Here is a 57,215-nt window from a genome sequence, read left to right as displayed (position 1 = left end):
TCGTCTGGGGCTCCGGCCACGAGCGGCTGCTCGGCCTGGCGTCCTACGTCAAGCTCGACCTGCTCGACGGCGACCTGAGCAGGCTCGACGAGATCGTCGCCGCCTGCCGGGAGTACCCCGGTATCGAGCTGGTCGCCGAGCGCCTGGAGACCGCCGAGCAGGTGGCCATCGCCGACCACTACGGCATGGAGCTGCGCCAGGGGTACGCGCTGAGCCGCCCCCAGGTCCTCAGCACCCCCAGCCTCTCCCCGTCGCGGATGCGCCGGCTGGAGCTGGTGGCGGCGCTGATGCACCCGGACGTCCGCCTCGACAAGATCACCAACATCATCGCCAGCGACCCGGCGCTCGCCCTGCGCGTACTGCGGGTCAGCAACTCGGTGGCCGCCGGGGTGGTCAGCCGGGTCTCCTCGGTCCGCCAGGCGATCATGCTGATCGGCCTGAACCACATCCGCCGCTGGGCCACCCTGATGGTGGTCGACGACGTCGCCGAGGCACCGGAGGAGCAGCTGCTCACCGCGCTGACCCACGCCCGGCTCTGCGAGAACCTGGCGCACCGGTTCGGTGCCGACCCGGCGGCCGCGTTCGTGGCCGGCCTGCTGACCGGGATGGCCCGCCTGATGGGTACGACCCCCGCGGCCGTCGCCGAGCAACTGCCGCTGTCGGCCGAGGTGGCGGACGCCGTCAACCTCGGAACCGGTCGGCTCGGCAAGCTGCTGGACGCGGTCCGGGCCTACGAGGACGGCGACTGGGGCACCGGCGACCTGGCCGGACCGGCCCTGGACGCGATGCGCTGGTCGACCCGGACGCTGACCGCGGCGCACCGCTTCACCCCGTCGTCACCGCGCCGCCGGATGGGCACCGCCAGGACCTACTAGCGGGCGTCCTCCTCCGCGGAATCGAAGGCGTGGTCGAAGGCGGAGCCGGCGTCGTAGTCGTCCTCGTAGTCGTCGATCTCCCGGCCGGTCCACCACAGGGCGCCGGTGGTCACCACGAGGTTGAGCAGCGCCGGGCCGGCGATCAGCAGGTTGCCGGCGGTGCCGCCGAAGAGCCCGTACTGGTTGTCGGCGAGGCAGGCCAGCAGCGACCAGGGCAGGCCGAACACGATCAGATAGAGGCCCAGCAGCCCGGCCGCCGGGTGCTCGCCCGGGACCGGCACGGACTGCTGTGCCGGCCCCAGCCAGAGGAAGACCACCGGCAGCACCAGGATCGCCTGCACGGCGACCAGTGCACCGAGCCACTTGCGGCGCGTGCCGTTGCCCATCGCTGCGACCCCCTGGCTGAATGTTCGCTGTGAGCGATCGCAGCCTAGAGGTTACAAGCTGATTACGGAGCCCCCTGATTGCGGGGCAGTCGCGCTCAGCGGCGCCGCAGCACCGGAATCATGGCCGCCACCACGGCGACAACTCCGCAGACCACGGTCACTGCCACGCCGGCTCCCCACGGGATCACCAGCGCGACCGGCTGATCGAGTTCGGCCTCGGTCGCCTCCCGCACCCCGATCAGCGAGATCCCGGCCACCGCCGCGCCGAGCAGCGCTCCGGTGAGGACCGCGAGCAGGGACTCCGCCGAGACGACCCGCAGCACCTGCCCGGTACCGGCACCGGCCAGCCGCAGCGCGCGGAACTCCGGCCGGCGCGCGGCGGTCGCCATCAGCAGCGTGTTCGCCACGGCGATACCGGTGTACCCGGCGGTCAGCCCGATCAGCGCCCACAGGAACAAGTCGACCAGCCGGCCCTCCTCACCGACCTCGCGCCGCACGTACTCGGCGACCGGCAGAGCCTCAGCGCCCGGCAGTGCCTCGGCGCCCGGCAGTGCCTCGGCGCCCGGCAGTGCCTCGGCGCCCGGCAGTGCCTCGGCGCCCGGGCCCGCGGCGGTGGGGTCGCCGTCGAGCACGACCATCGGGGTGAGCGCGTCCGGGTCGTGCTCGCGGACCAGGTCGCGGGGCAGGAGGACGGGAGCGTCGGCCTCCGGCTCGACGGCGCGTACCGGCAGATCGGCGGTGGTGCCGTCGGCCCAGCGCAAGGAGACCGTCCGGCCGGCCGCCGTGCCGAGAGCGGTAGCGGTCTCCGGATCGAGCACCACGCCCGGTTCGGCGATCGCGACGCCGGCGGCGTCGAAGCCGGTGACGCCGCCCGCGTGGCTGATCAGAACCCGGGTGGTGAGGCGGGAGTCGCCGCGCTGGGCGGTGGTCACCGCCTCGGTGAGACCGGGAGTGCCGTCCGGGACCAGGAGGGTGGCCGGCGGGTACTGGGCGGCCTCGTCGATGCCCGCCGCCTCCTCGAAGGTGGCGATCGAGCCGGTCAGCAGGACGGTCAGGCCGACAGTGGCGAGTACCGGCGCGGCGGTGGCGGCGACCCGGCGTACCCCGGTCAGCGTGCCCTCGCGGACCAGCATCCCGGTCGCGGTGCCGCGGGCCGGCCAGGCCACCAGGCGGACCAGCGGGCGGATCAGGATCGGGGAGAGCAGGGCCGCCGCGCCGATCAGGAACATCGCCGCGCCCATCCCGGCCGAGGTCTGCGTCTCCAGCGGCATGGCGGGCATTCCGGCGAGCAGGGCCACGCCGGCGGCGGCGCCGAGCAGGCCGCCGATCCAGCGGGCCAGGGTCATCGGGCGGGGATCGGCGGCGGCCTCGCGCAGGGCGTCCAGCGGCGCGACCCGGCTGGCCCGGCGTGCGGCGACGGCGACGCCGCCGAGGGCCACGATCACGCCGAGTAATGCTGCGCCGAACACTGCCATCGGTTGCCAGGTGGCCGTGAAGCCGGCCGGCTCCAGGCCCGCGTCGACCATCGGTGCTGCCAGCAGAGGGGCGGCGGCGGCGCCGAGTGGGGCGCCGATCAGACCTGCTATCAGGGAGACGAGCGCGGTTTCCGCGTACAGTTGCCGTCTGACCTGACCCGGTGTGGCACCGACCGCGCGCAGCAGTCCCAGCTCGCGCCGACGCTGCGCGGCGCTCAGGGCGCACGTCGAGGAGACGACGAAGACGGTGGCGAACGCACCGAGAGTGACCAGCGCGATGAGGAGTTGCGCGCCGATCCAGCGGACCCGGGTGACCACCGACGGTTCGGTTTTGTCCCGCTCCGCGCCGGACCGCACCGTGCCGGCCGAGCCGATCAGAACGTGCGCGGCGCCGGCCACTTGCGCCGGGTCGCTGTCCGAGGTGAGACCGATGACGCGTACGCCTGACGCGCGCCGCAACGCCTCCGTGTCCGCCACGTAAAAGCCCGGACCGTTGACCGTTCCGGTCACTGTCCACGTCTCCGGCCCCGCCGCGGTGAGCACCTCGACCCGCCCACCCGGCACCACGCCGGAGATCGCCACCTCACGCTTGCCCGCCGGAGCCCGGCCCGCGGTGAGCCGGTAGCCGCCGAGGACCGTCGACGACCAGGCGTGCCCCTCGATCCGTGCCGTCTGAGCATCACCCTGAGCCCGGCCGCCGACCAGCCGCTGCACGTAGAAGGACGGATCCGGCACCGCGGCGGTGACGCCGGGCAGCGCCGCCAGCCGCTGGGCGATTCCGGTCGCCTCGTCCGCGGTCCAGGCCCGGCGCTCCGGTTCGCCGTAGACGTTCGTGCCGATCTCGGGCGACTCCACCAGAACCGGCGCGGCGTGATAGCGGGCCGGCGCCTGCGGCTGGGAACTGAGGTAGAGGGTGGCGGAGGCGGCCAGGACGGCGACGCCCAGCGCGACCGCGACGAAGGTGCCCGCGAAGCTCGCGAACCGGTGCCTGACCATCGCGAAGGCCGCGCTCATGCCCGGACCCTCTCCTCGAGGCGGGCGGTCCGCACGGCGATCTCCTCGGCGCCGGCCCGGCCGCCGATCTCGTCGACCACGCGCCCGTCGGCCAGGAACAGCACCCGGTCGGCGTGCGCGGCGGCAAGCGGATCGTGGGTGACCATCACGATGGTCTGGCCGTGCCGGTCCACAGCGGTCCGCAGCAGCCGCAGCACCTCCGCGCCGGACCTCGCGTCGAGCGCACCGGTCGGCTCGTCCGCGAACAGCACCGCCGGGCGGGTCACCAGGGCGCGGGCGATCGCGACGCGCTGCTGCTGACCGCCGGAGAGCTCGGCGGGCCGGTGCCCCGCACGACCGGCCAGGCCCACCTCAGCCAGCATGCCTTCCACCTCACCGGCGGCCGGGCGACGCCGGGCCAGCCGCAGCGGCAACGCCACGTTCTGCGCCGCCGTCAGCGCCGGGACCAGGTTGAACGCCTGGAAGACGAAACCAACCCGGTCGCGGCGCAGGCGAGTCAGCCGGCGTTCGGTCAAACCCTCCAGCGGTACGCCATCGACCACCACCTGTCCGGATGTGATCCGGTCCAGCCCCGCCGCGCAGTGCAGCAACGTCGACTTGCCGGACCCGGACGGCCCCATCACCGCGGTGAACGTCCCCGCACCGAACCTGGCATGCACCGCGTCCAGCGCGGTCACCGCCCGCTCGCCGGTGCCGTACCGCTTGGTGACCGCCCGCAGCTCGACGGCGGTGGCTTCTTGATTCGTCATGCGGTTCAGCCTTGTTGACCTTCGACCGCGGCACAGTCACGCAGAGTCGAGGATCGGGGGTATATCCAGCACTACCGACACCGGTTCGGGGTGGCGGTAGCGTGCCGGGCATGCCGGTCCGCAATGCGCTTGAGGCGCTTACGCTGCGGCCGACCGTGTTTCTGCGCTCGGCCTGGCCGTGGCGCTCGCTCGCCTACCTGCTCGGCGGGGTGGTGCTCGGCTCGGCGACCATCCTGGCGGTGGTCGGGCTGGTGGCCGCGGGCACGGTGCTGTCGGTGCTGGTGATCGGATTCGCCGGGTATGTGGCGACGGTTCTGTCCGGCATCGTGGTGGCCCGGGTGGAGCGGCGGCGGATGCGGCTCGTCGACGACGACGAGCTTGTTGATCCGCACGAGCCGTTGCCGGCCGGCGCGGGACTGCGGGCGTGGCTGCACCTGCGGCTGCGGGAGCAGGCGACGTGGCGGGAGCTCGGGTACGCGATGGTCTCGGCGGGTGTGCTCTGCTGGATGGACGCGCTGGTGGTGGCCGGTACGGCGTACGCGCTGGCCGTCACGCTCGGCGCACCCTTCTTCATCAGCGACGAGCCGCTGTCGACGACGCTGCAGCTGTCGCTCGCCGGGATTCCGCTGACTGTCGTCATGGCGTACCCGATCACCGCCTGGGCCGGCGCCCGCGCCGCGATGGCCCGCGCGATCCTGGCGCCGCGCAGCGACGGCCTCCTCGTCGAGGTGACCCGGTCCCGGGCCCGGCTCGTCGACGCGTTCGAGGTGGAGCGCCGGCGCATCGAACGCGACCTGCACGACGGCGCACAGCAGCGCCTCGTCGCGCTCAGCATGCAGCTCGGGCTGGCCCGGCTTGAACTGCCGCCCGGCTCACCCGCCGCCGAGTCCGTCACCGCCGCGCACGACCTGGCCAAACAGGCGCTCACCGACCTGCGGGAACTGATCCGCGGCGTGCACCCGAAGGTGCTCACCGACCGGGGGCTGGCCGCCGCGATCGGCGAGGTGGCGTCGACCGCGCCGCTGACGGTCGATCTGGACCTGCGGCTACCCGGGCGGTTGACACCGGCGGCCGAGGTGACGGCCTACTTCGTGGTCACCGAGGCACTGACCAACGTGGCCAAGCACTCCGGCGCCGACCGGGCCGTGATCAGCGCCTGGACCGAACGGGACCGGCTGATCGTCGAGGTGCGCGACGACGGTTGCGGCGGTGCGGATCCGGGCTCGGGATCGGGGCTGGTGGGGCTCGCCGACCGGGTCGCGGTGCTGGACGGGACGGTGACCCTGTCCAGCCCGCCGGGTGGCCCTACCCTCGTGCACGTGGAGATTCCGGGATGACCTCGCTGCGGGTCGTCATCGCTGAGGACGGTTTGATCGTCCGGGAAGGTGTGGCCGGGATGCTGCGCCGCTTCGGGCACGAGGTGGTGGCGGCGGTGGGCGACGCTGACGAGTTGCGCGAGGCGGTGCGGCGGCACCGGCCCGACGTCGTGGTGACCGACGTGCGGATGCCGCCCGGCTTCAGCGACGAAGGGCTGCAGGCGGCGATCGCCCTGCGCGCCGCCGACCCGGACCTGCCGGTGCTGGTGCTGAGTCAGTACGTGGAACAGACGTACGCCGCCGAGCTGCTCGACTCCGGTCAGGGCGCCGGCGTCGGCTACCTGCTGAAGGACCGGATCGGCGAGGTCACCGAGTTCGTCGACGCGCTGCAGGCGGTGGCGGGCGGGCGGACCGTGGTTGACCCCGAGGTCGTTCGCCAGCTGCTCGGCCGGCGCCGTGATCCGCTGCACCGGCTCACCGCCCGGGAGCGGGAGGTGCTGGGGCTGATGGCGCAGGGGCGGTCCAACGCGGCGATCGCGCGGGAGCTCGTGGTGACCGAGGCGGCGGTGGCCAAGCACATCGGCAGCGTGCTCGCCAAGCTCGACCTGCCGCCCGACGCCGACGACCATCGGCGGGTGCGGGCGGTCCTCGCCTATCTGCGGGGATAGCCGGCGCCTGTTCCGGCTTCAGTTGGCGCCTGTTCCGGCTTCAGTTGGCGCTTGATCCGGTGAACTGTCGTTGTCGCGGGGGAGTACTCCATGGTGCCGCGGCGTGGGGCGGTCGTGATGCCCGGAACCGTCCCGCGCCGCGGCCCTGGCAGACATCGGCCCCGGCGGTCAGCCTTCGGGGTTGCCCACGCCCACCGTGATGCTGGCGAGGAGCCCTGCGGTCAGGTCGAAGCGGTCGCGGGGGACCACGTGCAGCTTCCCGCCGGCGATGTATCCCGGGTCCGCGTCGTTCGAGGTGCGTGCCGCCCGGCTGTCCAGGTACGGCCGCATCCGGGAGACCTGCTCGGTCACGGGCTCCGGAAGGTACAGCCGGCCGGCGTGCGCCACCGACCGTCCCCCGGCCAGGCAGCCGCCGACGTGCACCTCGGCGCTCAGGTGCACGGCCCGGCCGGGAAGCCAGCCGGGGTGGACCGTACGGAATTCGGCGTACCCCTCGGCGTCGGTCACCTGGGCCCCGCGCAGGATGGTCTCGCCGCACGCGTCCCGGTGCCGGACATCCAGGACCGCGGCGGTGACCGGGTCGGCGGTCCGCGCGTCGAGCACCCGGACCCGCAGCATCAGCGGCACACCGGGCCGGTCACCGGCGATGTCACGCCGCACCAGCTCCAGCGGAAGATGGTGGACCTGCCCCGCCGAAGCCGGGACGAAGAGGCATGACCAGGGGCGCGCGACGGTCTCCGCCCGGCGGGCCCCGGGCAGCGCTGTCAAGGTCTCCCGACTGCTGATGATTTCGTCGTTGCGCACAGGACACCCCCGCTGTCGAACCAGTGAGTTGATCTTCGCAGAGATTAAGCACCTTAAACGCGTTTTTGTCGAATTTGTCCGAAGAGCGGGAGGGTGCCGCCCGTAACACCGGAGGAGCACACTGCCGCAAAGGCCTGCCTGGCCGCGCTTCTCCCTTGGCGCGGCCGGTTCCGGACCGCTCTGGCCGGAGCGCGGTCCCCGGGCGCTGCGGGCGGCCGGTCGTTGCCGCGACCCCCGCCCGCAGCCCCGCCCAGCCCCGCCTCGGTCTGCGGAAATTCACGGTGGCCTGGGCAGCACCTGGTTTCCGCACAGAGGTGTTTCCCGAGCACGCCGAGCCGGCCGGAGCTTGCGCCCCGGCCGGCTCGATCAGAATTGCTGGATCAGCGGCTCAGCCGCCGATACCGATACACCGCCAGCGGCGCGAAGACCGCGATCAGCAGCACCGGCCAAGCCACCGCCAGGAACATCGCATGCTGAGCCGGCCACGAATCCCCGGCGATCCCCGGGTTCCCGAACAGCTCCCGAATAGCAGTCGTAGTAGCCGACATCGGGTTCCACGCGGCGATCGTTCCCAGCCAGCCGGGCATCAGCTCCGGCGCGACGAACACGTTCGACACCGCGCTCAGCGGGAACGCCAGCGGGAACACGATCACCGCGACGGTGTCCGGGTTCGGCGCGATCAGCCCGAACACCATGCCCACCCAGCTCAGCGCGAGCCGCAGCAACAGCAGCAGACCGATCCCGAGCAGCATGTTCCCGATGCCGCGGTGCCAGTCCCAGCCGACCAGCATGCCGCACACCACGAGCGCGGTGACCTCGAGCAGAGCGCGTACCTGGTCGGCCGCCGCCCGGCCGGTCATCAGCGCTGACCGGGCCATCGGCATCGATCGGAATCGGTCAATCACGCCGCGGCCGACGTCGGTGGCGATGGCCGTGGCGGTGGCGCCGATGCCGTACAGCATGGTCATCACGAAGACGCCGGGCAGCAGGAACTCGCGGTAGCCACCGCCGCCAGGGACCTGCATGCCGCTGCCGAACACGTACCCGAAGACCAGCACGAACATGATCGGCAGGCTGAAATAGATCACCAGCTCTTCCGGCGCCCGGATCACGTGCCGCAGGTAGCGGCCGGTCATCACCCAGCCGTCCGCGAGCACGCGGGCCCGGCGGGTGGTCACTCCAGGTGAGGATCCGGGAGCACGGGTGAGCGAGCTCGCCGCCTCGGCAACAGTGGTCATCGGGTCTCCGCCTTCTCCGTGTGCTCCGCGGGGTGGCCAGTGAGGTGCAGGAACACCTCGTCGAGGGTCGGACGGTGCACACCGACGTCGGCGACCACGATTCCGGCGTCCTGGAGCTCCCGTACCACAGCGGTGAGAGCACCCACCCGGTCCGCGACCGGTGCGCGCAGCCGCCGGTGATCCACGTCGACGTCCGGGGCCCCCCCGGTCACCCGGGCCACGACGGCGGTCGCGTCGGCCAGCCGGTTCGCGTCCCGGACGACCACGTCGAGCCGGTCCGCGCCGACCGCCGCCTTGAGCTCCTCCGGGCTGCCCTCGGCCACCACCCGGCCCGCGTCCACCACCGAGATGCGGCCGGCGAGCTGGTCGGCCTCCTCCAGGTACTGGGTGGTGAGCAGTACGGTCGTCCCGTCGGCGACCAGGCCCCGGATGGCGTCCCAGACCTGGTTGCGGCTGCGCGGGTCGAGGCCCGTCGTCGGCTCGTCCAGGAAGAGCACCGACGGCCTGCGGATCAGGCTGGCGGCCAGGTCGAGGCGGCGGCGCATGCCACCGGAGTACTCGGCTGCCGACTTACCGGCCGCCGCCACCAGGTCGAACCGGTCGAGCAACTCGTCGGCGCGGCGCCGGGCGTCCCGGGCGCTCAGGTGGTGCAGCCGTCCGAAAAGGACCAGGTTCTGCCGCCCGCTCAGGATCTCGTCGACAGCGGCGTACTGCCCGGTCAGCGCGATCCGGTCGCGCACCGCGGCGGGATCCCGGGCGACGTCGGCGCCGGCCACCTCCGCCCGGCCGGCGTCGAACCCGATGAGCGTGGAGAGCACCCGCACCGCTGTGGTTTTGCCGGCGCCGTTCGGTCCCAGCAGGCCGTAGACGCTGCCCTCGGGTGCGTGCAGATGGAACCCGTCGAGAGCGGTGGTGCCGCCCTTACCGGGATAGCGCTTGCGCAGCCCCTCGGCCACGACCGCATATGTCGTCATGCCCGCAGCCTCTTCCACCCCGCTGACCGCCCGCGCACCATCCGCTGACGCCCCCGCACTGCTGCCCCGGCTGGCCGTCAGTGCTCCCTCCGCACCCGCGAGACAGCACTGGCAGCCAGCCGGGGCCGCTGGGCGGTGCGGGAACGGAGGCCGGAGCCGCTAGGAGTGGAGGAGGGTGTAGGCGTCGGCGGGGGTGAGGGTGGCGCCTCGCGACAGGGCGGAGTCGTAGGCCGCCGGGCCGAGTTGAGCGCGGGCCGCGGCGGCCACGCCGGCGGCGATCGGGGAGCCTTCGAGGCCGGGGCGGAGGCGGAGGGCCAGGACGGTGCCGAGGAGGGTGGCGGCCTGTGCGGGGTCGCCGGCGGCGAGGGTGATGGCGGCGAGGCGGTCGATGGCCTCGGCCAGCACCTGGAAGCCGAACATGCCGGTGCGCACCGCGAACACCTGCCGGTAATGGGCGGCGGCGGTCACCGGGTCGTCGCTGTCCTCGGCGATGCGGCCGAGGACCACCAGGATCGCCATCCGGGTGCCGTCGGCGCCGTACCAGCCGGCGGGGCAGGCGGCGAGTGCCTCCTCGCAGCGGGTCCGGGCGGCGGGCCGGTCGCCCTCGCGCAGGGCCACCGAGCCCAGGCCGAGGAGGGCCGCGGCGACGAGTTCAGGTGCACCGGCCTCGCGGGCCAGTTCGGCGGAGCGGGTGAAGTCGGATACGGCGCCGGGGATGTCGCCCATGCTCAGGCGGCCCTCGCCGCGGCCGCGGAGCAGGTCGGCCACGTCGACGCTGGAGCCGAGTTCGCCGGCGAGCCGCAGGGCCTCGTCCATCGGTGCGATCGCGGCGGCCGGCTCGCCGCGCCAGAAGGCCATCTCGGCCACCCCGGAGAGGGCGAGCATGCTGCCCCAGCGCTCGCCGATCCGGCGGAACCCGGACAGCGCGCTCTCGAAGTCGGCAAGCGCCTCCTGCGGGGTGGCGCCGGCGAAGAGCAGCATCCAGCCGCCGCCGATGCCGCCGAGCGCGTCACTCCACGGCTCACCGCCGAGCCCCGCGCGCAGCTTGCGGTTGAGGGCCACCACCTCACCGGGGGCGGAGTCCGGAGGCCCGACCGCCATCGCCGACAGGTAGAGCAGGAACGGCTGCCGGGGCGGGTCCTTCATCGTCAACATGAAGCGGCCCCAGCGTTCGGCGGGCGGCTGGGTTCCGCCGAGGGCGGCGTTGAGGACGCACAGGGCGTACTCCTCGGTCCGGCCCGGCGGTGGCTCCGGCCCGGTCTCCCGCAGCACCTGCCCGGCCAGCGCCGCCGACTCGGAGCGCAACCCGCGCAGCCACCAGTAGAAGGAGAGCGCGGAGATCAGGCTGAGCGCCGTCGGTGCGTCACCCGCGGCGGAGGACCGCCGCAGGGCGGCGTGCAGATTGTCGCGGTCGGCGTCGAGGCGGTCCAGCCAGGAGATCTGATCAGCGGTACGCAGAAGCGGATCAGCTCTCCTGGACAGTTCCAGGAAGTACGCGGCGTGGGCCCGGCGCATGAGGTCCTGCTCACCGGCCTCGGCCAGGCGCTCGGCGCAGAACGCCCGGATGGTCGCCAGCATCCGGTAGCGGCCACCGTCCCGCTCGATCAGCGACTTCCCGACGAGCCCGGCAAGGATCTCCACGGTGTCCGGCCCAGCCCCGTCCGGCCCAGCCCCGTCCGGCCCAGCCCCGTCCGGCCCAGCCCCGTTTCCAGCCGCGTTCGGCCCGGTGCCGTGGACGGGCTCGGTCCCGTCCGGGCCGGTGCCGCAGATGGCCTCGACGGCGTCCAGGCCGGCGCTTCCGGCGAAGACGGTGAAGCGGCGGGCGAGGACCCGCTCGGCCTCGGTGAGCAGGCCCCAGCTCCAGGCGACCACGGCGTGCAGGGTCCGGTGGCGGGCGTCGGCGGTACGGCTGCCGCGGGTGAGCAGCCGGAACCGGTCGTCGAGCCGCGCGGCCACCTCGTCGACGGGCAGCGCCTGCAGGCGGGCGGCGGCCAGCTCGACGGCGAGCGGCAGTCCGTCCAGCATCCGGCAGATCCGCAGGATCGCCGCGGCGTTGCCGGGTGTCAGGGCGAAGCCGGGGGAGACGTCGGCGCCCCGCTCGACGAAGAGCCGCACTGCCGGGAACGCCGCGAGGTCGTCGTCGCCGGTGCCGGGTGGTGGCACGGGCAGGCCGGAGACCGGGCAGAGGGTCTCGCCGGTGATGCCGAGCGGTTCCCGGCTGGTGGCCAGGATCCGCAGGCCGGGCGCGGCGGCGAGCAACCGGCCGGCCAGGGTGGCGGCGGCGTCCAGCACGTGCTCGCAGTTGTCCAGCACCAGCAGCAGCTGCCGGTCGGCCAGGGCGGCGACCAGCCGATCGGTGACAGCGGGCAGCTCAGCGCCGGACTCACGCTCGGCGGCCCGGCCGGGATTGCGGTCGGCGGTGCGGCCAGCGGTGCGGCCGGCGTTGAGGTCGGCGGCGCGGGCGGGAGTGCGGTCGGGGGTGAGGCCGACGTCGCGCAGGCCGAGGGCGCTCAGGACCGCTCGGGGGACGTCGTCGCTGCCGCCGGCGGCCAGTTCGACGAAGCAGGCGTCGCCGTCGTAGCGGCCGGCGGCCTCCGCGGAGAGCCGGGTCTTGCCGGCGCCGCCGGGGCCGTGCAGCGTGACCAGGCGGGTGGTGCGCAGCGCCGCGGAGACCCGGCTGAGCTCGTCGTCGCGCCCGACGAAGCTGCTCAACTGGGTGGGCACGCCGAGCCGGGACGGGGTGCGGGATGGTCCGGCGGTACCGCGGAGCACCGACGTGTGCACCTCGGCGAGCTGGGGGGAGGGGTCGGTGCCGAGCTCTTCGGCGAGGGTTCGGCGCGCATCTTCGTACGCCGACAAAGCCTCCGCAGGCCGCCCCGCCGCAGCCAGCGCTCGCATCAGCAGCGCACGCGGACGCTCACGCAGCGGATGCGCCGCGATCAGCGCACGCAACTCGGTGATCGCGTCCCCCGAAACGCCGGGAGAGCCGGAAACGCCGGGAGAGCCGGAAACGCCGGGAGAGCCGGAAACGCCGGGAGAGCCGGAAACGCCGGACGAGCGGGGAAAGTCGGACGAGCGGGGAAAGTCGGACGAGCGGGGAAAGTCGGACGAGCGGGGAAAGTCGGGAGAGCCGGAAAAGCTGGGAAGGCCGGAAAGCCGGGCCTCGCAAAGGTCCTCGATCGCCCCCAGCCTCAGCTCACCGAGCCGCGCCACGTGCTCCGCCGCGAACGGCGCGTCGCGGACGTCGCCCAGCGGCTCACCGCGCCAGAGTGTCACCGCCTCCTCCAGCACCTTCGCCGCCCGGGGCAGGTCACCGGCGGCCAGCGCCTGGCGGCCCTCGGCGGCGAGCGCGGCGAACCGGTGGGCGTCCACATCGTCCGGTGACACCGCGAGCCGGTAGCCGGCCGGTTCGAGCGAGACCGGCAGGGCCTGCCGCAGCCGCGACACCTGCGACTGCAGCGCGTTGGCGGCTCCGGCCGGCGGGTGCTCGCCGTAGAGGCCGTCGATCAGGCGCTCGAATCCGACCGGGCGGCCGGCGTCGAGCAGCAGCATCGCCAGCAGCGCGCGCAGGCGTGGACCGCCGACCGGGATCGGCCGTCCGTCGAGGTGCTCCGCCCGGAGCGGACCCAGGATGCCGAACCGCATACCCACGATTGTGTCGCACGCCGAAAAGCGCGGACGAGCGCCCGGCCGGCATCCGGAAGCGCCGCCCGGCGCCAAAAAGACGCCGGCCGCGCCGCCCGGCGCCGAAAAGGCGCCGGCCGCGCCGCCCGGCGCCAAAAAGGCGCCGGGAGCGCCGCCTACGCGGGGACCAGCGACTCCTCGTCAGCTGCGCACACCTGGTTACGCCCGGCGTTCTTCGCCGCGTAGAGCGCCCGGTCCGCAGCCAGCACAAGCTCATCAGTGGTAGCGGTCCCCGGCATACCGGCGATGCCCACCGAAACAGTCACCCGCGCCGTACGCGAATCAGCCACCGCGATAGGCGCCGAGCTGACCCCCCGCCGCACCCGCTCCGCGATCTCCCGGGCGGCGGCCGGCCCGGTGTTCGGCAGCAGTACGGCGAACTCCTCACCGCCGTAGCGAGCCACCACGTCCCCCGGCCGGACCAGCTCGCGCAGCCGGTGGGTCACCTCGACGAGGACCCGGTCGCCGCCGTTGTGCCCGTGCGTGTCGTTGATGTTCTTGAAGTGGTCGATGTCGAGCAGCAGCATGCTGAGCGGCGCGTGGTTGCGGCCGGCCCGGGCGCCCTCGCTGCGCAGTGACTCCTCGAAGAACCGGCGGCTGCGCAGCCCGGTCAGCCCGTCGGTGATGGCGGCGTGCCGCTGTGCCCGGACGAGCCCGGTCATCCGGACCAGCACCAGCAGGAAGAGCACGTTGCAGATGATCGCCGCGGTGCTCACGTCGGCCTCGCCGGTGCGGGCGTCGATGACGAGCAGCGAGGTCGGCGCGGTCATCGCGGCCCCGGCCAGCACGAGCAGCCGGCCGGTGGTGGCGTCCGGCGTCGCGGTGTTCGACGGGCTCGCCATCTTCGTCACGCCGGGGTGCAGGATCGCGGCGGCGACGAGGAAGCCGGACGTCATCCAGAACACGTCCAGGTAGTTCCCGGCCTGGTAGGTGCCGTTGAGCGACTGGATGCTGTAGACCGTGTCGGCGAACAGGACCAGGACCAGGTAGCCGCCGATCAGCCGCAGCGAGGTGGTGCGCGGACCGGCACCGAGCATCAGGCGGGCGCCGACGACGATGAGCATGAGGTCGCCGAGCGGGTACGCGACGGACACGAACAGGGTGAGGTTGTCGGCGCCCACGTTCCAGGTGGGTGCGATGACGTACTCGTACACGACATAGCCGGCGCCGACCGCGACGATCGCCGCGTCGATGCCGCTCGCGCCGTCCCAGCCGGGCGTCCGCCGCCGGATGACCAGCAGCAGCGCCGCCGCCATCAGCGGATAGGCCGCCAGGTAGAAGACGTCCGCCGTACCGGGGTAGGGCACTTCGCTGTTGACCAGCGCCTGGAAGTAGAACGTGACGTCGCCGGCCACGCCCGCCGCGCCCGATGCCGCGAGCAGCAGCATGATGGTGCGCAGCGCCGGCGTGCGGCGGGCCACGACCAGGGCGCACACCGCGAAGGCGGCGTTCGCGCTGACGTAGAGCGCCACCTGCGTTCCGGGCGACACCCCCAGGTGTACGAGGGCGTAGTACAACCCGATCACGACGGGTGCCACCGCCAGGCAGAGGTGCCAGGCGGCGATTCGGCGGGTCAGCACGGCGCTGACAGCACTGCTCATTTCGCAAACGATGCATCCCGTACGGTGCGGCCGGGGTGCGCCGCGGTAGCAGAGCGGTTGAACACGACGGCACGCTGCACGAGGGTTGGTGCAACGGCGGATCTTGTGCAGCCTCTGTGCTGCGCCCGTCAGGAGCCGTTGAGCTCGGCGAGGATCTTGCGCAGGAACGTCGGCGTACGGCTGGGGTGCTCGGCCTCGATGAACAGCCGGCCGATCGCCGCCGCGTAGTGGTCCACCTCTTCGCGGCGTTCCAGATAGAGACCGCTGGTCAGGTGTTCGATGTAGACGACGTCGGGCAGCTTGGCGTGCGGGAACCGCAGGATGCTGAACGCGCCACCGGCCGCCGCGTGGCCGCCCGAGTCGAACGGCATCACCTGGATCCGGACGTTGGGGGAGTCGCACAGGTCGATCAGCGACTGGATCTGCTCGCGCAGTACCGCCCGGCCGCCGATCGGCCGGCGCAGCACCGCCTCGTCCAGGACCGCCCAGAGCCGGGGCGCGTCCTGCCGGTGGAGGACCTGCTTACGGGCCATCCGCAGTTTCGCGCGCCGGTCGATCTCCTCGGGGGCGGCGTTGTCGTGACCGAGCCTGATCACTGCTCGCGCGTACGCGTCGGTCTGCAGCAGGCCGGGCACGAACTGGATCTCGTAGGTGCGGATCAGCTCGGCGGCCTGCTCGAGGTCGAGGTAGTTCTGGAACCAGGTGTCGAGCACGTCGCCGTACGCGTGCCACCAGCTGGGCTCGTTCGCCTCGCGGGCCATCGTCAGGACCCGGCGGTGCTCGGCGGGGTCCTCCACGCCGTAGAGCTTCAGCAGGTCGACGACGTCGCGTTCCTTGAAGCTGACCCGGCCCAGCTCCATCCGGCTGATCTTGGATTCGGAGCCGCGGATCTGGTAGCCCGCTTGGTCGCGGGTGAAGCCGGCGGCCCGGCGCAGGGCACGCAGATGCGCGCCGAGTTGCAGGCGGCGGACTGTCGCGCCGCCACTCTCCCTCTCGTCGGTCACCCGAGCCTCCATGACCCGCGCGGTGGGTCCTCAGTGGATCTCCAGGACGCGGTCGAGGTGAGCATACCCACGAGTGAACCGGAACAGTCACCCACCCGAGCGATGTCGGTACGTTCAGTTGATCTGGGAACGCGGCTGCCCCGGCCGGTGGCCGGGGCAGCCCTGTCGAGGGAGGTCAGCGCGGGCCGCGACCGCCCGCGGGCGCCTCGCCGGCGGTGACGGTGGCGACCTCGGCCGCGGATCCGAGTGATCCGGACGCCGACAGCCCGCCGGTGCTCGCGCCGCTCGCCGAGCCGCCGGTGTAGATCGTGTACTTATCGCCACTCTTGACGGCCGAGGAGGAGTAGACGACGTTCTGGACGGTCTTGCTCGTCACGAAGGTGGCGACCACATCCCCGTCGCTGTTCGCGATCTGGATCGTCGTCGCCGCGGGTGCCGCGCTGTCCAGGGTCGCCGACAGCCAGCCCTGCCCGGAGCCGGTCCCCGGCGCCACCACCATGCCGGCGCTGCCGGCCGCGAGCAGGACACCACCGCTGATCGTGAAGTCGCCGTTGACGTCGAGTGCGCCGTTGCCGTCGCGCTGCGGCCCGTTGACCACCACGGTGCCGCCGGTGATCGTGGCGGTGCCGTTCGAGTCCAGGCCGTCGCCCTCGGAGTTGATCACCAGGGTTCCGCCGTTCACGGTGACCGAGTAGTCGCCGGCCTCGCTGCCGCCACCACCGGGACCGCCACCACCGGGGCCGCCGCGGCCGCCTCCTCCGGTGTTCTCCTCGGTGCTCGTGCCGCCGGCTCCGTTGACGCCGTCGTCGCTCGACGTGACGGTCACGGTGCCCGATTTCAGCACGATGTGGGCGCCTTCCAGGCCCTCGACCGCCGCGGTGACCTCCACGGTCCCGCCGTCGATGATCTGCTGACCCTCGGCGTGCACACCGTCGTCGCCGCTGGCCACGCTCACCTTCGCGCCGGCCAGGTGCACGGCTCCGTCGCTGTGCACCGCGTCGTCGGAGGCGTCCACCGTGGCGGTGCCGCCTCCCAGCACGGTGATCACGCCGGACTTGAGGCCCTTGGCGGAGACATCGCCGGCCGGCTGCTTCTGGTGCCCGCCGCCGGAGACGACGGTGATCGTGCCGCCAGTGGTGACGAGGTCGGTGGCCGCGTCGATGCCGTCGCCCTCGGTGGTGAGCGTCAGCGTGCCGCCGGCCACGGCGACGTATCCGGAGTCGGCGTCCTCCTCGTTGTCCGCCTTCACGCCGTCGCCGCCCGCGGTGACGGTGATGGTTCCGCCGTCGGCAACGACATAGTCCTTGCCGCGCAGCCCGTCGTCCTTGGCCCGCACGGTGACAGTGCCGGACTGAACGACGGTGCCGTCTTTGCTCGCGATGCCGTCGTTGCCGTTTCCGATCACCTCGAGTATGCCGCCGCCGGTGATGGTGAGGTCGCCGGCGCTGAACAGGGCGGCGTTCACGTCGGCGTCCTCGGCGTAGGACGCGGTGTCGGCGAGCCTGTTCGTGGTGCCGTCGGCGAGCTGGATCACGAGCTGCTCGGCCTCGGTGGCGGCGATCGCGGCGGTGGTGGAGCTGGTGATGTCGGCGCCGTCCAGGACCAGCGTGACGGTGGCGTCCGGCGCGTTCACCACGATCTGGCCGTCGGTGAGGCTCCCGCTGATCCGGTAGGTGCCCGCTTTGCTGATCGTGACGGTCGAGCCATTGACTTCGACACCGTCGGACGAGGAGCTGGCCGAGGTGCCGGACAGGGTGATCTCGGCGGCGCCGTCGGCGGAGACCGCCGGAACGGTGTGCGCGGTCTTGTTCGCGGCGAGGACCTCGGCGGCCGTCTGAGTGCCGTCCACCGTGGACGCGTCAACCGTGGCGGCGGCCGTGACGGTCGAGCCGGTGGATCCGGTGGCGGTGTCGTCGCCTGTCGCGCAGCCGACGAGCAGGGCGGCTGCGAGGACGGCGGAGCTGACGGCGGCGACGAACTTCTTACGCAATCTCACGAGGGGCCTCCGGAGAAGTGGCGCTGCAGCACGGGGTGCCAGCGGTTGGCGGGGAGTTCGGGGCGCAGGGCGGCGAGCCCGGTGGCGTACTTGGAGATCGACGACGGGCGCAGGTGCAGCGACCAGAGGAGCCGGTCGACGTCGGAGGCGGATCGGGCCGACTTGGTCTCGACGATCACCGAGTCCGGCATCCGCACTGTCGAGCCGCCGGGCAGCATCCAGGTGAGATCGGAGTCGACGGTCACCCGGCTTCCGGTCCCGGGGACGTAGAGCGTGCTGCGGTGGTAGTGGGTGGCCAGGACCGGGCTGAACTCGTGTCCGCGGGCCGGCAGCCCGGCGCCGCCGAGGACCTCGGCGACGTGGGTCAGGCCGTCTCGGTCGAGGTGGGTGCGACTTCCCGCGTACGGAATCCGGTCCTTGACCGTCATCCCCCGCGCGGCGCGCGTCTTCACCTCGAGGAAGTCGTCGCCGGTGTCCAGATAGGTCCGGACCCGGATCTTGAAGCGCCGCCGCCTGCGGCGCGCGGCCGCGAGGTAACTGTCCAGGCCGGCGGTGTCGAAATAGACCGACCGGTACGCGAACTCGCGACGCCCCTCGATCTCCAGCATCCGCACGCCGGCCGGCATCCGGTCCAGTACGCCCGGGAGCTCCGCGGCCGGTACCAGGTATTTGCGGTCCAGGCGGGTCATCAGAGCCGCCTGGACGACCAGTTCCGCGAGGGTGATCGGCCGGAACCGGTGCAGTGCGGGAGCCTCGATCACGGCGGTCATCCGGCGCTCACCCGCTCGATGCGCGGGCTCGGCTCGCGGCGCACCCGGTCGCCGTCCGGCGCCTGATGGCGGACGTCGACGAGCGTGCTGTCGTTGACCAGATCGACCTGCTTGACCACCAGCCCGGTCACCCGGCCGCCGAGCAGCGTCTCCAGATGGGCGCGCAGCGCGTCCTCGTCGGTGAACGCGACGTCGAGGCGGATCTGCTGGTTGCGCGACCGGCGGAACAGCGCCGGGTGGTCGCCGACGAAGAGCGCCGCGACGACGAGCAGCATCAGCCCGCCGCTGATCGCGTCCGGGGTGCCGCCGAGCCCGGCGATCAGGCCGACAGCGAGCGCCGCGAAGTAGTAGGCGATCTCGTGCTGGGCGATCTCGTCCGACCGCAACCGGATGATCGACAGGACACCGAAGAGGCCCAGCCCGAGGCCGGCGCCGACCGTGGTGGAGCCGAGCACGATGGCGACCGCGAGGACGCCGATGTTCACCCCCAGGAAGGCGGTGACCAGATCGCGCCGGCGGTGCCGGGGAAAATAGACACCGAATGTCAGAACGGATATCGCGACCAGATCCGCGGCCACGGCGAGCAACGTGTTCACATGCGATCCTTCAGACGGAGTTCATCGGCTGTTCCCCATTGAGCGGTGGAATGCTGTCCGCATCCTGTGAGGCTTTTGTGGGAACCGTCTGAGAAGCAGGTCACACAGGTTCGTTTCTTAGGGAACCTTTATGGTCCTCGCGGCTGTCTCTTAGGCATGCGAGGCAGCTTTGCGATCATGACGACGACCGCTGTGCACGCTGACGCCCGTACCGCTCAGCACCGCCGGCCGCGTGCCGCGCCGCGCTGGTGGGGTGACGCCGGAGGGGTGGCGGCAGCGGCGAGCCTGCTGGTGGTGACCGCGCTCTGGGTGAGCAATGACGGTCTCCAGGACATCGCCGCGGGCGGGAGCACCGCGATCACCGCGATCGGGCGGCTGGCCGGGCTCCACGCCTCCGACCTGCTGCTGCTCCAGGTGCTGCTGATGGCGCGGATCCCGCTGGTGGAGAGGGCGTTCGGGCAGGACCGGCTGGCCCGCTGGCACCGGTGGACCGGGTTCACGTCGTTCTGGCTGATGCTGGGGCACATCGTGGCGATCACGGTGGGCTATGCGGCGGGGAACAACGTGGTCGTGCAGCTGTGGGACCTGATCCTGACGTACCCGGGCATGTTGCTCGCGGCGGCGGGGGCGGTGTCGCTGCTCCTGGTGGTGGTGACGTCGGTGCGAGCGGCGCGGCGCAGGCTGCGGTACGAGTCGTGGCACCTGCTGCACCTGTACGCGTACCTCGGGGTGGGGCTGGCGCTGCCGCACCAGATCTGGACCGGGGAGGACTTTGCCGGGTCGGTGGCGGCGCGGGCCTACTGGTGGACGCTGTACGGGGTTGCCGCGTGTGCGGTTCTTGCGTACAGAATCGGTCTGCCTGTGCTGCGCAACCGGAGGCACCGCCTGGTGGTGAGCGGGGTGGTCCCGGAGGGGCCGGGGTTGACGTCGGTCTATCTGAGCGGTGAGCGGCTCGGCGAGCTGCCGGCCCGGGCCGGGCAGTTCTTCCACTGGCGGTTCCTCGACGGCGCCGGCTGGACGCGCGCCAACCCGTTCTCGCTCTCGGCGACCCCGCGCGGCGACCTGCTGCGGATCACGGTGAAGGATCAGGGCGACGGCAGCTCGCGGATCGCGACGCTGAGGCCTGGCACGAAAGTGCTGTTCGAGGGGCCGTTCGGCAAGCTCACCGGCGAGCACTACCAGGGCGGACCGGTCGTGATGATGGCCTGCGGCGTCGGCATCACGCCGCTGCTGTCGCTGCTCGGCGAACTGCCCTACCGCGCCGGCGAAGCAACACTGATCTACCGCGCACGCAGCGAGGAGGATCTGGCGTTCCGGTCCGAATTGGAATGGTTCGCGGCCGAACGCGGTGTTCGAGTGGTGCCGATGACCGGCCACCGTGCCGATCGGGCGTCCTGGCTGCCGCGGGAATTCGCCGGCCAGGACGACGCGGAGGCCCTGCGCCGGGCGGCGCCGCAGATCGCGGCGGCGCGTGTCTATATCTGCGGGCCCGGGGAATGGGCGGCGGCGGCGCGTGCGGCGGCTCTTCAAGCAGGGGTACGGGCTAACTACGTCCACACTGAACTGTTCGCCTGGTAAGGGGTTCCCGGAATGCGACGGATCACGCTTTGGATGCTTTCCACGGTGGCGGCATTGGTATTGCTGTTCAGCTATCGCACGAGTACCGGTGGTGCCGCCTCGCCGGAGGTGGTGGCGGTGGCGCCGTCCGGCTCGGGAAAGGTCTACACGGGGGACACCGTGCAGACGCAAGAGGGCGATGTGCAGGTCGCCATCACTGTCGCCGGTGGCCGGATCACGGCGGTGTCGGTGCCGGTCCACCCGAGCGGCAGCCAGCGGCACGACGAGATCAGCGGGCGCGCGTTGCCGCAGCTCGTGGAGGCGACGCTGGCCGCGCAGAGTGCTGACATCGACGCGGTGTCGGGGGCGACCTACACCAGTGCCGGTTACCAGGAATCCCTGCAGTCGGCGCTCGATGCCGCCCAGTTGTCCTGACGGTTTCAGATCACTGGCAGGCTGGTGACATGCGGATCCTGGTGGTGGAGGACGACGCGGCCGTGCGGGACTCGCTCGCACGGACCCTGCGGTTCGAGGGATATCAGGTGGAGGTCGCGGGTGACGGGGTGCAGGCCCTCGACGCGGTGCGCAGCGGTGAGCCGGACGCGCTGATCCTCGACGTCAGCATGCCGCGGATGGACGGGCTCGAAGCGTGCCGGCAGCTGCGGGCGGGTGGGATGGTTCTGCCGGTGCTCATGCTGACCGCCCGCGATCGCGTGGGTGATCGGGTCGCGGGGCTCGACGCGGGGGCTGACGACTACCTGGTCAAGCCGTTCGCGTTGCAGGAGTTGATGGCGCGGGTGCGGGCGCTGTTGCGGCGGTCGGCGCTCTCGGTGCCTCCGTCGCCCGCGCCCTCCCTCTCTTCCTCTGCGGAATGGCTGGACTTCGCTGATGTGCGGCTGAACGTGACCACCCGTGAGGTGTGGCGGGGGGAGCGGGCGCTGCGGTTGACGCGTACCGAGTTCGCCATCCTGGAGGCGTTTCTGCGGCACCCGCGGCAGGTGCTGTCCCGGGCGTCGCTGTTCGAGCAGGTGTGGGGCTACGACTTCGGCGACGGATCGAACAGTCTGCACGTCTATCTCGGCTACCTTCGGCGCAAGCTGGAGGCGGAAGGGGAGGCGCGGCTGTTGCACACGGTCCGTGGCGTGGGGTTCGTGCTCCGGGAGGAGCCGCTGTGACCGGGCGGCTGGCTCGGTGGTGGCACGGCCGTACGCTGCACGCGCGCCTGTCGCTGCTGGTCACCGGTGCGGTGGCGGCGGCGGTGCTGGTGGTGTCGGCGGGTGCGTTCCTGGCGGTGCGGGAGATTCAGAAGAGCAAGGTGTCGGCGGAGTTGATGGCTGACGCGCGGACGATCGCCGCTGATCCGTTGCAGTGGCTGGCCACTCAGAACAGCCGCACTGTGGACAAATCGGGCGATGCGTATCCGGGTTCTGATTCTGGTGCTTATCCCGGGGAGATCGGGCCCTGCTGGCAGATTCTCGACCGTACCGGTGTGGTGGTCGGCGGGAGTGCCACCCCGCTGCCGGTCACCGAGGCGGCCGCGGGGATCGCCACGAGCGGGGACGAGCAGGTGCAGGAAACGGTCACGATCGGTCCCGGGGACTACCTGATGCTCACCGTGCCGATCGAGGGCGGGGGCGCGGTGCAGGTCGGCGTCGACCCGGATCCCGACGAGCGGGTCCTGGCTCTCTTCGCGCTGCTGCTCGCCTTCGGATGCGCGGCGGGTGTCGCCGGGGCGGCGCTGCTGGGGCGTACCGTATCCCGGGCCGGCCTGGCCCCCGTCGACCGTCTGACCGAAGCCGTCGAAGACGTCGCCGTCACGATGGACCTGACCCGGCCGGTCGAGGTCAGCGGCAACGACGAGATCGCCCGCCTCGGCCGCTCCGTCAACGCGATGCTCTCCGCCATCGACGCCTCCCGCACCGCGCAGCGAGCCCTCGTCGAGGACGCCGGCCACGAGCTGCGTACGCCGCTGACCAGTATCCGGACCAACGTCGAACTGCTGCTGAAGGTCGAGCGCCAACCCGAGCTGGCCCATCGCCTGCCACCCGGCGAGCGCGCCGCGCTCCTCGCCGACCTCGACGCCCAGGTCGGCGAACTCGCCACCCTCACCGCCGAACTGGTCGAACTCTCCCGCTCGGAATCCAGCCGCGAAGCCGTCGAAGAGGCCGACCTCGCCGACATCGTCACCGCCGCGATCAGCCGGGTACGGATCCGGGCGCCCGGCCTCACCTTCGACACCTCCCTCACCCCGGTCACCGTCTACGGCCGCCCCGGCGAGCTGGAACGCATGATCGTCAACATCCTCGACAACGCCGCCAAGTGGAGCCCACCGGGCGCCACCGTCACCACCCGCCTCACCCCCGCCCCACCCGGCCGCTGTCACCTCACGGTCACCGACACCGGGCCCGGTATCGCCGCTGAAGACCTGCCGCACGTCTTCGACCGCTTCTATCGGGCGCCGGCCGCTCGTTCCATGCCCGGCTCCGGTCTCGGCCTCGCCATCGTCGCCCAGACCGCCACCTCCCACGGCGGTACGGTCACCGCGACCCCTTCCACGCCCTCCGGCACCACCATCACCGTCACCCTCCCCGCTCACCCTTAGCGCGTGTTTCTCAAGGGGGGCCGGAAGAACCGGATCAAGGTGATGGCGCTGGGAGGTTGTGCTGGGTGACCCGCGCTCGATGTACTGGGGATCGCCCGACCTCTACGACACCGGAGGCTCATCGATGACCAAGCTGACCCTGTCGGAGGCCGAGGCGATCCTGGCGGGCACGCTGCGGCGCGGAGAGCAGCTCGGCAAGGCGCTGAGCGTGGCGATCGTCGACGCCGGCGGCCACCTGATCTCGGCGAAGCGGTCGGACGGCGCCCGGGCGCTGACACCGAGCATCGCGATCGCGAAGGCCTACAGTGCCGCGATCATGGAGCGCCCCACCAACATGCTCCGTGACTGGGCGCAGAGCAACCCGGGCTTCTTCGCCCAGCTCTCCGAGATGGCCGCGCACCCGATCGTGGCGACCGAGGGCGGCGTGACGATCAAGCGGAACGGGGAGATCCTCGGCGGCCTCGGCGTCTCCGGCGGCACCCCCGCCGAGGACCAGCAGGCCTGCGAGGAGGCGCTGAGCGAACTCGGATACGACCTGGTGTTCAAAACCTGAGGCAGCGGGTGGTTCTGGTAACTCGGGCTCCCCGTTCGAGCCGCTTCTGTGCCAAGGTCAAGACTTTTGCTGCGGGGGAAGGAACGCCAATGGCGGACGAGACCATCGGGATCGTCGGAGCGGGCATCGTCGGCCTGGCGATCGGCCGCGAGATCACCCGGCGGCGCCCCGGCACCAGAGTCGTGGTCCTGGAGAAGGAGCCCGAGGTCGCCCAGCACCAGACCGGCCACAATTCGGGCGTCGTGCACGCCGGCATCTACTACACCCCCGGCAGCCTGAAGGCGGAGCTGTGCACCCGGGGCCGGTTGCTGCTGCGGGACTACTGCGCCGAGAAGAAGATCGCGTACGACGAATGCGGCAAACTGGTCGTGGCGGTGCGCTCCGACGAGCTGGGGCGTCTCGACAACCTGGAGAAGCGGGCGCTGGAGAACGGCGTACCCGGTCTGCGCCGGGTCGACCCGGCCGGCATCCGCGAGATCGAACCGCACGCCGCCGGCCTGGCCGCCCTGCATTCCCCGGAGACGGCGATCACCGACTTCCCGGGTGTGGCCGGCGCCTTCGCCGAGGACATCAGAACCGCGGGCGGAGAGGTGCGCACCAACTTCCCGGTGGCCCGGATCGACAGGTCCGGGGCACAGATCCGGGTCACGGCGACAGACGGCAACCGCGACGTCGTCGTCGACCAGCTGATCGTCTGCGCAGGCATCCACAGTGACCGGGTTTCGGGGCTGGCCGGTGACACCGCCGAGCCGCGGATCATCCCGTTCCGCGGTGAGTACATGCGGGTGCGCCCGGAAAAGGCGAACCTGGTCCGCGGCATGATCTACCCGGTGCCCGACCCGCGCTACCCGTTCCTGGGCGTGCACTTCACCCGCCGCGTGACCGGTGTTGTCGAAGTGGGCCCCAACGCGGTGCTGGCCACCGCTCGGGAGGGCTACCGGCGGACCACGGTCTCGGTGAGAGACCTGCTCGGGATCGCCGCCTGGCCGGGCACCTGGCAGATGGCCCGGCGGCACTGGCGTACCGGTGTCAAGGAGGTCCGCGGCTCGCTCTCCAAGACCCGCTACATGGCCGAGGCCATGCAATATGTCCCGGAGATCGGCGCGGCCGACGTCGTGCGAGCGGGTGCCGGCGTACGCGCTCAGGCTCTGGACCGTGACGGCGCCCTCGTCGACGACTTTCGTATCCATCGGCTGGGTGCCATCACGGCCGTACGAAATGCGCCCTCACCTGCCGCGACGTCTTCCCTGGCGATCGCGGAGCACGTGGTGAACGAGATCTTCCAACAGTGACCGTGGTCAGGCTGCCGTAACGCGCCTGCGCGCCGCCGGCACCACAAGCGGCGTCCCGGTCTCCGGATCGTCGATCACCCGGCACGGCAGCCCGAAGACGTCCTCGACCAGCTCCGCCGTGAGCACCTCACCGGGCAGCCCCGACCTGGCAACGGTGCCGCCCCGCATGGCGATCAGGTGGGTGGCGTAGCGGGCCGCGTGGTTCAGATCGTGCAGCACCGCGACGAGCGTGCGGCCCTGGGTCTCGTGCAGCTCGGCGCAGAGGTCGAGCACCTCGATCTGGTGTGCGATGTCGAGGTAGGTGGTCGGCTCGTCGAGCAGCAGCAGCGGTGTCTGCTGGGCGAGCGCCATGGCGAGCCAGACCCGCTGGCGCTGGCCGCCGGAGAGCTCGTCCACGTTGCGGTCGGCCAGGTCGGCGACGCCGGTGTCCCGCATCGACTCGACGACGATCTGCTCGTCCGCGCTGGACCAGCGGCGCAGCAGGCCCTGGTGCGGATAGCGGCCACGGGCCACCAGCTCGGCGACGGTGATGCCGTCCGGCGCGGTCGACGACTGGGGGAGCAGCCCGAGGGTCTTGGCGACCGCCCGGGTCGGCAGCGAGTGGACGTCCCGCCCGTCCAGCAGCACGGTGCCGGCCTGCGGCTTGAGCAGCCGGGCGAGGGCGCGCAGCAGCGTCGACTTGCCGCACGCGTTCGGCCCGATGATCACGGTGAACGAGCCGTCCGGGATGTCGACGCTCAACTGCTCGGCGATGACCCGCTTGTCGTAGGCCAGCGTCATCTGCGACCCGCTGAGGCGCGGCGTACCGGTCATCTCGACTTCTCCTCGCATCAGATTCGCCCGGCCTTGCGTTCCGTGGTGAGCAGCCAGACGAGGTATCCACCGCCGACGATGCCGGTGACGACACCGACGGGCAGCGTTTTCGGGCTGTGCTGGGCCAGCCAGTCGGCGCCGACCAGCAGCAGCGAGCCCATCGCCAGCGACGGCACCAGGTTGGGCCCGGGTGCGCGGGTGAGCCGTTTCGCCAGGTGCGGCGCGATCAGCGCGACGAAGGCGACCGGGCCGGCCGCGGCCGCGGCGCACGACACCAGCAGCGCGGCGGTGAACAGCGCGCCGGTACGCAGGGCGCTGACCGGTACGCCCAGTGCCGCCGCCGAGTCGTCGCCCATCTCCAGGATCCGCAGTCCCGGACCGCAGGCGAGAAGCAGGACCGGCAGCGTGACGGCGAGCACCCCGAGCAGCGGCCCGGCCTGCTGCCAGTCGCGCCCGTCGAGGCTGCCGGTGAGCCAGAGCAGGGCGCGGGCGTTCTCCATCTGGACGCCCCGGGTCAGCAGGTAACCGCTGATGCCGGTGAGTATGGCGGCCATGCCGATGCCGACCAGGATGAACCGGTAGCCGTGCAGGCCGTGCCGCCCGCCGATGAGCTGGATCAGCAGGGCCGCGGCGAGCCCGCCGGCCACCGCCGCGAGCGACAGCTGGGTGCTGGTGCCGCCGAGGATCACCACGGCCAGCGCCGCGGTGCTCGCCCCGTTGGTGATGCCCAGCACGTCCGGGCTGCCCAGCGGGTTGCGGACCAGGGACTGGAAGACCGCGCCGCCGGCCGCGAGCGCCACGCCGACGAGGATCGCGGTGATCAGGCGGGGCAGCCGGAGCTCGTTGACGATGAAGTCCTGTGCCGCGGTGCCCTGGCCGAACAGGGTGCGCACCACGTCGGCCGCCGGGATCGGGAACTCGCCGGTGCCCAGGGTCAGCACGCTGATCGCGGCGGTGCCGATCAGCGCGCCGATCCCGACGGCGACCGAGCGCGGGCGGATGCCGACCCGGCTGCGGATCGTTGCTTCGAGGGTGGTCATCTGGCGGCTCGCACGAGGTAGAGGAAGAGGGGGCCGCCGAGGACCGCGGTGACCGTGCCGACCTGGAGCTCGCCGGGGCTGCCGAGGACCCGGCCGAGCACGTCCGCGCCGAGCAGCAGCACCGGCGCCAGCACCGCGGTGTAGGGCAGCATCCAGCGCAGGTCCGGGCCGGTGAACGGGCGGACCATGTGCGGGATGAGCAGTCCGATGAAGACGATCGGGCCGCACGCGGCGGTGGCACCGCCGCAGAGCAGGGTCACCGCGACGATCACCGCGACGCGGATCACCGACGGCCGGGCGCCGAGGGCGCGGGCCGCGTCGTCACCGAGCGACAGCGCGTTCAGCGGGCGGGCGACCGCGAGCGCGACGAGCAGTCCGGCGCCGAAGAACGGCAGCAGCCGGGTCACGGTGGCGAAGTCGGCGCTGGCCAGGGAACCGGCGGTCCAGAACCGCACCTTTTCGATGGCCTGCGAGTCGGAGAGCAGGGCGGCGCTCACATAGGAGTACAGCGTGGCGTTGAGCGCGGCACCGGCCAGGGCGAGCCGGGCCGGTGTGGCCGAGCGGCCGCCGCCCACCGCGTACACCAGGGCGGTGACGACGGCGGCACCGAGCAGCGCGAACCAGATGTAGCCGTAGAAGGTGCCGATGCCGAGGAAGACCGCGGCGCTGGCGACGCCTGCCGCGGCGCCGGCGTTGATGCCGAGCAGGCCGGGGTCGGCGAGGGGGTTGCGGGTCAGCGATTGCATGATTGCGCCGGCCAGGCCGAGGGCCACACCCACCATCAAACCGAGGAGGGTACGGGGAAGCCGCATGTCGTGGACGATCCGGTAGTACTGCGAGGCGGGGTCGGTGAGGCCGGCCCAGACGTCGCCGGGTGAGAGGAACCGCGCGCCGAATCCGATGCTCAGCATCAGGACGGCGGCGAGCAGCACGACAGCGACCAGCAGGCCGATCGGGCGCACCGGAAGCCGCCGGGTGGCGGGCGCATCCGGTGGTGTGACGCGCAGCCCCCGGTCCGTGGGGATGTCATACGTGGACAGTTGCGGCTCCCGTCACGGTTCGGCGCACGGAGTTGACGCGCGTTCGGCTCGTTAGGTTAGCCTAACCATTCACCCGGTCGGACGACCGGTCGTACCCCGAGGAAAGAATGAAGATGAAGTACTCCAGCCTTTCTTTGTCCCGTCGTGGCCTGCTGGCCGCCGGTGGCGCCGCCGGCCTCGGCGCGCTGCTCAGCGCTTGTGGAGGCACCGAGGACTCCGGGTCCGCGTCCGGCACCTCCTCCGCTGCCGCCGCCGGCCCGTGGACCTTCACCGACGACCAGCCCAAGGACCTGAAGGCCGACAAGACCCCGGCCAAGATCGTCGCGTTCACCGGCACCGCCGCCGCGCTCGTCGACTTCGGCCTGAGCGAGGAGATCGTCGGCGTCTTCGGCGAGACCAAGAAGGCCGACGGCACCGCCGAAGCACAGGCCGGCAGCCTGGACATCAGCAAGGTCGAGATCATCGGCAACGCGTGGGGCGAGTTCTCCGTCGAGAAGTACGCGGCGCTCAGCCCCGAGCTGCTGATCACCCACATGTTCGACCCGGGCGCCTACTGGTACATCCCGGACGAGAGCAAGGACAAGATCCTCTCGCTGGCGCCGGTCGCCACCATCACCGTCGGCCGGGTCCCGCTGCCCAAGCCGATCGAGCGGTACTCCGAGCTCGCCGCCTCCCTCGGCGCCGACCTCAACGCGCCGAAGGTCACCGAGGCCAAGGCCCGCTTCGAGAAGGCCGCCGCGGACCTGAGCGCCGCCGCCAAGGCCGCCGGTGGCATCAAGGTCCTGGCCGGCTCCGGCTCGCCCGACATCTTCTACGTGTCGAACCCCAAGGTGTCGTCGGACATCATGTACTTCAAGGAGCTCGGCGTCGACATCATCGTCCCGGAGAAGACCGACGGCGGTGACTACTACGAGTCGCTGAGCTGGGAGAACGCCGACAAGTACCACGCCGACATCATCTTCCTCGACGCGCGTACCGGCACACTGCAGCCGAAGGACCTGACCGCCAAGCCGGCCTGGAACGCGCTGCCCGCCGTCAAGGCCAACCAGGTCTTCCCGTGGCAGGCCGTGCCGATCTACTCCTGGGCCGGTTCCGCCCCGCTGCTCGAGGCGATGACCGCCGCGATCAAGAAGTCCAAGAAGCTCGCCTGATCCCCGCTGTCCGACGGCCCCGTCCTCGTTGCGCACGCGCCGCGAGCACGGGGCCCGTCACGATGTAAGGAAAGCGATTGTGGCCCGCAGGACGCCTGCCCTTCTAGCCCTCCTCCTCACCGGTGGCCTGCTCGCCGCCTGTTCGCCCGCCGAGAACGAGCCGCAGCCCGGCGGGTCCGCCGCCGCCTCCGGTGCCTACCCGGTGACCCTCACCCACAAGCTGGGCACCACCACGCTGGAGAAGGCGCCCGAGCGGATCGTCGCGCTCTCCGACGCCGACCTCGACGCGCTCCTGCTGCTCGGCGTGCAGCCGGTCGGCGTCTACCAGACCGTCTCCGAGGGCGGCATCAACCCCTGGGCGAAGCCGAAGATCACCGGGAGCCCGGCGCAGCTGGCCCAGGGCGAGAACGGCGTCGACCCGGAGGAGATCGCCAAGCTCAACCCGGACCTGGTGCTGGCCGGCGGCGACTACTACATCGACAACGAGTACAAGGCGCTGTCCCCGCTCGTGCCGACCACCGCCTACGAGACCGGGCCGTTCGAGGACTCGTGGCAGACCACGCTGCGCCAGGTCGCGAAGCTGCTCGGTAAGACCGAGCAGGGTGAGCAGATCATCAAGGACGTCCAGGCCAAGGTGGACGGCGTGAAGACGCAGTACCCGGCGATCACCGGCAAGACCTTCACCATCTCCCAGGTGTACGAGGCCGGCACGATCGGCGTGCTCCGCTCCGACCAGGACGTCACCGTCAAGGCGTTCAACGACCTCGGCATGAAGCTGGCACCGGCGGTCGCCGCGCTGCCCGGCGACGACTTCGCGGTCACCCTGAGCCTGGAGAAGATCGCCACGATCGACGCCGACGTGGTGCTGGTCTACAGCACCGAACCGCGGCTGCAGACGGCGCTCGAGGGGAACACGCTGTTCGGGAACCTGCCCGCGGTCAAGGCCGGCAAGTACGTGCCGCTGCCCGCGGATCAGTTCATGGCGCTGCGCAACCCGAGCCCGCTGTCCATCCCGTACTTCATCGACAACACGGTTCCGGCTGTCGCGAAGGCAGCGGGGGCCTGATGACGGCGGCGGCCGGGACACTCACCCGTACCGGGAGGGGGTCCCGGCTCGCCGGCCTGGCCGCACTGCTGCTGCTCGCGGCGCTCGCGGTCCTGCTCAGCCTCGGTCTCGGCGCGCAGGCGCTGCACCCGTCCGAGGTGTGGCAGGCCCTCGTGCACCCGGACGGCTCCGACGCGACGGCTGTCGTACGGGAATTACGCGGCCCCCGTACCGTGCTCGGAATTCTCTGCGGTCTCGCACTCGGCGCCGCCGGCGCGCTGATGCAGGGACACACCCGCAACCCGATCGCCGACCCCGGACTGCTCGGCGTCACCGCGGGCGCGTCATTCGCAATGGTCGTCGCGATCGCCTTCCTCGGCGCCGGGTCCTTCCACGCCTACATCTGGTACGCCTTCGCCGGTGCGTTCGTGGCGAGCGCCCTCGTCTTCAGCCTGGGCTCGGGCGGCAGCCACGGCCCGACGCCTGTCACGCTCGCGCTGGCCGGGATGGCGCTCAGCGCGCTGCTCTCCTCGTTCACCTCGTCGATCCTGATCCGTGACCCGGAGACGCTGTCGGTGTTCCGCTTCTGGGTGGCCGGCTCGCTCGCCGGCCGCGACATGACAACCGCGTGGGCGGTGGCGCCGTTCATCGCCGCCGGGCTGCTGCTCGCCGCGATCAACGCGCCGGCGCTGAACACCCTGGGGCTGGGCGAGGACGTCGCGCGCGGGCTCGGTCAGAACATCGCTCTCGCTCGTACGATCGGAGTCGTCGCCCTGGTCCTGCTGGCCGGAGCCGCCACGGCCGCGTGCGGACCGCTCGCGTTCGCCGGGCTGATCGTCCCGCACCTGGCCCGCGTGCTCACCGGGCCGGACCACCGCTGGCTCATCCCGTTCTCGGCGCTGCTCGGCGTCACGCTGGTCCTGGTCGCCGACGTGGCCGGTCGGCTCGTCGCCGGCCCGGCCGAGCTGCAGACCGGGATCGTGCTCGCGTTCCTCGGCGCGCCGTTCTTCATCTGGCTGGTCCGCCGCCTCCGGATCGTGCGGCTGTGAGCGCTGTTCTCGACCTTCCGGGCCGCCGGATCCTGCGCGCCGGGCCGGTCTCGGCCGTGATCCCGCTGCGAACCGTCGCCATCACCCTGCTGGGGCTCGCCGCCACCGTGGCCGTCGCGATCGCCGCCGTCGGGCACGGCGACTTCCCGCTCGGGCCGGAGACCGTCTGGCAGGTCGTCACCGGCGGCGGCACCCGCATCGAGCGGCACATCCTGCTCAACCTGCGCCTGCCCCGCCTGCTCTGCGGGCTGCTCGCCGGTGCCGCCCTCGCGGTCGCCGGCGCGCTCACCCAGACGTTCGCCCGCAACCCCCTGGCCAGCCCGGACGTCCTCGGCGTCACCCACGGCGCGGCGGCCGCGGCGGTCGGCGTGATCGTCCTCGGCGGGGTGAGCTCGACTGCCACCCTTCCCCTCGCCGCGCTCGCCGGCTCGCTGCTCAGCGCCGCCGCGATCTACCTGCTGGCCTGGCGGCAGGGCATCGACGGGTACCGTCTCGTGCTGATCGGGCTCGGCGCCGGCCAGCTGCTCGCCGGGTTCACCTCGTGGATGCTGGTCCGCGCCCAGCAGACCGACGTCACCCGGGCCAACATCTGGCTCAGCGGTTCGCTCGCCGGGCGGGACTGGACCCACGTACGCCCGCTCGCCCTCGCCCTGCTGGTCCTGCTGCCCGCCGCGCTCGCCGCCACCCTCGCCCTGCGCGTCCTCCAGTTCGGTGAGGACACCGCACGCGGTCTCGGGCTGCGCCTGCCCACCGCCCAGCTCAGCGTGGTGATCGTCGCCGCCGCGCTCGCCGCCGCGGCCGTCTCCTCGGCCGGCCCGATCGAGTTCGTCGCCTTCGTGGTGCCGCAGATCGCCCTGCGGCTGTGCGGCGGCAGCCGGCCACCGCTCGTCGCGTCGGCGGTGCTCGGCGCGCTGCTGGTGATCGGCTGCGACCTGCTGGCCAGAATCGTGGTGGCACCCGCCGAACTGCCGGTCGGCCTGCTCACCGCGATCGTCGGCACCCCCTACCTGCTCTACCTGCTGCTGCGACGATCCTGGAGGACCATCGCGTGAACGACCGGCTGCGCGGCGTCGGCCTGAGCCTTGGATACGGCGACGTGACCGTCACGTCGCACCTGGAAATCTCGGTGCACGACCGGCGGATCACCGCGATCATCGGCCCGAACGGGTGCGGGAAGTCGACGGTGCTCCGGGCCCTCGGGCGCCTGATGCGGCCGGGCGGGGGAGAGGTGCTGCTGGACGGCGTACGCATCGACCGGATGCCCACCCGCGAGGTCGCCCGGATCGTCGGCGTCCTGCCGCAGTCACCCGCCGCACCCGACGGCCTGACCGTTGCCGACCTGGTGATGCGCGGCCGCCACCCGCACCAGAGCTGGTTCCGGCAGTGGTCCGGCGACGACGAGTCCCTGGTCGCCGACGCGCTGCGCTGGACCGGCATGCTCGAGTACGCGGCCCGCCCGGTCGACGCCCTCTCCGGCGGGCAGCGCCAGCGGGCGTGGATCAGCATGGCGCTCGCCCAGGGCACCGACCTGCTGCTGCTCGACGAGCCGACGACCTTCCTCGACCTGGCACACCAGATCGACGTGCTCGACCTGATCCGCCGGCTCCACCGGGAGAAGGGGCGGACCGTGGTGATGGTCCTGCACGATCTGAGCCTGGCCGCCCGGTACGCGGACGTGCTGATCGCGATGAAGGACGGCCGGATCGCGGCCACCGGCACGCCGGCCGAGGTGCTGACGCCGGAACTGCTGGACAAGGTCTTCGGCCTGCGCGCGATGGTGATCCCGGATCCGGCGACCGGCACCCCACTGGTCGTGCCGCTGCCACGTCCGGAGGAGTTCTGAGGCCGTCTTCGCTCAGGGCCGGTCCTTCTTCGGTAGGGCGGCGACCACGGCCTCGTAGGAGGCGTCGACGGCCTCGAAGATCTCGTCGTCCGGGATGGCGCCGCCGATGCGCAGGGTGTTCCACCCGTACCGTCCGATGTACGCGCTGGTGGTGGCGTCGTCCGGGTAGCGGGTCAGCCACTCGTCGGCGGTGTCGCGCCCGCGCCCGCACTTGACGCCGACCGAGCCGCCGGTGCCGAGGAACGCGAAGATCTTGGGACCGACCTTGGCGACGACGTCACCTTCCCAGGGTTCGTCCTGCCAGGCGCCCGGCTTGGCGAGACAGTGGCTCAGCAGCTCCGTACGCGTCATCCCATGGGCCTACGCCATGACGCCACTTCTGGCAACTACCGACACATCTTTTGCAAAACGGACAAAGCTTATTTTACGGTCTAGTACATGTCCAGTGATCGCCCGATCTTCGTCGTCGGCTGCCCCCGCTCCGGCACGACGATGCTTCAGCTGATGCTGCACGCCCACCCACGGATCGCGCTGCCACCGGAGAGCCGGTTCCTGCTGCCCGCCTACTTCCGCCGGCACGAGTTCGGCGACCTCAGCGAGTCCGCGCAGCGCCGCAACCTGGCGCTGTGGATCACGAGTACCGCTCACTTCGGGGACCTCGGCCTCGACATCGAGGCCGTCGTCGAGGCGATCGCCGCCGCGCCGCCCACGCTCGGTTCGGCGCTGGGCACGGTCTTCAAGATGTACGCCGACCGCTTCGGCAAGCCACGATGGGGTGACAAAAGGCCGGCCTATCTGCGTAACCTCCGCATCATCCTGCGATTGTTCCCGGACGCCCAGATCATCAACATCATGCGGGACGGCCGGGACTGCGTCGCCTCGCTGCGGGAGACGCCCTGGGCACCCGCCGATCTCGGCGAGATGATCGACTACTGGGCGCGCTCCGCCGACGCCTCACTGCGAGCCGCCCGCGAATATCCGGCCGACGTCTTCCACCAGGTCCGGTACGAGGACCTGGTCGCCGACCCCGAACCGCACCTGCGGGCCATCTGCGACTTCCTCGCCGAGGAGTACGACCCCGCGATGGCCCATCCGTCCGAGCTGGCACCGGTGGCCGTACCGGAGTACAAGACCTGGCACGCGCTGACCCGCAGCGAGGTGACCACGGCCCGGGTCAGCAGCTGGCAGAGCCGCCTGACCGAGGACCAGGTCCGCCGCTGCGAAGCCGTCTTCGGCGATCGGCTCACCCGGTTCGGCTACCAGCTCTCCACGGTCGGCCGCCGCACCCCCCGGGTCCGTGCCACCCGCACCTGGCTCACCGTCCGCGACCGGCTCGGCCCGGCCCGCGAGCGCGCCGAGGACGTACGCGTCCGCCTGCGCCACCGGCCCGGCCCCGCCCTGCCCGCCCTCCTGACCACCACCGCCGAGCGCGCCCTCTGACCCAGCCCGGCCCCGCCCGGCTGACCCGATCCGGCCCCGACCCCAGCTGGGTCTCAGTGTTGTCTCGCCGCCCTTGAGACAACCCTGAGGCCCAGCTGCACATCCCGGCTGGCTCCCGGTGCTGCCTCAACCGCGCGGAGGCAGCACTGGAAGCCAGCCGGGGATGGGCAGCTGGCTTCCAGTCCTGTGCAGACCGCGCCGAGGGAGCACTGAGGGCCAGCCGTCAAAGCCCGGCCGGCCTCCCCGCGGCCGGCCGGGTCAGGAGCCGGTGTAGGCGGCGTAGGTGTTGGCGGAGCGGGTGCGGGCGGCGTCCGGGTTCTCGCCGTCGGCGATGTCGGCGTCGGCCCAGGCGTCGCTGCTCAGCCGCATGAAGGTCTTGCCGTCGTCGGACACGGTCCAGGCTGCCACGGCCTCGTTGTCGCGGGGTGCCGACGGGTTGGCGACGTGCAGGGCCAGGCCCATCAGGCCCATGTCCCAGCCGATGCCGACGGCGGCGGGACCATACTCACTCCAGTGGTCGTCGACGTGGGCGATGTGGGTCAGCTCGAAGCGGGTCCGGTCCGGGCCCTCCTCGATCAGCCGCACCTCGATCCAGCTGATCTGGCCGCCGAACTCCCAGGTCGCCGCATACGCCCGGGGGTGCTCGCAACTGGTGACGGTGCCACCGGCGTTGCCCTCCAGCTGGTATTTTCCGCCCTCGCGCAGCTCACCGGAGACCGGCAGGAACCAGCGGGCGATCCGCTCGGCGCTGGTGACCACGTCCCAGAGGTCTTCGAGGTCAGTCTCGTACGCCTGACTGATGGTCAGCTCGCGCGCCTCACCGGCCTCCAGCGTGCGGCTGCCGAGCTTGCGCCGCACGCTGCTGATCTGCTCTTTCACGTCAATCATCGGGGGTCCCTCGCTCCTGACGGGTCTCATGGGAAGCGGCGGCGAGCCGCCGTGTGCGCTTGCCGCGGGCGACCTCGGTGGCCATCGCGGCGAGGCGTGGCACCCAGGCCTTGCGGAACGGCTCCAGCCACTCGTCGACCTCTTGCAGCGCGGTGTTGTCGACCGCGTAGAGGCGCCGCGCGCCGTCCGGGCGCACGGTGGCGAATCCGTTGTCCCGGAGCACCCTGAGGTGCTGGGACACGGCCGGCTGGGTGATGCCGAACTCCGCACGGATCGCGGCGGTCACGGCTCCGGAGGTCTGCTCACCGTCGGCGAGCAGCTCCAGGATCCGCCGCCGGACCGGGTCGCCGAGGACGTCGAACGCATGCACGGGCTCACCCTATCAGGAGGAACTTATATAAGTGAAGACTTAAAATAGAGACGGCAACGCCGGGGTCTGCCCGAGAAAGCGGACCCCGGCGCCGTGTGGCGGCCCGGTCGTGGGAGGCCCGGGCCGCCCCACCGGAACCGGCCTGGCGGAGGACGGAACCGGAGGGTCTGGCGACCATCACCAGCAAGCCGGCGGAGGCGAAACGGCGACCCTCACCAGCCGAACTGGCCGAACGAACGAAACTGACGGAACTAAGGGACTGGAGAAATGCGGAACTAAATCAGGAGGTGGGGAAGTTGTCAGCCGTACGGATGCGGGAGCGCATCAGCGTGCCCGACTCGGTGAGCGGCCCGGTCCCGGTGAAGGTGCCGGCGTTGCACGCGCCCGCCTTCAGTGCCGCGCTGCCCTCACCCGCGTCGGAGAAGGTCCAGTTCGCGTAGCTGATCTTCAGCCGGTCCAGCAGGTCGAGCCAGGTATTGGTGCTCGCGGTGTCGACAGCGCCGTCACCGGTGTAGGTCACCGTGCCGAACTCCGTCACGAACAGCGGCAGCGAGGCCGCGGCCCGCTCGACCTCGGCGCGGTAGTTGTCCTTGTGGGACGCCGCGTAGAAGTGGAACGTGTACATGATGTTGGACGCGTTCACCGGGTTGCTGACGATCTCCGCCGAGGTCGCGCCCTCGGAGACGCCCAGCGAGGACCAGCCGCGGGTGCCGACGATCACTACGGCGTCCGGGTCGTTCGCGCGGATCACCGGGATGATCTGCTCGGCGTAACTCTTGATGCCGGCCCAGCTGACACCGTTCGGCTCGTTGGTGATCTCGTAGATGACGTTCTTCTTGGCGGCGTTGCGAGCGGACACCGCGTTGAAGAACGTCTTCGCCCGGTCCAGGTTGTAGTTCGGGTCGCCCGGGGTCAGGGTGTGGAAGTCGATCAGCGCGTACATGCCGTTCGCCTCGGCCTTGTCGACGAGGCTGTTGACCTGCGACGTGAAGCCGCTCGGGTTGGTCTCGTAGCCCTGCTCCTGGACGTACATCGAGATCCGGAACAGGTCGGCGTTCCAGTCGGTGGCGAGAGCCTTCACCGAGGCGTCGGTGTAGCAGCTCGGGAACCACTGGAGGCCGTGCGTGCTCATGCCGCGCAGCTGGACCGGCTTGCCGTACTGGTTGCAGAGCTTCGTCCCGCAGACCTTGAGCTGCCCGTTGATCGCCACCGGCGTGGTGCCGGTGGGCGGCGGGGGAGTGGACCCGGACGCCGACGGGGAGGGTGACGCCGAGGTGGACGCCGAAGCCGACGCGGAGGGTGAGGTGGGAACCGTTCCGCTGCAGGCCTTGCCGTTGACCAGGCAGCTGGTCGGCCGCCCGGCGCCGTTGGCGATCAGGCCGAAGCTCGTCGACGCACCGGCCGCGATCGTGGCGTTCCAGCCCGACGGGGTGAACGTGTAGGTGCTGCCCGACGCGCTCATCGTCGCGTTCCACGACTGGCCGATCGTGGTGCCGGCCGGCATGACCAGCTCCACCTTCCAGGTGCTGATCGCCGACGACGAGTCGTTGCTGACCGTGATCTCGGCCTGATATCCGTTGTTCCAGGAGTTCTGCACGGTGAACGCCGCTGTTTCCGCGCTGGCGGGCAGCGCGAAGAAGGCGGCGGTCGACGCTGCCGCCACGGCCAGGGCCGTGGCTAGGATGGCTTTCGCTCTGCGTTGCAAGAGATCACCTCGGGGATGGACGCGGATCCGCCGCAGACGCGGCGGTGGGGGTTCCGCACGGGAAAGAGCAGCCGGAGAAGCGCTTGGGAGCGCTCCCATGGGGATCCGACTCTAACCCGCGGATCGAGGTCTGTAAAACGGTGGGCTTATTCGAATCCGGCGGGGAAGGAAAGACCCCGACTCGCGTTCCCTTGGCGGAGGGAACGGCGAGTGGGGCCTTTCGGCGCCCGCCGGAATGCTGGGGACAAAGCCGGCGGGCGTCCTCTTCGCAGGAGTGTTCCGCGGGCCCCGATCCGTTGCCTCCTGTGATCCAGATCTCAGCGGACCTGTGGCAGACTTCCCGATCGTGGACGACAGCCCGGCGGCCGGCACCGTGGTCCTGGCAGTGCCGGTGGGACAGGCAGCACTGGCAGCCGTCGCTCTCGGGGTGATCAGGCGGCGACCGGGCGCGCCCGGTCGGTGGCCAGTTTGACGGCGATGACGCCGAGGACCGTACCCATCAGGTAGCGCTGGGCCCGCAGCCAGGCCGAGCGCCTCGCGAGGAACACCGCGATGCCGCCGGCCGCGAGCACGATGGTCAGGTTGACCGCCATGCTGACCAGCAGCTGTACCCCGCCCAGCAGGAAACCCTGCGCCATCACGTGACCGGCGGAGGGCTCGACGAACTGGGGGATCAGCGACAGGTACATCACCGCGGCCTTCGGGTTGAGCAGGTTCGTCAGCAGGCCCATGGTGAACAGCCGCCCGGTCGAGTCCGGTGCGAGGGGCTCCGGCTGGAAGACCGACGTGCCGCCCGGCCGCAGAGTCTTGAAGGCGAGCCACGCCAGATAGCCCGCGCCGGCCAGTTTGATCGCCGTGTAGAGCTCCGGCACCGCCACGAAGATCACGGACAGGCCGAGGTTGGTGGCGGTCAGGTAGACCAGGAAGCCGAGAGCCACCCCGGCCAGCGAGACGATCCCGGCACGGCGGCCCTGGGTGATGCTGCGCGAGACCAGGTACATCATGTTGGGGCCCGGCGTGAGGACCATGCCCAGCGCGACGGCGGAGACGGCGAGAATCGACGACAGTGTGACCACGTCGTCAGCCTTCCGCGCCCGGTCACGTTCGGCGACGACCAATCCCGGCCTCGTGGCCTGCGAACCGCCGGCCTGTGGAGATCTAGGTGCGACCGCGCCGGCCGCGTTTCACACCATGGGGTACGGGCATCGGCGCGATCAGCTGCTCCGGCCACGCCAGCCGGAGCCCGCCCTGGGCTTCCCAGTCCACGGTCAGCTCGACAAGATCCTGCACTGCCTGCCGCACCTGGTCATCGGTCCACGGGAAGTCACCCTCCGCCATCGCACCGTGGGCCTTGCGCGCCCACGTCACGGCCTGCGCGGTCTCCTCCTCCTCGACCGCCCGATGCACCACACCCGCGATCACCTCGGCCAAACCGAGCGTGCGCTTGTTCGCCTCGAGCAGCAGTTTGCTGCGTGCCGCCGCGTCGTGCCGGGGCTTGCCGCTGAGCAACCGCATGTTGGAGAACACCCCACCGGCCGCGATCGACCCGAACACCCCGCCGGACATGCCGAGACTCCGCTCGGTGGCGAAGTGCGCGAGGTCGTGCGGAACCCGATATTTCCGGTCGTATCCCGGCAGTTGGAGCACGACGCCATCCGCCCGATGCACCGTGGCAACGGTCGACCCGGTGGTGCTGTGCGCGAACACGACCAGCATCTCGTCATCCTGCCACCGCGAAGCAAACACGTCACCGGCCTGTTCGGACAAGACCGGCCCCCCTGACCCGGCCGGCGGCGGCAGCGGCGCCGTGAACGACAGCGTCGCGGCCGGACGTGCGGCGCCGTGAACGACAGCGTCGCGGCCGGACGTGCCGGCCGCGACGCTGTGGTGTCAGATCAGCTGATGGCGTGCGCCCCGCTGAAGGCCGGCCGCGCGGCCATCTTGGCCACAGCCGGAGCCGGAGCCGGGAACGACGCCTTCGTACGGGCGAACTCGTAAACCCCATGCGCCGCCGCGTCGCCCAGCTCACTCAGCGACCGCTTGCTCAGATTGCTGAGGTCGTCGCAGGCCTGGTGGTAACACGGGTCGTACGCCGCACCCGCCGTACCGCCGTACTTGACCACCTGCTCCGGCGTCTTCACACCCTCCGCGCCGCTGAACAGCCCACCGGCCGGGATGCCGACCGCGATGAACGGGCCGTAGTCGGAGCGGCCGTCGAACGCGGTGGGGTCGCTGGCCATGCCCTTGCCGGCGAAGTAGTCGGTGAAGACCTTCTCGATCTCGCCGGAGCCGGCCGGGCCCTCGGTGCCGGTGGACGAGCCGTCGCCGTCGTAGACGAACCGCACGTAGTTGGGCGAGCCGACCATGTCGAAGTTCAGGTTGGCGAAGATGGTCTTCTGCTGCGCCGCGCTGAGCTGCGCCACGTAGTGCTCGGAGCCGAGCAGACCGGCCTCCTCGGCACCCCAGAACGCGAACCGCAGTTGCTGCCGCGGCTTGATCTTCAGCTTGGCGACCTGCTCGGCGATCTCCAGGATGGTGGCGGAGCCGCTGCCGTTGTCGTTGATGCCGGGGCCCTTGGCGACCGAGTCGAGGTGGGCGCCGACGACGAGCACCCGGTTCGGGTCGCCCCCGCGGCTGTCCGCGATGATGTTGCTGGTGGTCGCGCCCGCGCGGTTCTCGGTGCTGGTCTGCACCCGCACGGTCACCGTTCCGGCCTCGGCGGCGGCGTCGAGCGCGCTGCCGTCGGCGAAGTCGAGGCCGACCACCGGGATGGTGAACGGGCCGCCGAGGGTGCCCTCGAGCAGCTCGTCGCGGCCCGGCTGGCCCTCGTTGAAGATGATCACCGCGTCGTACCCGGCGGCCTGCGCGTTCTGCGCCTTCACGGCGAAGTCGCAGCCGCCGCGCTGGACCAGGGCGATCTGCGGTGCGGTGGCCGACGCCGGTGCGAAGTCGGCGGGCGCGCAGCCGGCCAGCGAACTGGGTGCCGGTGTCGGCGGCAGCACGTTGTTCAGCGCCGGCACGACCTGGCCGGTCACGTCACCGGTGCCCGAGTAGTCGAAGGTGTGCGTCGCGTAGGCCGGGCCGGCCGGGGACACCCGGGTCAGCTGGGCCGGTGCGAGCTCGCGGTAGAACGGGAACGTGAACTTCTGCTCGGTGACCCGGTAACCGGCCTTGCGCAGGGCGCTCTTCACGTACGCGGCACTGGCCTCGTAGCCGGGGGTGCCGGACGCGCGGGTCCCGCCGTTGCGGTCCGAGATCTTCTGGAAGGCGCGCAGGTGGTCCAGCACGCCGTGCACGGTCACCGCCTCGCGGAGCCGTTTGCTGTCGTTCGAGCCGTGCCCGTGCCCGCCGGCGGTCGCCGATCCTGGGACGAGCGTCACCAGCAGTGTTGCGACGACAGGGATGGCCAATTTACGCAACAAGGAAAAATCCTCCTCCGTACGAGGCCGCGTCGCCACCGCCGGGGAGCCGGCGCCGGACCCGCGGCATCGAGGGTGCTCAGCGGGCTGAGATTAACCGACTTGTATCGATGCGGGAAGCGGACGAGCACTCCGGGTGTTTCGCCGTGTCACTCTTGGTGTGCCGGTCCACTGGGATCCGGCATTCCGGCAGGGCGGGAGAGAGCATGTCCGAGGCGAGCTTCGCACGGCCGCGCGGCGAGATCTTCGAGTACGCCGGAGCGACAGTCGAAATGGTGGACGTGACCACCGCGCTGGCGGCGGCCCGGGTGAACCCGGTCGAGCTGCTGCGCCGTACGACGTGGCCGGACCCGGTGCAGCGGGTGGACCTCACGGTGTCCGGTGCGGACGATCCGGCCGGTCCCGTGCACGTCTTCACCGCCGTGATCAGCACCGGTGCCGAGGAGATGTCGACCGAGCGGATGCGCAAGATCGTGCTGGGCAACGACCCGCTCGGCGTGCTGCTGGCGAAAAGGATCGCCGCGGGTGACCCGGTCGCCGCCAGGATCGTGGACGGGGTCGGAACGGCGGCTGCGGCCGCGTACCGAAAGCTCGGTCTTGATCGGACCTCGGGCCCGACGGCCGGGCGCGAACCCGGTGTCCTCGCCGACGCTGTTGTTGGTCTTCAGGCCTCGCTCACCTACGAGCAGGACGGCACGGTGGCCCGGCTGCAGGCGCGGGTGCCGCGCGACGAGGTCGGCGCGGAGCACCTGCGCGCGTTCGTCACGCTGACCCTGCAGGCGGTGATCGAGCTGGCCGGCCCGGACGCGCTGACCGGCAGGCGGTTTCTGATCAGCCGGGACTCGCCGCCGCCGAAGGCGCCGGTCACCACACAGACCGTCACCCTGGACATGGTCGGCGGTCTCGCCGACGTCGTCGCCGAACTGCGCCAGATCGCCGTCTCGTTCCGGCATCCGGAGGCGATGGCACGCTGGGGGGCGCGGCGGCCTCAGGGCCTGCTTCTGTACGGACCTCCCGGCACCGGCAAGACGATGCTCTCCCGCGCGCTCGCCAACGAGATCGGCGCCGACTTCCGGGAGATCCGCACGCCGGAGATCCTCGACAAGTGGCTCGGCGGTTCGGAGCGCAACATCAAGCAGATCTTCCGCGACGCCCGCCGCTACCGGGTGCCGACGCTGATGCTCTTCGACGAGTTCGACTCGATCGTCAGCTACGCCGGCGGCGGCGGTGACGCGGCCAGCCAGGCGCTCAACGCCGTTGCCGGCATCTTCAAGCAGGAGATGAACGATCTGATCGAGGCGAACCCGAACGTCATCGTGGTCGCCACCACCAACTTCCCGCACCGCGTCGACGAGTCGCTGATCCGCTCCGGCCGCTTCGACATCAAGATCAGCGTCCCGAAACCGGACGAGGTGAGCCGCACCGAGATCTTCCGCAAGATGATCCGCGGCCTGATCGCCGCACACGAGGCCCCCGGCTTCCGGATGTTCGCCGACGACCTCGACCCGGGCGCGCTGGGCGTCGCCGCCACCGGCATGACCGGCGCCGACATCAAGGAGGTCCTGCGCCGGGTCCAGCTCACCAAGGCGATGCAGGAGGCCCGAACCGGCCGCGCCGAGCCCATCACCCAGCAGGAACTCCTCGACGCCACCCGCGACCTCCGCGGCCGCGCCTAGACCCTCTTCGCGGCTTGCGTCCCCCTTCGACGTCGGCCGCCCGGCAACCAGCCGGCTCTGGGTGCTGCCTCCCGGCTCTGGGTGCTGCCTCGCGGCGCCGGGCACAGCACTCACGTCCAGCTGGATCACCGCGGCTGGCTCTGGGCGCTGTCTCGCGGCTCGCGACACAGCACCCGCTCCCAGCGACAGCCGGCCCGCATGCGAACCGCCGTGGACCTCCACCCTTGCGGGGTGCTTGGAGCAGCGGGCGCGCACGGTGAGGTTGTGTGAGAGCTGGTTGTTGCTCCGGCGTGTGCAGAAGCGCACGGTCGGGTTGTGTGCGAGCCGGCTGTCGCTGGGAGGGGGTGCGGGAAGCGCAGGAGCGGGTGTGGAAGCGCACGGTCGCGTTGCGTGCGCGCCTACCGTCCCTACCGCCCGCCGCCCGCCGCCCGCCGCCTACCGCCCGCCGCCTACCGCCCGTCGCGTGCCGCCCGTCGCGTGCCGCCCGTCGCGTGCCGCCCGTCGCGTGCCGCCCGCCGCGTGCCGCCTGCCGCGTGCCGCCCGCTCATCCCGCTCAGCCCGGAAAGGTGTCTAGGGCTCCCAGACCCGGATGCCGGCGAACAGCGCATCGCCGCTCTCCGGCCTTGCCAGATCGTCGTCGACAAGGAGGTAGGGCTTGCTGAAGTCGCGGACGACACCGAGCGCCAGCCGCCCGGACGGCAACGGCTTCCCGGGGATCTGCGCCCGCATCAGCATCTGTCCGTTAACGGTCACGTCGAGGAAGGGGCCGCGGAGCGCCACGACGAGCCGGGTCAGTTGCGTGCTGCTGCGGGGTGGCATCGGCGCGGTGGCCAGCGTGGTCGACCGGGACGGGTCCGGCCCCTCCGCGGCAAGCGTCAGCCGGTCCGAGCAGAGGGCCACCCGGTAAGCGCCCTCGGTGCCCGATCGCAGCCACAGCGCCGCACACTCCGAGGCCTCGCCCGCGTACGCGTCCACCGCCACGATCGGATCGGCGAACGTCCGGTCCGGTCCCGGGCACCGGTACTCCTTGATGGTCTCCCGGTAGACCCGCAGGCCCTCGTAGTCGTGCATGCAACTGCCGGACGATCCGCTGCGACCGGCGGCCATCCACGGACCGGGGCCGGTCAGGGTGTCGGCCAGGGTGAGCCTGCCGAACCGATCGACAGGCACGGCGACCGGAGCCGGCGGCGGCCCCGGCCACACCGCGACCGTGATCGCGGTCAGGCCGCTGAGCAGGGCGGTGATGCCGGCGATCACACTGCCGATCCGCAGCGCCCGCCGGCGGCGCCGCCCGCGGGCCACCCGGGCCCAGGACTCCGCGGCCTTCGCCATCGCGCTCGCGGTCGGCGCGTCGCGGACCGCGAGGGCCGCCCAGCGCAGCTGCGGCCGTTCGGCCAGGTCGGCGCGGGCCGCCGGGTCGTCGGCGGTGAGCAGCCGGTTCAGCAGTTCCTGCGCGGTGGGCCGGTCCGCCGGGTCCTTGGCCAGGGCGGCGGTGACCAGGTCGCGGATCGGCCCGTCGACGCCGGCCAGATCGGGCGGCTGGGTGAGGATCCGGGCCGCGGTGGCGACCGGCGAGTCGGCGGCGAACGGTGTGCGCCCGGTCGCGGCGTACGCCACCAGTACGCCCCACGCGAAGATGTCCGCGGGTGGCCCGGCCGGCTGCCGCCGCTCGCCGGTTTCGAACCGTTCCGGCGCCATGTAGGCAAGGGTGCCGACCATCTGGTCCGGCCGGGTGTGGTCGGTGCCCACCGTGGTCCGGGCGATGCCGAAGTCGATCACCTTGGGGGTGCCGAGCGGCAGCAGGACGTTCGCCGGTTTGAGATCGCGATGGATCACGCCGGCCCGGTGGATCGCGGCCAGTGCGGTCGCGACCCCGATCGCCACGCTGTGCAGGCTGCCGTCGCGCATCGGCCCGTCGCGGCGGACCGTCTGCTCCAGGCTGGGTCCCTCGACGTACTCGACGACCAGGTACGGGGTCGGATGCTCGGGGTCGGCGTCGAGGACGGCCGCGGTGCAGAACGGCGGGACCTGCCGGGCCCGGCGGACCTCGCTGCGGAACCGGGCCCGGAACTCCGGTTCGGCGGCGAGGCCGGGGCGGATCAGCTTGAGCGCCACCCGGCGGTCGTTCTCGTCGTGGGCGAGGTAGACCGCGCCCATGCCGCCCTCGCCGAGCCGGGCGAGCAGCCGATAGCCGCCGAGCCGCCGCGGATCATCAGGCCGCAGTGGTGTAGTCACGGGAGCGGGAACAGCCGCAGGGGTGTAGTCACGGGAGCGGGAACAGCCGCAGGGGTGTCGTCACGGCCACGCACGCTACAAGTGCCGTACCAGCGAAACCGGGGCGAAGTGCCGGAACCGGGTGTTTCGCGCGGAGTGCGATTATGCGCGGTCTATGCCGCCTGGTTCGCCAGAACGGCGAAGTCGGGCACGGCGGCCGGGCGGCCGAAGTGGTATCCCTGGGCGCGGCGGTAGCCCAGCCGGTAGAGCTCGGCCGCCTGCTCGGCGGTCTCCACGCCCTCGGCGACGGCGAGCAGGCCGAGGCCGTGGGCGACCTGGATCAGCGAGGTGGCGATGACCGCGTGCCGGCCGGCCATCGTCACGTTCTCGACGAACGACTTGTCGACCTTGAGGATGCTGACCGGCAGGGTCTGTAGCAGGCCGAGCGAGGAGTGGCCGGTGCCGAAGTCGTCGAGCGCGATGTCGACGCCGAGGGCGGTGAGGCCGTGGACCGTACGGACCGCGGCGCCTCCGCCGAACACCGCGGTCTCGGTGACCTCCACGATCAGGTGGCGCGGGTGCATGCCGGTCTCGGTGAGCACGGCGGCGACCAGGTCGACGAAGCCGGGTTCGGCGAGCTGCCGGGCGGAGACGTTGACACCGATCCGGGCCGGCGCGACACCCTGCCGCTGCCAGGCCGTGTACTGGGCGCAGGCGGTACGCAGGATCCACTCGCCGAGCTCGACGATCAGCCCGTTGCGCTCGGCGACCGGGATGAACCGGTCCGGGCCGATGTAGCCGTGGTCGGGGTGGCACCAGCGGATCAGGCTCTCGACGGCGAGGACCCGGGCGTGCGGCAGCTCCACGATCGGCTGGTAGACCAGGTGGAACTCGCCGCGGTCGAGGGCGATCCGCAGGTCCGCGGCGAGCCGGCTCTCCTCGCCGGCCTGGTCGTCGAGCTCGGGGGAGTACCGGCGAGGGCGCCCGCCGCCGGCCTTGGAGGCGTACATCGCCACGTCGGCGCGGCGCAGGACCTCGCCGGGTTCGGCCGTGCCGGTCCCGTCCAGATCACTGCCGTCGGCGATGCCGATGCTCGTACCGACGAGCAGCTCGTTGCCGCCGGCGCGGACCGGGCGGTGGACCGCGGCACGCAGGCGTACGGCCAGCTCGTCGCACCCGCCGGCCGGATACTCCTCCGGGACCAGGACGGCGAACTCGTCGCCGCCCATCCGGGCCACCAGTGCCGTGGCCGGTACCTCGGCCGCGAGCCGTCCGGCGATCTCGACGAGCAGATCGTCGCCGACACCGTGGCCGTATTTGTCGTTGACCGCTTTGAAGCCGTCCAGGTCGAGCAGCAGCACGTGCGGACGCCCGGCGGTGACCGCCTCGGCGAGCCGGCCCACGAACCGCCGCCGGTTGGCGAGCCCGGTCAGCTCGTCGCGCATGGCCAGGTCCTCGAGCCGGCCGGCCTGCACCTCGACCTGCTTGACGAAGCCCCACATGCGCGAGACCACCAGCAGGAACAGCGCGACCGCGCCGGCGCCGATCGCGGCCCAGGCGATGTTCTCGCCGGAGGAGCCCTGCCAGAAGAGCATGGCGGGGGCGAGCAGCGTGGCCACGGCCAGCAGGGCGAGCCGGCGGCCGCCGACGCGGTGCGAGGCGGCGCGGGTGTCCGGGCGGTGGCGCATCGACGGGTGCAGCGACGCGGCGGCCCAGCACGAGTACGCGAGCAGGAAGCCCGAGTCGATGAGCCCGCCGGTGTACTCGGCCGAGGTCGACATGACGGTGTAGAACAGGTCGCCGGTCAGCAGCAGGCTCGAGCCGACGGCCAGCAGGCGCAGGCTCGGGGTGCGGTTCTCCGACCGGAAGAGCATCCGGGCGACCGCCGAGGTCAGCAGCACGTCGGAGAGCGGATAGCCGATGGTGACCAGGCGTTCCAGCCACGGCGCGCCGCTGTCCTGCAGGGTCGGGCCGACCACGAAGACCCAGTAGACCAGGGCCACCCCGACCGAGATCACCGCGGCGTCGAGCACACCGCCCCGGTCACGCTTGCCGCTGCCGCGGCCGAGCCGCAGGATTCCGGCCCAGAGCAGGGGGTACGCCGAGAGGTACAACGCGTCCGCATAGTAGGGGTACGGGTATTCACCGGTCGTGTACTCGATGATGTCGTAGGTGATGTCGCCCGAAACCAGCGTGCCCATCCCGAGGGCGAACAGCAGCCAGGCGCCCCGGTGCTCGGGCCGGTTCCGCAGGATCCCGATGATCGTCGCGATCGTCGCGGACGACCCGATCGTGTTGACGTAGATCTTGGCCGGCAGGCTGTCGTCGGGCACCAGCGGGAAGCACAGAGCAGCGGTCGCTGCCACCAGTAGCCAGCCCGCCCAGAGTGGGACCCGTCCAAACCGCACGACAGGACATCGTCCCCGATGGGCCCGGGTTGAGGTGTTGCGGGTTGTCAGGTGGGAGCGGCCCGCTCCAGGATCGCGGAGATGTCCGCGCCGGCGGGCAGCGTGCCGAAGGTCTGGCCCCAGTCGCCACCGAGCCGGCTGGCGCAGAACGCGTCGGCGACCGCGGCGGGCGCGTACCGGACCAGCAGTGAACCCTGCAGCACCAGGGCCATCCGCTCCACCACGCGACGCGCGCGTACCTCGGGATCCGACGGGTCGGCGAGCCGCTCGCGCAGGTCGGTGATCGCGGTGTCGAGGTGCCGGTCGGCGCCGCCGGCCGCGCCCACCTCGGCGAAGAACGCCTCCGCACTCTCCGGCGACCGGTGCAGCGCCCGCAGCACGTCCAGGGCCTGTACGTTGCCGGAGCCCTCCCAGATCGAGTTGAGTGGTGCGTCCCGGTACAGCCGGGGCAGCCCGGAGTCCTCCACGTAACCGTTGCCGCCGAGACACTCCAGTGCCTCGCCGACCACGGCGGGCTGCCGCTTGCACACCCAGAACTTGCCGGCCGGGACGGCGAGACGCCGGAAGGCCTGTTCGGCGCTGTCGCCCCGGGAGGCCCGGTCGAGCGCTCCGGCCAGGCGCATCGCGAGGGCGGTCGCCGCCTCCGACTCGAGCGCCAGGTCGGCCAGCACGTTGCGCATCGCCGCCTTCTCCATCAGCGGGCCGCCGAACGCCGCGCGGTGCCGGGCGTGATGGACCGCCTGGGACAGGGCGGCCCGCATCCCCGAGGCCGAGCCGATCACGCAGTCCAGCCGGGTCGTCGCGACCATCTCGATGATGGTGCGCACGCCCTGGCCCTCGCCGCCGACCAGCCACGCCGCCGTGTCGTCGAACTCCGGCTCGCTGCTGGCGTTGCTGCGGTTGCCGAGCTTGTCCTTGAGCCGCTGGATGCGGAACACGTTGCGGCTGCCGTCCGGCAGGACCCGGGGTACCAGGAAACAGGAGAGGCCGCCGGGCGCCTGGGCGAGCACGAGGAACAGGTCGCACATCGGCGCACTGGTGAACCACTTGTGGCCACGGAGCCGCCACCCGTCCGCTGACGCGGTGGCGGTGGTCGTGTTGGCGCGCACGTCCGAGCCACCCTGTTTCTCGGTCATGCCCATACCGGCGAGCAGGCCGCGCTTACGCTCCGGTGCGCGCAGGCCCGGATCGTAGACGCGGCTGGTCAGCAGCGGCTCGTAGGCGGCTGCCAGCTCGGGACTCTGGCGCAGGGCGGGTATCACCGCGTAGGTCATCGAGATCGGGCAGGCGTGGCCGGCCTCGACCTGCGACCAGACGAAGAAACCGGCGGCGCGGGCCACGTGTGCTCCGGGACGCTTGTCGGCCCAGGCTGTGCCGGCCAGGCCCTCCGTGACGGCCACGTCCATCAGGCGGTGCCAGGACGGGTGGAACTCGACCTCGTCCAGGCGATGACCGTACCGGTCGTGGGTGAGCAGGCGTGGCTCGTACCGATTGGCCTCGTCGGCCCACCGCTGCGCCTCCGCGTCACCGGCGAGCTTGCCCAGCCGGTGCAGGTCGCCGGCCGCCCAGCCGGCGCCCTCCCGCTCGGCCGCCTCGCGCAGTGCGGCGTCCTCGGCGACGTCGTGGCCGGTCAGCGGTGGCGGCTGGTTGAACACCTGGTGCGTCACGGCCCGAGATTACCCGCCAGTAGGTGCGCCGGGCGATGCCCGCCACCACCCACAGGTGCTTCGCAGGCGGGCTGTGGGGTAATGGGCCGCTATGCGGCCGGACGATGAACTGACGACGACCACAGATCAACAGGCCACTGACCAAGAGGCAAACACAGATCAAGAGAACACCACAGAGGTACGGACGACGGCCGCCGCCGTGGTCGCACCGCTGCTGCTGGTCCCGTTCGCGCTCATCGCCGCTCTGGTGGTCGGGCGGTTCGGGCCGCTCCACAACTTCGACGGGGCGATCACCGAGCGGATGCACGAGTTCGCCCTGACCCGGCCCGGCTGGGTGGACGTCATGTCGTGGTGGAGCATCGTCTTCCACCCGACGACGTGGCGGATCGCGGCGGTGGTGCTCGTCGTCTGGCTGTGGCGGCGGCGGGCGCGGGCGCTGGCCTACTGGGTCGCGGCGACGATGGTCGCGGGTGCGCTGCTGGGCGTACTCCTGAAGTTGCTCTTCGGAAGGAACCGCCCGGATCTGCTCGATCCGGTGGCGCAGGCCGCCGGGTACGCGTTTCCCTCCGGCCATGCCATGACCAACGCCCTCGGTGCGACGGTCTTCCTGATGGTCCTCCTGCCGCTGCTGCGCGCCCGCCCGCCCGCCCGCGCCGCTCTCTGGACGGCAGCCGTGCTGATCCCCCTGGTCACCGCGTTCAGCCGGGTCTCGCTCGGTGTGCACTGGACCAGCGACGTGGTGGCCGGCCTGCTGCTCGGTGTCGCGCTGCCCGCCCTCACCTCGCTCGCGCTGCGGCGCCCGGTGCGGGAGCGAGGTGTTCCCGAGCGCGTGGCTGGGTAGAGTCCGGCGATGCTCACCATCGCCGCGCAGAGCCTCAAACGGGTGGTGCTCCCGATTGCCGCCCTGCTGCTGTTCATGATCGGCCTGGGTCTGCTGCTGACCCGGCTCGCCTCCCACACGTGGCCGCTGACCGTCGAGGACGGGGTGAACCGGGAGTTCGCCGCGGACCGCACCGAGACCCTCAGCGACATCTCGCACCTGGTCAGCGGGGTGGCGGACACACCACGGATCGTCGCGGCCACCGCCGTCGCCGCTCTCGTCCTCTGGCTGGTGCTGCGCCGTCTGCGGGAGCCGCTGTTCCTCAGCCTCGCCGTGATCGCGCAGGCGCTCGTCTTCTACTTCACCACGCTGGCGATCGACCGGCCCCGGCCCGCCGTGGACCGGATGGACGTCTCACCGCCGACGTCGAGTTTCCCGTCCGGGCACACCTCGGCGGCGGTCGCGCTCTACATCGGGCTGGCGGTGGTGCTGGCATCCCTGGCCCGGCGTACCTGGCTGAAGGCTCTCTGCTGGGCGCTGGTCCTGGTGCCGGTGGGTGTGGCGTTCGCCCGGATGTACCGGGGGATGCACCACCCGAGCGACGTCGTCGCGGCGTTCGTCAACGGCTGCACCTGCGTGATCGTGATGGCCCGGGCCGTTCTCGACCGCTCGGTGTCCTGGCGTCCCGGTAGCCGGGCCACCGCCGGCGCGGCGGTCCCGTCCACCGCCTGAGCGGTCGTCCTTTCCACCCTCTGAGCTGCTGCGTCTGGTGACCTCAGTACAGCGGCGTGCCGGTCCGGTCCGGTCGTGGCGGGAAACCGGTGACCAGGGTGACCAGGCCCAGGAGGAGCAGGACGGCGGGGAACGCCGGGAGGGTGTCCGGCTCCGACGTGGTCACCAGGGTCGCCGAGTACGCGGTGCTCGCCTGAACGTTGATCGTGACGGTGGAGCCGATCCCGGCGTTGGCCGGCACCCCGGCGCCCCTCCGCGCGGCCTCGATCTCGGCCAGGCGCTCGGCCCGCTCCCACTCCTCCCAGGTCCACACGTTCCCCGCCGGCCAGTAGGCGTCCATCGCCTCCGGCGTGCGGTCACCCACCAGGTCGTTGTCGGCGACGACGAGCAGCGCCACGGATGCCGCGACCAGCAGTGGCAGGAGCGCCACCGCGGCCACCCGCAGGGGCCCGCGCCGGGATACCCCGGCGTTGATCGCGAGGCCGGCCAGGATGATGGCGGCGGCCGGGAAGAGGAGGACGGTCACCCGGTCCAGCAGGTCCGGCTCGCCCGGCGCCTCCACCGTCAGCATCGTCGTGAGCCACACGACGCCCAGCGCGAACGCGGCCGCGGGCAGCATGCCGATCAGGAACCGGGTCGCCCGCCATCCGGTGACCCGGGCCAGCACCGACGCGGCCAGCACGCTCACACCGAGGCCGAACAGCAGCGCCGCGACGAGCGCGTGCGCCCCGCCGGGACGCACGTCATCGACGCTGCCCGGCGGTGCATCGGTCACCACGACGGCGGCGGTCAGCAACGACAGCCCGGCGGCCGTCAACCGGCCCGGCAGGCCGTGCTCGAGAATCGATCCGGCCAGCGCCCAGGCGAGCAGCGCCGCCATGGTCAGCGTCGCGGCGAAGGGCATCAGGGGCCGGCCGAGGGTCAGCTCACCGGCGAGCACTGCCGCGAAGGCGAGGAACCACCAGCGGGCCCATGTGGCTCTCCGCACCGGAGCATGATCCTGCACCCGCTGACCGTACGGAACAGGCCCCCGGTCCGCTGTCCCATCCGCCCACCGCGGAACGCGAGCGGAAGACAGCCCGGATCATCCGCCGGGGATGATGCGAGCATGGGTACATGACGAAGCTGAGTGGACAGGAGATCGCCGACGGCGCTCCGAAGGGCTGGGTCTACCTGCCGGGGGCGCTGCGGACCCGGCTACGGACCGGGAGCTTCAGCGCCGGCCTGAAGCTGGTCAACGCCATCGGTGCCGCCGCGGAGGCGGCCGACCATCACCCCGACCTGGACCTCCGGTACACCTACCTGGACGTTTCCCTGTTCAGCCACGACGTGGGCGAGGTGACCGCCCGCGACCTGCGCCTGGCGGCCACGATCAGCAAGTTGGCGGCGGAGGCGGGCGTCGCGGCCGAGACGGCCGGGGTGGTGCGGCTGGAGCTGGGTCTCGACAGCCCGGCCCAATCCCGGGTACTGCCGTTCTGGCAGGCGCTGCTCGGCCTGGACCACCGCACCAGCGAGTACGGCGACGAGCTCAACGACCCGGCCGGCCTGCTACCCGCCGTCTGGTTCCAGGAATCCGGCGACGAGGAACCCCGCCAGCGCTGGCACCCCGACCTGTGGGTCGACCCCTCCGAGGTACAGCCCCGCATCGACGCCGCCGTGAAGGCCGGCGGCACCCTGCTCAGCGACGCCGAGGCGCCCAGCTTCTGGGTCCTCGCCGACCCCGAGGGCAACAAGGTGTGCCTGTGCACCTGGCAGGAACGGGGCCGGTGACGCGACGAGGCGGGGTGGCCCGAGCCACCCCGCCTCGCCCCACCGATCAGGCCGCGACAGTAGCCTGATCGGTGACCGGTGCCGCCGACCCGCCGGACAGGTGCCGTAGGTAGGCCGGCAGGGTCAGGAACTCGGGGCAGGTCCGCTCGGTGAGCAGCACCGCCAGCAGCGTCCGCGCCTGGCCGAAGCAGCGGGCCCCTTCTTCGTCCAGGGCCCCGGTCTCGCTGAGCACGTCGAGTTCCTCACGCAGCATCCGGGTGACAAGGGTGGCGGTCACCGGAACGCCGTAGTCGGTACGCGTACCCGACGAGATCCACTGCCAGAGCTGCGCGCGGCAGATCTCGGCGGTGGCGGCGTCCTCCATCAGGCCGCCGAGCGCGACCGCGCCGCGCCCGCCCAGCCAGGCGGCGATGTACCGCAGGGCGACGCTCGCGTTCGTCCGCAGCGCCACCTCGCTCACCGTCACCTCGCCGGTCTTCAGATCCAGCAGGTCGGCGGCGGTGACCCGCACGTCGTCGCGCTTGCGCACGATCTGATGCGGCTCGTCGCCGAGCCACTGGTCGAACACGTCACGGCAGGTCTCGACCAGGCCCGGGTGCGCCACCCAGGAGCCGTCGAAGCCGTCGCCGACCTCGCGCCGCTTGTCCTGGCGGACCTGGTTGAGCGCCCGCTTGGCGGCGACCGGGTCGCGGCTGGGCACGACCGCGGCCATGCCGCCGATCGCGTGGGCGCCGCGCCGGTGACAGGTCTTGACCAGCAGTTCCGTGTACGCCCGCATGAACGGTGCCGTCATCGTCACCTGGGACCGCTCGGGCAGGACCGCGTCCGGACGGTTCTTGATCATGCTGAACAGGTAGTCCCAGCGGCCCGCGTTCAGTCCGGCCGAGTGCTCCCGCAGCTCGTACAGGATCTCGTCCATCTCGAACGCCGCGTTGATCGTCTCGATCAGCACGGTGGCCCGGATGGTGCCGCGGGGCATGCCGAGGTACTCCTGGGCGAAGACGAAGACGTCGTTCCAGAGGCGGGCCTCCAGGTGGGACTCCAGCTTCGGCAGGTAGAAGTACGGCCCGCTGCCCCGGTCGATCTGCCGCTGCCCGCAGTGGAACAGGTACAGGCCGAAGTCGAAGAGCGACGCGGACACCGCCCGCCCGCCGATCCGCAGGTGACACTCGGGCAGGTGCCAGCCACGCGGCCGCACCATGATCGTCGGGACCTGGTCGCCGATCTCGTAGCGCCTGCCGTCGGCGGCCGTGAAGTCCAGCGTGCCGTCCAGCGCGTCCTTCAGGTTGACCTGCCCGAGGACGATGTTCTCCCAGGTGGGGGAGGTGGCGTCCTCGAAGTCGGCCATCCAGACCTTCGCGCCGGAGTTCAGCGCGTTGATGGTCATCTTGCGCTCGGGCGGCCCGGTGATCTCCACCCGCCGGTCCCGCAGGTCCGGTGCGGCCGGCGCGACCTGCCAGGACGTGTCGTCGCGGATGTGCTGGGTGGACGTCAGGAAGTCCAGGTCGGTCGTCCGGGTGGCCCGCCGGCGCCGGCGGCGCTCCAGGAGCTGGACGCGCTGGGCGCCGAACTCGCGGTCGAGCGCCACGATGAACGCGACGGCCTCGGGGGTCAGGATCTCGGAGTACCGGCCCGCGGTGGTGCCCGTGACGGTGATTTCTTCGGAGCCCATGTCAGAACCTGCCCATTCCCTTTAGAACTGCTCGGCCTCGGTGCTACCGGACAGGGCGGTCGTGGACGACTCCGGGTTCAGCGCGGTGGAGACCGCGTCGAAGTAACCGGTGCCGACCTCGGCCTGGTGCTTGGTGGCGGTGTAGCCGTCGGACTCCGCCGCGAACTCGGCCTCCTGCAGCTTCACGTACGCCGTCATGCCGGTCTCGGCGTAGCCCTTGGCCAGCTCGAACATCGAGTGGTTCAGCGCGTGGAAGCCGGCCAGCGTGACGAACTGGAACTTGTATCCCATCGCGCCGAGCTCCTTCTGGAACCGGGCGATGTCGGCGTCGTCCAGGTTGCGCTTCCAGTTGAACGACGGTGAGCAGTTGTAGGCGAGCATCTTGCCCGGGTGCTTGGCGTGCACGGCCTCGGCGAACCGCTTGGCGAACTCGAGGTCCGGCTTGCCGGTCTCCACCCAGAGCAGGTCGGCGTAGTCGGCGTAGGCGACACCGCGGGAGATCGCGGCGTCCTCGCCCGGGTTGACCCGGAAGAAGCCCTCGGCGGTGCGCTCACCGGTCAGGAACGGCCGGTCGCGCTCGTCCACGTCGGTGGTGAGCAGGTCCGCCGCCAGGGCGTCGGTGCGGGCGATGACGAGCGTCGGCACTCCGGCGACGTCCGCGGCGAGACGAGCGGCGTTCAGCGTACGGATGTGCTGCTGGGTGGGGATCAGAACCTTACCGCCGAGGTGGCCGCACTTCTTCTCGCTGGCCAGCTGGTCCTCCCAGTGCACGCCCGCCGCGCCGGCCGCGATCATGCCCTTCATCAGCTCGAACGCGTTCAGCGGGCCACCGAAGCCGGCCTCCGCGTCGGCGACGATCGGGGCGAACCAGTCACGCTCGTGCCGGCCGGCCGCGGTGTCGATCTGGTCGGCGCGGATCAGCGCGTTGTTGATCCGCCGGACCACCGCGGGCACCGAGTTCGCCGGGTAGAGCGACTGGTCCGGGTAGGTGTGACCGGAGAGGTTCGCGTCCGCCGCGACCTGCCATCCGGACAGGTAGATCGCCTTCAGGCCGGCGCGCACCATCTGGGTCGCCTGGCCACCGCTCAGCGCGCCGAGCGCGTTGATGTAGTCCTCGGTGTTCAGCAGCTCCCACAGCCGGGCGGCGCCGCGCTCCGCGAGGGTGTGCCGTTCCTGGAGGGTGCCCCGCAGCTTCACGACGTCCTGCGCGGTGTAGTCGCGCTTGATGCCGGTCCAGCGGGGGTCGCCGGCCCATTCCCGAGTGAGGTCCGCAGCGGTACCGCCCCTGGTTTCGGTCAGCTCAGTCATCAGAACAATCCCTTTCCTGCCCTGTCGCGTTTCTTCCGTGTGGAAGAACTTCACTTTCAGGGATCGTGCAAGCCCTGATGAAGGGTTCTGTGAGGAGAAGAAGTGCGAAAATTCTGTTAACGTGAAACACGTGACCGCTTCACTTTCTTCTGAGCCGGCGTCGGCATCCCCCGAATCACCCGTCGACCTGGTGACGCTCGGGCAGCGTCTCCGGCATCTGCGGCGGGCCAAAGGCATGACACTCGACCAGCTCAGCGAGGCGGTCGGGCGGGCGCCGTCCCAGCTCTCGCTCATCGAGAACGGGAAGAGGGAGCCGAAACTGTCGGTGCTCCAGGCGATCGCGGGCGCTTTGGGCGTACCCATGCAGGATCTTCTTCGGTCTGAGGCGCCCAGCCGTCGCGCCGGGCTGGAGATCGAGCTGGCCCACCACCAGCGGAATCCGGCGTATGCGGCGCTCGGCCTGCCCACGGTGCGTGCCGGGCGGCGGCTGCCGGCTGACGCGCTGGAGTCGCTGATCGGGCTGCACCGGGAGCTGAGCCGCCTGCTGACCGAGCAGAGCGCCACACCCGAGGTGGCGCGGCGGGCCAACGCGCAGCTGCGGGCCGACATGCGGCGCAGGGACAACTACTTCCCGGAGATCGAGCAGGCGGCGGCTCAGGTCCTCCAGTCGGTACGGCACACGACCGGCCCCCTGTCGCAGCGCGGCATCCTCGACATCGCGGCTCAGATCGGGTTCACGCTGCACTACGTGAACGACCTGCCCAGCTCGACGCGGTCCGTCACCGACCTGAAAAATCGGCGGATATTCCTGCCGCAGGTGGCCAGCGGCAGAGGCCACGACCCTCGGAGCGTGGTGCTGCAGACGCTCGGCCACTTCGTGCTCGGGCACGCCGACCCGGCCGACTACGGTGACTTCCTGCGGCAGCGGGTCGAGGTCAACTACTTCGCGGCGGCCCTGCTGATGCCGGAGAAGTTCGCCGTCGAGTTCCTCACCGAGGCGAAGGCCGACCGCGCCCTCGCCATCGACGACTTCCGGGACGCGTTCGGCGTGTCCTACGAGACGGCGGCACACCGGTTCACGAACCTGGCCACCCACCACTTCGGGATCCCGGTGCACTTCGCCCGGGTCCACGAGAGCGGGATCGTCTACAAGGCCTACGAGAACGACAACGTGCGCTTCCCGTCCGACGTGACCGGCGCCATCGAGGGCCAGCCGGTCTGCCGCAAGTGGGCCTCCCGAACGGTCTTCGAAGCCGACGACCCCTACTCGTCCTTCTACCAGTTCACCGACACGACAGCCGGAACGTACTGGTGCACGGTCCACGTCGAGTCGACCCGCTCCGGCGAGTTCTCGGTGACCGTGGGCACGCCCTACGAACATGCCCGCTGGTTCCGGGGCGGCGACGTCTCCGGCCGTACGGTCTCCAACTGCCCGGACCCCGACTGCTGCCGCCGCCCACCCGCGGACCTGGTGGACCGCTGGGCCGGAAACGCCTGGCCCAGCGCCCGGGTCCACTCCCACCTGCTGGCCGCCCTACCCCCCGGCACCTTCCCCGGCGTCGACAACCGCGACGTCTACGACTTCCTCGAACGCCGCGCCTAACCCCACCCCCCACCCCCGCCGTTCCCCGCCACCCCGCCCAGCCGCCCGTCGGCCTATCTCGCTCAGCCGCCCGTCGGCACGCCGCGCCCGGCCGCGCCTTCGGGCTGCTCCAGCGGGGAGCTGCGGTTGCGCGAGGGGGACGGTTTTGGGCGGGGATGGCCCACGCAGGACCGTCAGGCTTGATATCCCGCGTGGGCCATCCCCGCCCAAAACCTTGCAACTCAGCCTCCGCGAGGCGCGTCGCGGCCCGGCAACACCTGATCACTGCACGCCACGCCACGCCGGGCTGCGCGCGGCGACTCCGGGTAGCGACGGGCTGCGCGCGGCGACTCCGGGTAGCGACGGGCTGCGCGCGGCGACTCCGGGCGGCGTCGGGCGGTGTCGGGCA

Annotated in this window: 48 protein-coding genes (1 of these 48 only partly in view); 20 read left to right on the top strand and 28 right to left on the bottom strand. The window is 71.6% G+C overall.

From position 1 onward, the window contains the following. A protein-coding gene (locus ACFQV6_RS20820) for an EAL and HDOD domain-containing protein (RefSeq protein WP_378029191.1) crosses the window boundary here: on the top strand, positions 1-875 show its 3' portion. Its footprint begins 400 nt before the window's first position; the window shows 875 of its 1,275 coding nt (coding positions 401-1,275); the start codon falls outside the window, past its left edge; it ends in the stop codon at positions 873-875. Here the strand turns inward: ACFQV6_RS20820 and ACFQV6_RS20815 are convergent. The 3 genes from ACFQV6_RS20815 to ACFQV6_RS20805 all read right to left on the bottom strand — a co-directional run bounded on the left by ACFQV6_RS20815 (position 872) and on the right by ACFQV6_RS20805 (position 4,499). Beyond that, on the bottom strand, positions 872-1,261 hold the full coding sequence (locus ACFQV6_RS20815; protein WP_378029190.1) for a hypothetical protein: 390 nt from the start codon (positions 1,259-1,261) through the stop codon (positions 872-874). The two genes, ACFQV6_RS20820 and ACFQV6_RS20815, sit on opposite strands and share 4 nt — an antisense overlap. A 95-nt stretch (positions 1,262-1,356) precedes the next feature. Further along, positions 1,357-3,750: an FtsX-like permease family protein gene (locus tag ACFQV6_RS20810; protein ID WP_378029189.1), complete on the bottom strand. Its 2,394-nt coding sequence runs from the start codon at positions 3,748-3,750 to the stop codon at positions 1,357-1,359. Beyond that, the gene (locus tag ACFQV6_RS20805) at positions 3,747-4,499 is read right to left on the bottom strand and encodes an ABC transporter ATP-binding protein (protein ID WP_378029188.1); all 753 of its coding nucleotides are present in this window, start codon (positions 4,497-4,499) and stop codon (positions 3,747-3,749) included. The genes ACFQV6_RS20810 and ACFQV6_RS20805 overlap by 4 nt, the downstream gene beginning before the upstream one ends. Before the next feature lie 110 nt (positions 4,500-4,609). Between ACFQV6_RS20805 and ACFQV6_RS20800 the strand changes: the two genes are divergently transcribed. Next, the gene (locus ACFQV6_RS20800) at positions 4,610-5,836 is read left to right on the top strand and encodes a sensor histidine kinase (protein ID WP_378029187.1); all 1,227 of its coding nucleotides are present in this window, start codon (positions 4,610-4,612) and stop codon (positions 5,834-5,836) included. After that, complete coding sequence (locus ACFQV6_RS20795; protein ID WP_378029186.1) at positions 5,833-6,483, top strand: response regulator; 651 nt, start codon at positions 5,833-5,835, stop codon at positions 6,481-6,483. The genes ACFQV6_RS20800 and ACFQV6_RS20795 overlap by 4 nt, the downstream gene beginning before the upstream one ends. Positions 6,484-6,651: 168 nt before the next feature. On the opposite strand, the gene ACFQV6_RS20790 is transcribed toward ACFQV6_RS20795, so the two are convergent. The 9 genes from ACFQV6_RS20790 to ACFQV6_RS20750 all read right to left on the bottom strand — a co-directional run bounded on the left by ACFQV6_RS20790 (position 6,652) and on the right by ACFQV6_RS20750 (position 19,150). Next, a complete protein-coding gene (locus ACFQV6_RS20790; protein WP_378029185.1) occupies positions 6,652-7,287 on the bottom strand; it encodes a hypothetical protein in 636 nt (211 codons plus the stop codon). Positions 7,288-7,667: 380 nt separating this feature from the next. Continuing rightward, positions 7,668-8,423, bottom strand: coding sequence for an ABC transporter permease (locus tag ACFQV6_RS20785; RefSeq protein WP_378029214.1), 756 nt, complete (start codon positions 8,421-8,423; stop codon positions 7,668-7,670). Positions 8,424-8,521: 98 nt separating this feature from the next. Continuing rightward, positions 8,522-9,499: an ATP-binding cassette domain-containing protein gene (locus ACFQV6_RS20780; RefSeq protein ID WP_378029184.1), complete on the bottom strand. Its 978-nt coding sequence runs from the start codon at positions 9,497-9,499 to the stop codon at positions 8,522-8,524. Positions 9,500-9,658: 159 nt separating this feature from the next. Beyond that, entirely contained in the window at positions 9,659-13,144 is a 3,486-nt protein-coding gene (locus tag ACFQV6_RS20775) for a BTAD domain-containing putative transcriptional regulator (RefSeq protein WP_378029183.1), read from the bottom strand. A gap of 155 nt (positions 13,145-13,299) precedes the next feature. Further along, positions 13,300-14,784 (bottom strand): diguanylate cyclase, encoded by a 1,485-nt coding sequence (locus ACFQV6_RS20770; protein ID WP_378029182.1) that lies wholly within the window; start codon positions 14,782-14,784, stop codon positions 13,300-13,302. A 128-nt stretch (positions 14,785-14,912) separates the two neighbouring features. After that, positions 14,913-15,800, bottom strand: a complete 888-nt coding sequence (locus ACFQV6_RS20765; protein ID WP_378029181.1) for a helix-turn-helix domain-containing protein — start codon at positions 15,798-15,800, stop codon at positions 14,913-14,915. Positions 15,801-15,963: 163 nt separating this feature from the next. Continuing rightward, positions 15,964-17,784 (bottom strand): carbohydrate-binding domain-containing protein, encoded by a 1,821-nt coding sequence (locus ACFQV6_RS20760; protein ID WP_378029180.1) that lies wholly within the window; start codon positions 17,782-17,784, stop codon positions 15,964-15,966. Then, on the bottom strand, positions 17,781-18,554 hold the full coding sequence (locus ACFQV6_RS20755; RefSeq protein WP_378029179.1) for a polyphosphate polymerase domain-containing protein: 774 nt from the start codon (positions 18,552-18,554) through the stop codon (positions 17,781-17,783). The genes ACFQV6_RS20760 and ACFQV6_RS20755 overlap by 4 nt, the downstream gene beginning before the upstream one ends. Beyond that, the gene (locus ACFQV6_RS20750) at positions 18,551-19,150 is read right to left on the bottom strand and encodes a DUF4956 domain-containing protein (RefSeq protein WP_378029178.1); all 600 of its coding nucleotides are present in this window, start codon (positions 19,148-19,150) and stop codon (positions 18,551-18,553) included. Before ACFQV6_RS20750 ends, ACFQV6_RS20755 begins: the two co-directional genes overlap by 4 nt. A 177-nt stretch (positions 19,151-19,327) precedes the next feature. On the opposite strand from ACFQV6_RS20750, the gene ACFQV6_RS20745 reads away from it, so the two are divergent. The 6 genes from ACFQV6_RS20745 (at position 19,328) to lhgO (ending at position 25,154) form a co-directional block, all read left to right on the top strand. Continuing rightward, entirely contained in the window at positions 19,328-20,728 is a 1,401-nt protein-coding gene (locus ACFQV6_RS20745; protein WP_378029177.1) for a ferric reductase-like transmembrane domain-containing protein, read from the top strand. A gap of 45 nt (positions 20,729-20,773) precedes the next feature. After that, positions 20,774-21,142 carry an FMN-binding protein gene (locus tag ACFQV6_RS20740; RefSeq protein ID WP_378029176.1) on the top strand — a complete coding sequence of 123 codons (369 nt, stop codon included), beginning with the start codon at positions 20,774-20,776 and terminating at the stop codon, positions 21,140-21,142. Between the two features lie 29 nt (positions 21,143-21,171). Next, a complete protein-coding gene (locus ACFQV6_RS20735) occupies positions 21,172-21,882 on the top strand; it encodes a response regulator transcription factor (protein ID WP_378029175.1) in 711 nt (236 codons plus the stop codon). After that, the gene (locus ACFQV6_RS20730; RefSeq protein WP_378029174.1) at positions 21,879-23,309 is read left to right on the top strand and encodes an ATP-binding protein; all 1,431 of its coding nucleotides are present in this window, start codon (positions 21,879-21,881) and stop codon (positions 23,307-23,309) included. The genes ACFQV6_RS20735 and ACFQV6_RS20730 overlap by 4 nt, the downstream gene beginning before the upstream one ends. Before the next feature lie 124 nt (positions 23,310-23,433). Beyond that, positions 23,434-23,862 (top strand): heme-binding protein, encoded by a 429-nt coding sequence (locus ACFQV6_RS20725; RefSeq protein ID WP_378029173.1) that lies wholly within the window; start codon positions 23,434-23,436, stop codon positions 23,860-23,862. Positions 23,863-23,951: 89 nt separating this feature from the next. Next, positions 23,952-25,154, top strand: coding sequence for an L-2-hydroxyglutarate oxidase (gene lhgO, locus ACFQV6_RS20720; RefSeq protein ID WP_378029172.1), 1,203 nt, complete (start codon positions 23,952-23,954; stop codon positions 25,152-25,154). Positions 25,155-25,160: 6 nt separating this feature from the next. Here the strand turns inward: lhgO and ACFQV6_RS20715 are convergent, their stop codons facing one another. Genes ACFQV6_RS20715 through ACFQV6_RS20705 form a run of 3 tightly spaced genes read right to left on the bottom strand, consistent with a single transcriptional unit; the run spans position 25,161 to position 27,969 of the window. After that, positions 25,161-25,934 (bottom strand): ABC transporter ATP-binding protein, encoded by a 774-nt coding sequence (locus ACFQV6_RS20715; RefSeq protein ID WP_378029213.1) that lies wholly within the window; start codon positions 25,932-25,934, stop codon positions 25,161-25,163. A 50-nt stretch (positions 25,935-25,984) separates the two neighbouring features. After that, positions 25,985-27,007, bottom strand: a complete 1,023-nt coding sequence (locus ACFQV6_RS20710) for a FecCD family ABC transporter permease (protein WP_378029171.1) — start codon at positions 27,005-27,007, stop codon at positions 25,985-25,987. Further along, positions 27,004-27,969, bottom strand: coding sequence for a FecCD family ABC transporter permease (locus ACFQV6_RS20705; protein ID WP_378029170.1), 966 nt, complete (start codon positions 27,967-27,969; stop codon positions 27,004-27,006). Before ACFQV6_RS20705 ends, ACFQV6_RS20710 begins: the two co-directional genes overlap by 4 nt. Before the next feature lie 185 nt (positions 27,970-28,154). Here ACFQV6_RS20705 and ACFQV6_RS20700 point away from each other — a divergent pair, with 185 nt between their 5' ends. The 5 genes from ACFQV6_RS20700 to ACFQV6_RS20680 all read left to right on the top strand — a co-directional run bounded on the left by ACFQV6_RS20700 (position 28,155) and on the right by ACFQV6_RS20680 (position 33,135). Then, positions 28,155-29,198 carry an ABC transporter substrate-binding protein gene (locus tag ACFQV6_RS20700; RefSeq protein WP_378029169.1) on the top strand — a complete coding sequence of 348 codons (1,044 nt, stop codon included), beginning with the start codon at positions 28,155-28,157 and terminating at the stop codon, positions 29,196-29,198. A 79-nt stretch (positions 29,199-29,277) separates the two neighbouring features. Further along, entirely contained in the window at positions 29,278-30,264 is a 987-nt protein-coding gene (locus tag ACFQV6_RS20695) for an ABC transporter substrate-binding protein (RefSeq protein WP_378029168.1), read from the top strand. Beyond that, on the top strand, positions 30,264-31,292 hold the full coding sequence (locus ACFQV6_RS20690; protein ID WP_378029167.1) for a FecCD family ABC transporter permease: 1,029 nt from the start codon (positions 30,264-30,266) through the stop codon (positions 31,290-31,292). Before ACFQV6_RS20695 ends, ACFQV6_RS20690 begins: the two co-directional genes overlap by 1 nt. After that, a complete protein-coding gene (locus ACFQV6_RS20685; RefSeq protein WP_378029166.1) occupies positions 31,289-32,344 on the top strand; it encodes a FecCD family ABC transporter permease in 1,056 nt (351 codons plus the stop codon). Before ACFQV6_RS20690 ends, ACFQV6_RS20685 begins: the two co-directional genes overlap by 4 nt. Further along, positions 32,341-33,135, top strand: coding sequence for an ABC transporter ATP-binding protein (locus tag ACFQV6_RS20680; RefSeq protein ID WP_378029165.1), 795 nt, complete (start codon positions 32,341-32,343; stop codon positions 33,133-33,135). The genes ACFQV6_RS20685 and ACFQV6_RS20680 overlap by 4 nt, the downstream gene beginning before the upstream one ends. Positions 33,136-33,147: 12 nt before the next feature. Here the strand turns inward: ACFQV6_RS20680 and ACFQV6_RS20675 are convergent, their stop codons facing one another. Beyond that, complete coding sequence (locus ACFQV6_RS20675; protein WP_378029164.1) at positions 33,148-33,486, bottom strand: MmcQ/YjbR family DNA-binding protein; 339 nt, start codon at positions 33,484-33,486, stop codon at positions 33,148-33,150. An 87-nt stretch (positions 33,487-33,573) separates the two neighbouring features. Here ACFQV6_RS20675 and ACFQV6_RS20670 point away from each other — a divergent pair, with 87 nt between their 5' ends. Continuing rightward, positions 33,574-34,575 (top strand): sulfotransferase family protein, encoded by a 1,002-nt coding sequence (locus ACFQV6_RS20670; RefSeq protein ID WP_378029163.1) that lies wholly within the window; start codon positions 33,574-33,576, stop codon positions 34,573-34,575. A gap of 258 nt (positions 34,576-34,833) precedes the next feature. On the opposite strand, the gene ACFQV6_RS20665 is transcribed toward ACFQV6_RS20670, so the two are convergent. The 6 genes from ACFQV6_RS20665 to ACFQV6_RS20640 all read right to left on the bottom strand — a co-directional run bounded on the left by ACFQV6_RS20665 (position 34,834) and on the right by ACFQV6_RS20640 (position 40,960). Then, the gene (locus ACFQV6_RS20665) at positions 34,834-35,463 is read right to left on the bottom strand and encodes an SRPBCC family protein (protein ID WP_378029162.1); all 630 of its coding nucleotides are present in this window, start codon (positions 35,461-35,463) and stop codon (positions 34,834-34,836) included. Further along, positions 35,456-35,833, bottom strand: coding sequence for an ArsR/SmtB family transcription factor (locus tag ACFQV6_RS20660; protein ID WP_378029161.1), 378 nt, complete (start codon positions 35,831-35,833; stop codon positions 35,456-35,458). Before ACFQV6_RS20660 ends, ACFQV6_RS20665 begins: the two co-directional genes overlap by 8 nt. A gap of 280 nt (positions 35,834-36,113) precedes the next feature. Further along, positions 36,114-37,538: a cellulase family glycosylhydrolase gene (locus ACFQV6_RS20655; RefSeq protein ID WP_378029160.1), complete on the bottom strand. Its 1,425-nt coding sequence runs from the start codon at positions 37,536-37,538 to the stop codon at positions 36,114-36,116. A gap of 431 nt (positions 37,539-37,969) precedes the next feature. Next, positions 37,970-38,614, bottom strand: coding sequence for a LysE family translocator (locus ACFQV6_RS20650; protein WP_378029159.1), 645 nt, complete (start codon positions 38,612-38,614; stop codon positions 37,970-37,972). Positions 38,615-38,696: 82 nt separating this feature from the next. Beyond that, on the bottom strand, positions 38,697-39,254 hold the full coding sequence (locus ACFQV6_RS20645) for a hypothetical protein (RefSeq protein ID WP_378029158.1): 558 nt from the start codon (positions 39,252-39,254) through the stop codon (positions 38,697-38,699). Positions 39,255-39,433: 179 nt separating this feature from the next. After that, complete coding sequence (locus tag ACFQV6_RS20640; protein ID WP_378029157.1) at positions 39,434-40,960, bottom strand: M20/M25/M40 family metallo-hydrolase; 1,527 nt, start codon at positions 40,958-40,960, stop codon at positions 39,434-39,436. A gap of 203 nt (positions 40,961-41,163) precedes the next feature. Between ACFQV6_RS20640 and ACFQV6_RS20635 the strand changes: the two genes are divergently transcribed. Next, on the top strand, positions 41,164-42,633 hold the full coding sequence (locus ACFQV6_RS20635) for an ATP-binding protein (protein ID WP_378029156.1): 1,470 nt from the start codon (positions 41,164-41,166) through the stop codon (positions 42,631-42,633). 570 nt (positions 42,634-43,203) lie between these two features. Here ACFQV6_RS20635 and ACFQV6_RS20630 read toward each other — a convergent pair. The 3 genes from ACFQV6_RS20630 to ACFQV6_RS20620 form a co-directional block, all read right to left on the bottom strand. Next, entirely contained in the window at positions 43,204-44,868 is a 1,665-nt protein-coding gene (locus ACFQV6_RS20630; RefSeq protein ID WP_378029155.1) for a serine/threonine-protein kinase, read from the bottom strand. 152 nt (positions 44,869-45,020) lie between these two features. Further along, positions 45,021-47,255, bottom strand: a complete 2,235-nt coding sequence (locus ACFQV6_RS20625) for a putative bifunctional diguanylate cyclase/phosphodiesterase (RefSeq protein ID WP_378029154.1) — start codon at positions 47,253-47,255, stop codon at positions 45,021-45,023. A 47-nt stretch (positions 47,256-47,302) separates the two neighbouring features. Beyond that, the gene (locus tag ACFQV6_RS20620) at positions 47,303-48,922 is read right to left on the bottom strand and encodes an isovaleryl-CoA dehydrogenase (protein ID WP_378029153.1); all 1,620 of its coding nucleotides are present in this window, start codon (positions 48,920-48,922) and stop codon (positions 47,303-47,305) included. Positions 48,923-49,121: 199 nt separating this feature from the next. On the opposite strand from ACFQV6_RS20620, the gene ACFQV6_RS20615 reads away from it, so the two are divergent. Then, positions 49,122-49,763, top strand: a complete 642-nt coding sequence (locus ACFQV6_RS20615) for a phosphatase PAP2 family protein (RefSeq protein ID WP_378029152.1) — start codon at positions 49,122-49,124, stop codon at positions 49,761-49,763. A 9-nt stretch (positions 49,764-49,772) separates the two neighbouring features. After that, the gene (locus tag ACFQV6_RS20610; protein ID WP_378029151.1) at positions 49,773-50,474 is read left to right on the top strand and encodes a phosphatase PAP2 family protein; all 702 of its coding nucleotides are present in this window, start codon (positions 49,773-49,775) and stop codon (positions 50,472-50,474) included. A gap of 43 nt (positions 50,475-50,517) precedes the next feature. Here ACFQV6_RS20610 and ACFQV6_RS20605 read toward each other — a convergent pair whose 3' ends face one another. Next, positions 50,518-51,462 carry a hypothetical protein gene (locus ACFQV6_RS20605; RefSeq protein WP_378029150.1) on the bottom strand — a complete coding sequence of 315 codons (945 nt, stop codon included), beginning with the start codon at positions 51,460-51,462 and terminating at the stop codon, positions 50,518-50,520. Positions 51,463-51,590: 128 nt separating this feature from the next. Between ACFQV6_RS20605 and ACFQV6_RS20600 the strand changes: the two genes are divergently transcribed. Beyond that, positions 51,591-52,244 (top strand): VOC family protein, encoded by a 654-nt coding sequence (locus ACFQV6_RS20600; protein ID WP_378029149.1) that lies wholly within the window; start codon positions 51,591-51,593, stop codon positions 52,242-52,244. 46 nt (positions 52,245-52,290) lie between these two features. Here ACFQV6_RS20600 and aceB read toward each other — a convergent pair whose 3' ends face one another. Both aceB and aceA read right to left on the bottom strand, forming a co-directional pair. Beyond that, entirely contained in the window at positions 52,291-53,916 is a 1,626-nt protein-coding gene (gene aceB, locus ACFQV6_RS20595) for a malate synthase A (RefSeq protein WP_378029148.1), read from the bottom strand. 21 nt (positions 53,917-53,937) lie between these two features. Beyond that, the gene (gene aceA / locus ACFQV6_RS20590) at positions 53,938-55,215 is read right to left on the bottom strand and encodes an isocitrate lyase (RefSeq protein WP_378029212.1); all 1,278 of its coding nucleotides are present in this window, start codon (positions 55,213-55,215) and stop codon (positions 53,938-53,940) included. Between the two features lie 139 nt (positions 55,216-55,354). Between aceA and ACFQV6_RS20585 the strand changes: the two genes are divergently transcribed. Further along, positions 55,355-56,827 carry a helix-turn-helix domain-containing protein gene (locus ACFQV6_RS20585; protein WP_378029147.1) on the top strand — a complete coding sequence of 491 codons (1,473 nt, stop codon included), beginning with the start codon at positions 55,355-55,357 and terminating at the stop codon, positions 56,825-56,827. Positions 56,828-57,215 lie beyond the last annotated feature (388 nt).

It is taken from the genome of Actinoplanes sp. GCM10030250 (assembly GCF_042666575.1).
Classification (GTDB): Bacteria; Actinomycetota; Actinomycetes; order Mycobacteriales; family Micromonosporaceae; genus Actinoplanes.
This window is presented reverse-complemented; position numbering and strand designations above follow the sequence as displayed.

What these genes read in the sequence shown, in the direction of transcription:
- ACFQV6_RS20715 (WP_378029213.1), bottom strand. Translation starts at nt 25,934, where the DNA reads ATGACGCTGGCCTACGACAAGCGGGTCATCGCCGAGCAGTTGAGCGTC.
- ACFQV6_RS20775 (WP_378029183.1), bottom strand. Translation starts at nt 13,144, where the DNA reads ATGCGGTTCGGCATCCTGGGTCCGCTCCGGGCGGAGCACCTCGACGGA.
- ACFQV6_RS20610 (WP_378029151.1), top strand. Translation starts at nt 49,773, where the DNA reads ATGCTCACCATCGCCGCGCAGAGCCTCAAACGGGTGGTGCTCCCGATT.
- aceB (WP_378029148.1), bottom strand. Translation starts at nt 53,916, where the DNA reads ATGGGCTCCGAAGAAATCACCGTCACGGGCACCACCGCGGGCCGGTAC.
- ACFQV6_RS20745 (WP_378029177.1), top strand. Translation starts at nt 19,328, where the DNA reads ATGACGACGACCGCTGTGCACGCTGACGCCCGTACCGCTCAGCACCGC.
- ACFQV6_RS20770 (WP_378029182.1), bottom strand. Translation starts at nt 14,784, where the DNA reads ATGAGCAGTGCTGTCAGCGCCGTGCTGACCCGCCGAATCGCCGCCTGG.
- ACFQV6_RS20780 (WP_378029184.1), bottom strand. Translation starts at nt 9,499, where the DNA reads ATGACGACATATGCGGTCGTGGCCGAGGGGCTGCGCAAGCGCTATCCC.
- ACFQV6_RS20815 (WP_378029190.1), bottom strand. Translation starts at nt 1,261, where the DNA reads ATGGGCAACGGCACGCGCCGCAAGTGGCTCGGTGCACTGGTCGCCGTG.
- ACFQV6_RS20700 (WP_378029169.1), top strand. Translation starts at nt 28,155, where the DNA reads ATGAAGATGAAGTACTCCAGCCTTTCTTTGTCCCGTCGTGGCCTGCTG.
- ACFQV6_RS20635 (WP_378029156.1), top strand. Translation starts at nt 41,164, where the DNA reads ATGTCCGAGGCGAGCTTCGCACGGCCGCGCGGCGAGATCTTCGAGTAC.
- ACFQV6_RS20710 (WP_378029171.1), bottom strand. Translation starts at nt 27,007, where the DNA reads ATGACCACCCTCGAAGCAACGATCCGCAGCCGGGTCGGCATCCGCCCG.
- ACFQV6_RS20665 (WP_378029162.1), bottom strand. Translation starts at nt 35,463, where the DNA reads ATGATTGACGTGAAAGAGCAGATCAGCAGCGTGCGGCGCAAGCTCGGC.
- ACFQV6_RS20805 (WP_378029188.1), bottom strand. Translation starts at nt 4,499, where the DNA reads ATGACGAATCAAGAAGCCACCGCCGTCGAGCTGCGGGCGGTCACCAAG.
- ACFQV6_RS20670 (WP_378029163.1), top strand. Translation starts at nt 33,574, where the DNA reads ATGTCCAGTGATCGCCCGATCTTCGTCGTCGGCTGCCCCCGCTCCGGC.
- ACFQV6_RS20725 (WP_378029173.1), top strand. Translation starts at nt 23,434, where the DNA reads ATGACCAAGCTGACCCTGTCGGAGGCCGAGGCGATCCTGGCGGGCACG.
- ACFQV6_RS20675 (WP_378029164.1), bottom strand. Translation starts at nt 33,486, where the DNA reads ATGACGCGTACGGAGCTGCTGAGCCACTGTCTCGCCAAGCCGGGCGCC.
- ACFQV6_RS20800 (WP_378029187.1), top strand. Translation starts at nt 4,610, where the DNA reads ATGCCGGTCCGCAATGCGCTTGAGGCGCTTACGCTGCGGCCGACCGTG.
- ACFQV6_RS20755 (WP_378029179.1), bottom strand. Translation starts at nt 18,554, where the DNA reads ATGACCGCCGTGATCGAGGCTCCCGCACTGCACCGGTTCCGGCCGATC.
- lhgO (WP_378029172.1), top strand. Translation starts at nt 23,952, where the DNA reads ATGGCGGACGAGACCATCGGGATCGTCGGAGCGGGCATCGTCGGCCTG.
- ACFQV6_RS20795 (WP_378029186.1), top strand. Translation starts at nt 5,833, where the DNA reads ATGACCTCGCTGCGGGTCGTCATCGCTGAGGACGGTTTGATCGTCCGG.
- ACFQV6_RS20645 (WP_378029158.1), bottom strand. Translation starts at nt 39,254, where the DNA reads ATGCTGGTCGTGTTCGCGCACAGCACCACCGGGTCGACCGTTGCCACG.
- ACFQV6_RS20810 (WP_378029189.1), bottom strand. Translation starts at nt 3,750, where the DNA reads ATGAGCGCGGCCTTCGCGATGGTCAGGCACCGGTTCGCGAGCTTCGCG.
- ACFQV6_RS20735 (WP_378029175.1), top strand. Translation starts at nt 21,172, where the DNA reads ATGCGGATCCTGGTGGTGGAGGACGACGCGGCCGTGCGGGACTCGCTC.
- ACFQV6_RS20690 (WP_378029167.1), top strand. Translation starts at nt 30,264, where the DNA reads ATGACGGCGGCGGCCGGGACACTCACCCGTACCGGGAGGGGGTCCCGG.
- ACFQV6_RS20600 (WP_378029149.1), top strand. Translation starts at nt 51,591, where the DNA reads ATGACGAAGCTGAGTGGACAGGAGATCGCCGACGGCGCTCCGAAGGGC.
- ACFQV6_RS20785 (WP_378029214.1), bottom strand. Translation starts at nt 8,423, where the DNA reads ATGACCGGCCGCTACCTGCGGCACGTGATCCGGGCGCCGGAAGAGCTG.
- ACFQV6_RS20765 (WP_378029181.1), bottom strand. Translation starts at nt 15,800, where the DNA reads ATGGAGGCTCGGGTGACCGACGAGAGGGAGAGTGGCGGCGCGACAGTC.